This window comes from Pseudomonas sp. PA15(2017), assembly GCF_001945395.1.
Lineage (GTDB): Bacteria > Pseudomonadota > Gammaproteobacteria > Pseudomonadales > Pseudomonadaceae > Aquipseudomonas.
Genome location: NZ_MSXV01000059.1, coordinates 154,790 through 209,079 on the forward strand (window position 1 = coordinate 154,790; position 54,290 = coordinate 209,079).

General features: G+C 63.7%; 66 protein-coding genes, 1 tRNA gene and 1 pseudogene (1 of these 68 cut by a window edge). 51 read left to right on the forward strand and 17 right to left on the reverse strand.

All coding sequences use genetic code 11. The annotated features are described in order from the left end of the window. Together BVH03_RS24830 and BVH03_RS24835 are read left to right on the forward strand one after the other, a co-directional pair. On the forward strand, positions 1-4,506 hold a 4,506-nt coding region (locus tag BVH03_RS24830), incomplete at its 5' end, for an S-layer family protein (RefSeq protein WP_218189572.1). 131 nt (positions 4,507-4,637) lie between these two features. Continuing rightward, positions 4,638-4,976, forward strand: coding sequence for a tryptophan synthase subunit beta (locus tag BVH03_RS24835; protein ID WP_075963683.1), 339 nt, complete (start codon positions 4,638-4,640; stop codon positions 4,974-4,976). Here the strand turns inward: BVH03_RS24835 and lapD are convergent, their stop codons facing one another. The 3 genes from lapD to BVH03_RS24850 all read right to left on the reverse strand — a co-directional run bounded on the left by lapD (position 4,977) and on the right by BVH03_RS24850 (position 8,201). Continuing rightward, on the reverse strand, positions 4,977-6,908 hold the full coding sequence (gene lapD, locus BVH03_RS24840; protein WP_075963684.1) for a cyclic di-GMP receptor LapD: 1,932 nt from the start codon (positions 6,906-6,908) through the stop codon (positions 4,977-4,979). It abuts the gene before it with no gap. Positions 6,909-6,928: 20 nt separating this feature from the next. Beyond that, on the reverse strand, positions 6,929-7,570 hold the full coding sequence (gene lapG, locus BVH03_RS24845) for a cysteine protease LapG (RefSeq protein ID WP_075963685.1): 642 nt from the start codon (positions 7,568-7,570) through the stop codon (positions 6,929-6,931). A gap of 172 nt (positions 7,571-7,742) precedes the next feature. Then, the gene (locus BVH03_RS24850; protein ID WP_075963686.1) at positions 7,743-8,201 is read right to left on the reverse strand and encodes a hypothetical protein; all 459 of its coding nucleotides are present in this window, start codon (positions 8,199-8,201) and stop codon (positions 7,743-7,745) included. 232 nt (positions 8,202-8,433) lie between these two features. Here BVH03_RS24850 and BVH03_RS24855 point away from each other — a divergent pair. The 5 genes and pseudogenes from BVH03_RS24855 to BVH03_RS24875 all read left to right on the forward strand — a co-directional run bounded on the left by BVH03_RS24855 (position 8,434) and on the right by BVH03_RS24875 (position 12,219). After that, positions 8,434-9,909: pseudogene (locus BVH03_RS24855) on the forward strand (diguanylate cyclase domain-containing protein). After that, positions 9,906-10,127, forward strand: a complete 222-nt coding sequence (locus BVH03_RS24860; protein ID WP_075963687.1) for a cysteine-rich CWC family protein — start codon at positions 9,906-9,908, stop codon at positions 10,125-10,127. The pseudogene BVH03_RS24855 and the gene BVH03_RS24860 overlap by 4 nt, the downstream one beginning before the upstream one ends. A gap of 3 nt (positions 10,128-10,130) precedes the next feature. After that, the gene (locus BVH03_RS24865) at positions 10,131-10,823 is read left to right on the forward strand and encodes a pseudouridine synthase (protein WP_075963688.1); all 693 of its coding nucleotides are present in this window, start codon (positions 10,131-10,133) and stop codon (positions 10,821-10,823) included. Positions 10,824-11,171: 348 nt separating this feature from the next. Further along, the gene (locus BVH03_RS24870) at positions 11,172-12,050 is read left to right on the forward strand and encodes an alpha/beta fold hydrolase (RefSeq protein WP_075963689.1); all 879 of its coding nucleotides are present in this window, start codon (positions 11,172-11,174) and stop codon (positions 12,048-12,050) included. Between the two features lie 95 nt (positions 12,051-12,145). Further along, a tRNA-Gly gene (locus tag BVH03_RS24875) sits at positions 12,146-12,219 on the forward strand. An 806-nt stretch (positions 12,220-13,025) separates the two neighbouring features. Here BVH03_RS24875 and BVH03_RS24880 read toward each other — a convergent pair. Together BVH03_RS24880 and BVH03_RS24885 are read right to left on the reverse strand one after the other, a co-directional pair. Further along, positions 13,026-14,057, reverse strand: a complete 1,032-nt coding sequence (locus tag BVH03_RS24880) for a phage portal protein (protein ID WP_075963690.1) — start codon at positions 14,055-14,057, stop codon at positions 13,026-13,028. Beyond that, complete coding sequence (locus tag BVH03_RS24885) at positions 14,057-15,817, reverse strand: terminase ATPase subunit family protein (RefSeq protein ID WP_075963691.1); 1,761 nt, start codon at positions 15,815-15,817, stop codon at positions 14,057-14,059. Before BVH03_RS24885 ends, BVH03_RS24880 begins: the two co-directional genes overlap by 1 nt. Positions 15,818-15,974: 157 nt before the next feature. On the opposite strand from BVH03_RS24885, the gene BVH03_RS24890 reads away from it, so the two are divergent. The 7 genes from BVH03_RS24890 to BVH03_RS24920 all read left to right on the forward strand — a co-directional run bounded on the left by BVH03_RS24890 (position 15,975) and on the right by BVH03_RS24920 (position 20,561). Then, positions 15,975-16,817: a GPO family capsid scaffolding protein gene (locus BVH03_RS24890; RefSeq protein WP_075963692.1), complete on the forward strand. Its 843-nt coding sequence runs from the start codon at positions 15,975-15,977 to the stop codon at positions 16,815-16,817. A 42-nt stretch (positions 16,818-16,859) separates the two neighbouring features. Continuing rightward, positions 16,860-17,879: a phage major capsid protein, P2 family gene (locus BVH03_RS24895; RefSeq protein ID WP_075963693.1), complete on the forward strand. Its 1,020-nt coding sequence runs from the start codon at positions 16,860-16,862 to the stop codon at positions 17,877-17,879. A 5-nt stretch (positions 17,880-17,884) separates the two neighbouring features. Further along, the gene (gene gpM, locus BVH03_RS24900; RefSeq protein ID WP_075963694.1) at positions 17,885-18,595 is read left to right on the forward strand and encodes a phage terminase small subunit; all 711 of its coding nucleotides are present in this window, start codon (positions 17,885-17,887) and stop codon (positions 18,593-18,595) included. 99 nt (positions 18,596-18,694) lie between these two features. Continuing rightward, positions 18,695-19,162 (forward strand): head completion/stabilization protein, encoded by a 468-nt coding sequence (locus tag BVH03_RS24905; protein ID WP_075963695.1) that lies wholly within the window; start codon positions 18,695-18,697, stop codon positions 19,160-19,162. Continuing rightward, on the forward strand, positions 19,162-19,368 hold the full coding sequence (locus tag BVH03_RS24910) for a tail protein X (RefSeq protein WP_075963696.1): 207 nt from the start codon (positions 19,162-19,164) through the stop codon (positions 19,366-19,368). The genes BVH03_RS24905 and BVH03_RS24910 overlap by 1 nt, the downstream gene beginning before the upstream one ends. A 30-nt stretch (positions 19,369-19,398) precedes the next feature. Continuing rightward, positions 19,399-19,713, forward strand: a complete 315-nt coding sequence (locus tag BVH03_RS24915; RefSeq protein WP_075963697.1) for a phage holin, lambda family — start codon at positions 19,399-19,401, stop codon at positions 19,711-19,713. Beyond that, on the forward strand, positions 19,710-20,561 hold the full coding sequence (locus BVH03_RS24920) for an N-acetylmuramidase family protein (RefSeq protein WP_075963698.1): 852 nt from the start codon (positions 19,710-19,712) through the stop codon (positions 20,559-20,561). The genes BVH03_RS24915 and BVH03_RS24920 overlap by 4 nt, the downstream gene beginning before the upstream one ends. Here BVH03_RS24920 and BVH03_RS26690 read toward each other — a convergent pair. Then, complete coding sequence (locus BVH03_RS26690; RefSeq protein ID WP_075963699.1) at positions 20,513-20,818, reverse strand: hypothetical protein; 306 nt, start codon at positions 20,816-20,818, stop codon at positions 20,513-20,515. The two genes, BVH03_RS24920 and BVH03_RS26690, sit on opposite strands and share 49 nt — an antisense overlap. Positions 20,819-20,846: 28 nt before the next feature. Here BVH03_RS26690 and lysC point away from each other — a divergent pair, with 28 nt between their 5' ends. The 20 genes from lysC to BVH03_RS25020 all read left to right on the forward strand — a co-directional run bounded on the left by lysC (position 20,847) and on the right by BVH03_RS25020 (position 36,486). Then, a complete protein-coding gene (lysC, locus tag BVH03_RS26695) occupies positions 20,847-21,107 on the forward strand; it encodes an Rz1-like lysis system protein LysC (protein WP_075963700.1) in 261 nt (86 codons plus the stop codon). Further along, positions 21,104-21,634 (forward strand): phage tail protein, encoded by a 531-nt coding sequence (locus BVH03_RS24935; protein ID WP_075963701.1) that lies wholly within the window; start codon positions 21,104-21,106, stop codon positions 21,632-21,634. Before lysC ends, BVH03_RS24935 begins: the two co-directional genes overlap by 4 nt. Further along, on the forward strand, positions 21,624-22,079 hold the full coding sequence (locus BVH03_RS24940; protein ID WP_075963702.1) for a phage virion morphogenesis protein: 456 nt from the start codon (positions 21,624-21,626) through the stop codon (positions 22,077-22,079). Before BVH03_RS24935 ends, BVH03_RS24940 begins: the two co-directional genes overlap by 11 nt. 297 nt (positions 22,080-22,376) lie before the next feature. After that, positions 22,377-22,514: a hypothetical protein gene (locus BVH03_RS26545; protein ID WP_168175674.1), complete on the forward strand. Its 138-nt coding sequence runs from the start codon at positions 22,377-22,379 to the stop codon at positions 22,512-22,514. A gap of 14 nt (positions 22,515-22,528) precedes the next feature. Then, entirely contained in the window at positions 22,529-23,359 is an 831-nt protein-coding gene (locus tag BVH03_RS24945) for a phage antirepressor N-terminal domain-containing protein (protein ID WP_075963703.1), read from the forward strand. Between the two features lie 73 nt (positions 23,360-23,432). Further along, on the forward strand, positions 23,433-23,966 hold the full coding sequence (locus tag BVH03_RS24950; protein WP_075963704.1) for a phage baseplate assembly protein V: 534 nt from the start codon (positions 23,433-23,435) through the stop codon (positions 23,964-23,966). Beyond that, positions 23,963-24,316: a GPW/gp25 family protein gene (locus BVH03_RS24955; RefSeq protein ID WP_075963705.1), complete on the forward strand. Its 354-nt coding sequence runs from the start codon at positions 23,963-23,965 to the stop codon at positions 24,314-24,316. Before BVH03_RS24950 ends, BVH03_RS24955 begins: the two co-directional genes overlap by 4 nt. Next, positions 24,313-25,206: a baseplate J/gp47 family protein gene (locus BVH03_RS24960; protein ID WP_075963706.1), complete on the forward strand. Its 894-nt coding sequence runs from the start codon at positions 24,313-24,315 to the stop codon at positions 25,204-25,206. Before BVH03_RS24955 ends, BVH03_RS24960 begins: the two co-directional genes overlap by 4 nt. Then, on the forward strand, positions 25,199-25,744 hold the full coding sequence (locus BVH03_RS24965) for a phage tail protein I (RefSeq protein ID WP_075963707.1): 546 nt from the start codon (positions 25,199-25,201) through the stop codon (positions 25,742-25,744). The genes BVH03_RS24960 and BVH03_RS24965 overlap by 8 nt, the downstream gene beginning before the upstream one ends. Further along, on the forward strand, positions 25,745-28,546 hold the full coding sequence (locus tag BVH03_RS24970) for a phage tail protein (protein WP_075963708.1): 2,802 nt from the start codon (positions 25,745-25,747) through the stop codon (positions 28,544-28,546). Between the two features lies 1 nt (position 28,547). Beyond that, positions 28,548-29,141 (forward strand): tail fiber assembly protein, encoded by a 594-nt coding sequence (locus tag BVH03_RS26595; protein WP_177344939.1) that lies wholly within the window; start codon positions 28,548-28,550, stop codon positions 29,139-29,141. A gap of 148 nt (positions 29,142-29,289) precedes the next feature. Continuing rightward, on the forward strand, positions 29,290-30,480 hold the full coding sequence (locus BVH03_RS24980; RefSeq protein WP_075963709.1) for a phage tail sheath protein: 1,191 nt from the start codon (positions 29,290-29,292) through the stop codon (positions 30,478-30,480). 33 nt (positions 30,481-30,513) lie between these two features. Next, positions 30,514-31,029, forward strand: coding sequence for a phage major tail tube protein (locus BVH03_RS24985; RefSeq protein WP_075963710.1), 516 nt, complete (start codon positions 30,514-30,516; stop codon positions 31,027-31,029). 29 nt (positions 31,030-31,058) lie between these two features. Then, positions 31,059-31,394: a phage tail assembly protein gene (locus BVH03_RS24990; RefSeq protein ID WP_075963711.1), complete on the forward strand. Its 336-nt coding sequence runs from the start codon at positions 31,059-31,061 to the stop codon at positions 31,392-31,394. An 8-nt stretch (positions 31,395-31,402) separates the two neighbouring features. After that, positions 31,403-31,525 (forward strand): GpE family phage tail protein, encoded by a 123-nt coding sequence (locus BVH03_RS24995; RefSeq protein WP_075963712.1) that lies wholly within the window; start codon positions 31,403-31,405, stop codon positions 31,523-31,525. Beyond that, positions 31,512-34,070, forward strand: a complete 2,559-nt coding sequence (locus BVH03_RS25000; RefSeq protein ID WP_075963713.1) for a phage tail tape measure protein — start codon at positions 31,512-31,514, stop codon at positions 34,068-34,070. The genes BVH03_RS24995 and BVH03_RS25000 overlap by 14 nt, the downstream gene beginning before the upstream one ends. Positions 34,071-34,076: 6 nt before the next feature. Continuing rightward, positions 34,077-34,517 (forward strand): phage tail protein, encoded by a 441-nt coding sequence (locus tag BVH03_RS25005; RefSeq protein WP_075963714.1) that lies wholly within the window; start codon positions 34,077-34,079, stop codon positions 34,515-34,517. Continuing rightward, the gene (locus BVH03_RS25010; protein WP_083640160.1) at positions 34,514-35,761 is read left to right on the forward strand and encodes a phage late control D family protein; all 1,248 of its coding nucleotides are present in this window, start codon (positions 34,514-34,516) and stop codon (positions 35,759-35,761) included. Before BVH03_RS25005 ends, BVH03_RS25010 begins: the two co-directional genes overlap by 4 nt. Positions 35,762-35,809: 48 nt before the next feature. Then, entirely contained in the window at positions 35,810-36,040 is a 231-nt protein-coding gene (locus tag BVH03_RS25015; RefSeq protein ID WP_083640161.1) for a DUF4160 domain-containing protein, read from the forward strand. Then, a complete protein-coding gene (locus BVH03_RS25020; RefSeq protein ID WP_256574814.1) occupies positions 36,037-36,486 on the forward strand; it encodes a DUF2442 domain-containing protein in 450 nt (149 codons plus the stop codon). Before BVH03_RS25015 ends, BVH03_RS25020 begins: the two co-directional genes overlap by 4 nt. Before the next feature lie 7 nt (positions 36,487-36,493). Here BVH03_RS25020 and BVH03_RS25025 read toward each other — a convergent pair whose 3' ends face one another. Both BVH03_RS25025 and BVH03_RS25030 read right to left on the reverse strand, forming a co-directional pair. Next, positions 36,494-37,756: a Y-family DNA polymerase gene (locus BVH03_RS25025; RefSeq protein ID WP_075963716.1), complete on the reverse strand. Its 1,263-nt coding sequence runs from the start codon at positions 37,754-37,756 to the stop codon at positions 36,494-36,496. Next, the gene (locus BVH03_RS25030) at positions 37,756-38,211 is read right to left on the reverse strand and encodes a LexA family transcriptional regulator (RefSeq protein WP_075963717.1); all 456 of its coding nucleotides are present in this window, start codon (positions 38,209-38,211) and stop codon (positions 37,756-37,758) included. Before BVH03_RS25030 ends, BVH03_RS25025 begins: the two co-directional genes overlap by 1 nt. Positions 38,212-38,265: 54 nt before the next feature. On the opposite strand from BVH03_RS25030, the gene BVH03_RS25035 reads away from it, so the two are divergent. Next, entirely contained in the window at positions 38,266-38,514 is a 249-nt protein-coding gene (locus BVH03_RS25035) for a DUF1654 domain-containing protein (protein ID WP_075963718.1), read from the forward strand. 43 nt (positions 38,515-38,557) lie between these two features. Here BVH03_RS25035 and BVH03_RS26550 read toward each other — a convergent pair whose 3' ends face one another. The 5 genes from BVH03_RS26550 to BVH03_RS25050 all read right to left on the reverse strand — a co-directional run bounded on the left by BVH03_RS26550 (position 38,558) and on the right by BVH03_RS25050 (position 40,817). Beyond that, on the reverse strand, positions 38,558-38,734 hold the full coding sequence (locus tag BVH03_RS26550) for a hypothetical protein (protein ID WP_168175675.1): 177 nt from the start codon (positions 38,732-38,734) through the stop codon (positions 38,558-38,560). 111 nt (positions 38,735-38,845) lie between these two features. After that, a complete protein-coding gene (locus BVH03_RS26265) occupies positions 38,846-39,232 on the reverse strand; it encodes a hypothetical protein (protein WP_075963719.1) in 387 nt (128 codons plus the stop codon). Next, positions 39,222-39,662, reverse strand: a complete 441-nt coding sequence (locus tag BVH03_RS25780) for a hypothetical protein (protein WP_143486068.1) — start codon at positions 39,660-39,662, stop codon at positions 39,222-39,224. The genes BVH03_RS26265 and BVH03_RS25780 overlap by 11 nt, the downstream gene beginning before the upstream one ends. Positions 39,663-39,907: 245 nt before the next feature. Then, entirely contained in the window at positions 39,908-40,399 is a 492-nt protein-coding gene (locus BVH03_RS26600) for a hypothetical protein (RefSeq protein WP_075963720.1), read from the reverse strand. Between the two features lie 67 nt (positions 40,400-40,466). Beyond that, positions 40,467-40,817, reverse strand: coding sequence for a helix-turn-helix domain-containing protein (locus tag BVH03_RS25050; RefSeq protein ID WP_075963757.1), 351 nt, complete (start codon positions 40,815-40,817; stop codon positions 40,467-40,469). 80 nt (positions 40,818-40,897) lie between these two features. Here BVH03_RS25050 and BVH03_RS25055 point away from each other — a divergent pair, with 80 nt between their 5' ends. From BVH03_RS25055 to BVH03_RS25130, 16 genes are all read left to right on the forward strand, one after another. Further along, the gene (locus BVH03_RS25055) at positions 40,898-41,098 is read left to right on the forward strand and encodes a hypothetical protein (protein WP_075963758.1); all 201 of its coding nucleotides are present in this window, start codon (positions 40,898-40,900) and stop codon (positions 41,096-41,098) included. A gap of 65 nt (positions 41,099-41,163) precedes the next feature. Next, complete coding sequence (locus BVH03_RS25060) at positions 41,164-41,589, forward strand: YmfL family putative regulatory protein (protein ID WP_075963759.1); 426 nt, start codon at positions 41,164-41,166, stop codon at positions 41,587-41,589. Between the two features lie 111 nt (positions 41,590-41,700). Then, positions 41,701-41,994, forward strand: a complete 294-nt coding sequence (locus tag BVH03_RS25065) for an ogr/Delta-like zinc finger family protein (protein WP_075963721.1) — start codon at positions 41,701-41,703, stop codon at positions 41,992-41,994. Next, complete coding sequence (locus tag BVH03_RS25070; RefSeq protein WP_075963722.1) at positions 41,991-42,263, forward strand: hypothetical protein; 273 nt, start codon at positions 41,991-41,993, stop codon at positions 42,261-42,263. The genes BVH03_RS25065 and BVH03_RS25070 overlap by 4 nt, the downstream gene beginning before the upstream one ends. Positions 42,264-42,319: 56 nt before the next feature. Then, positions 42,320-42,553, forward strand: coding sequence for a hypothetical protein (locus BVH03_RS25075; protein ID WP_075963723.1), 234 nt, complete (start codon positions 42,320-42,322; stop codon positions 42,551-42,553). An 11-nt stretch (positions 42,554-42,564) separates the two neighbouring features. Next, positions 42,565-42,795: a hypothetical protein gene (locus BVH03_RS25080; protein ID WP_075963724.1), complete on the forward strand. Its 231-nt coding sequence runs from the start codon at positions 42,565-42,567 to the stop codon at positions 42,793-42,795. 5 nt (positions 42,796-42,800) lie between these two features. Then, positions 42,801-45,611: a toprim domain-containing protein gene (locus tag BVH03_RS25085; protein ID WP_075963760.1), complete on the forward strand. Its 2,811-nt coding sequence runs from the start codon at positions 42,801-42,803 to the stop codon at positions 45,609-45,611. Positions 45,612-45,661: 50 nt separating this feature from the next. Then, positions 45,662-46,483, forward strand: a complete 822-nt coding sequence (locus BVH03_RS25090; RefSeq protein ID WP_075963725.1) for a hypothetical protein — start codon at positions 45,662-45,664, stop codon at positions 46,481-46,483. Between the two features lie 175 nt (positions 46,484-46,658). Beyond that, on the forward strand, positions 46,659-47,249 hold the full coding sequence (locus BVH03_RS25095; RefSeq protein ID WP_075963726.1) for a hypothetical protein: 591 nt from the start codon (positions 46,659-46,661) through the stop codon (positions 47,247-47,249). Beyond that, positions 47,246-47,605, forward strand: a complete 360-nt coding sequence (locus BVH03_RS25100; protein WP_075963727.1) for a hypothetical protein — start codon at positions 47,246-47,248, stop codon at positions 47,603-47,605. The genes BVH03_RS25095 and BVH03_RS25100 overlap by 4 nt, the downstream gene beginning before the upstream one ends. Positions 47,606-47,680: 75 nt before the next feature. Next, complete coding sequence (locus tag BVH03_RS25105; RefSeq protein ID WP_075963728.1) at positions 47,681-47,935, forward strand: hypothetical protein; 255 nt, start codon at positions 47,681-47,683, stop codon at positions 47,933-47,935. Beyond that, a complete protein-coding gene (locus BVH03_RS25110) occupies positions 47,925-48,995 on the forward strand; it encodes a phosphoadenosine phosphosulfate reductase family protein (protein WP_083640163.1) in 1,071 nt (356 codons plus the stop codon). The genes BVH03_RS25105 and BVH03_RS25110 overlap by 11 nt, the downstream gene beginning before the upstream one ends. After that, positions 48,992-49,585, forward strand: a complete 594-nt coding sequence (locus tag BVH03_RS25115) for a hypothetical protein (RefSeq protein ID WP_177344941.1) — start codon at positions 48,992-48,994, stop codon at positions 49,583-49,585. The genes BVH03_RS25110 and BVH03_RS25115 overlap by 4 nt, the downstream gene beginning before the upstream one ends. Next, positions 49,582-49,818, forward strand: coding sequence for a hypothetical protein (locus tag BVH03_RS25120; RefSeq protein ID WP_075963729.1), 237 nt, complete (start codon positions 49,582-49,584; stop codon positions 49,816-49,818). Before BVH03_RS25115 ends, BVH03_RS25120 begins: the two co-directional genes overlap by 4 nt. Then, the gene (locus BVH03_RS25125) at positions 49,811-50,011 is read left to right on the forward strand and encodes a hypothetical protein (RefSeq protein ID WP_256574815.1); all 201 of its coding nucleotides are present in this window, start codon (positions 49,811-49,813) and stop codon (positions 50,009-50,011) included. The genes BVH03_RS25120 and BVH03_RS25125 overlap by 8 nt, the downstream gene beginning before the upstream one ends. Then, positions 50,004-50,210, forward strand: coding sequence for an AlpA family transcriptional regulator (locus BVH03_RS25130; protein WP_075963730.1), 207 nt, complete (start codon positions 50,004-50,006; stop codon positions 50,208-50,210). Before BVH03_RS25125 ends, BVH03_RS25130 begins: the two co-directional genes overlap by 8 nt. Before the next feature lie 7 nt (positions 50,211-50,217). Here BVH03_RS25130 and BVH03_RS25135 read toward each other — a convergent pair whose 3' ends face one another. From BVH03_RS25135 to BVH03_RS25150, 4 genes are all read right to left on the reverse strand, one after another. Further along, positions 50,218-51,420, reverse strand: a complete 1,203-nt coding sequence (locus BVH03_RS25135; RefSeq protein WP_075963731.1) for an integrase family protein — start codon at positions 51,418-51,420, stop codon at positions 50,218-50,220. A 338-nt stretch (positions 51,421-51,758) separates the two neighbouring features. Beyond that, positions 51,759-52,436, reverse strand: a complete 678-nt coding sequence (locus BVH03_RS25140; protein WP_075963732.1) for a type 1 glutamine amidotransferase domain-containing protein — start codon at positions 52,434-52,436, stop codon at positions 51,759-51,761. Positions 52,437-52,508: 72 nt separating this feature from the next. Further along, a complete protein-coding gene (locus tag BVH03_RS25145; protein ID WP_075963733.1) occupies positions 52,509-53,903 on the reverse strand; it encodes an ATP-binding protein in 1,395 nt (464 codons plus the stop codon). 1 nt (position 53,904) lies between these two features. Continuing rightward, a protein-coding gene (locus BVH03_RS25150) for a response regulator (protein WP_083640164.1) crosses the window boundary here: on the reverse strand, positions 53,905-54,290 show its 3' portion. 379 nt of this gene lie beyond the right edge of the window; 386 of the gene's 765 nt are visible here — the last part of the coding sequence; the start codon falls outside the window, past its right edge — the gene reads right to left on this strand; it ends in the stop codon at positions 53,905-53,907.

The following is a 54,290-nucleotide window of genomic DNA, read 5'->3' on the forward strand; positions in this document are numbered from 1 at the left end:
TTGAATGCCGGTACCGCAACAGCGGGCAGTGACTACAACGGCACACTGAACAACCAGAGTTTCAGCAACGGCGTGACTTACAACGCCGCTAACGGAACAGTCACCGTACCAGCGGGTGTGACCAGCTTTACCGTCACGGTGCAGACCATCAATGACACGGTCTTCGAACCGACCGAAACCTTCACGCTGACCGTTGGCGGCAAGACCGGCACCGCCACGATCATCGACAACGACCCAGTGCCGACGGTCAGCACTGTCAGCTCCGCAGTCGATAACACAGGCGGCCAGGTCGACGAAGGTGACAATGCGGTCTTCACCGTCAACCTCACCAATGCCAGCAGCACGGCTACCACCTTCAGCCTCGCGCTGAATGCGGGCACCGCGACGGCAGGTAGCGACTACAACGGTACGCTGACCAACCAGAGCTTCAGCAACGGTGTGACCTTCAACGCTGCCAACGGAACCATTACCGTGCCGGCTGGCGTCACCAGCTTTACCGTCACCGTTCCTACACTCGACGACACCGTCTTCGAGCAAACCGAGAGTTTCAGCCTGACCGTCGGCGGCAAAACCGGTACTGCGACCATCATCGACAATGATCCGGTACCGACGGTCAGCACCGTAAGCTCCGCAGTCGACAGCACCGGTGGCCAGGTCGACGAAGGCGACAACGCCGTATTTACCGTCAACCTCACCAATGCCAGCAGCACGCCGACTACGTTCAGCCTCGCGCTGAATGCGGGTACTGCGACAGCAGGTAGTGACTACAACGGCACACTGACCAACCAGAGCTTCAGCAATGGCGTGACCTACAACGCCGCTAACGGAACAGTCACCGTACCAGCGGGTGTCACTAGCTTTACCGTCACGGTGCAGACCATCAATGACACGGTCTTCGAACCGACCGAAACCTTCAGCCTGACGGTAGGCGGGAAGACCGGCACTGCGACCATCATCGACAACGACCCGGTACCGACGGTCAGCACCGTAAGCTCCGCAGTCGATAACGCAGGCGGCCAGGTCGATGAAGGCGACAACGCCATCTTTACCGTCAACCTCACCAATGCCAGCAGCACGCCGACTACGTTCAGTCTCGCGTTGAACGCTGGTACAGCGGTCGCCGGTAGCGATTACAACGGCACGTTGACCAACCAGAGTTTCAGCAACGGTGTGACTTATAACGCCACCACTGGCCAGGTCACTGTACCGGCTGGCGTGAGCAGTTTCACGGTCACCGTACCGACCATCAACGATACCGTTCACGAGCAAACCGAAACCTTCACGCTCAACGTAGGCGGCAAGGTCGGCACTGCGACCATCATCGACAACGACCCGGTGCCGACGGTGAAAACCATCGACGTCGGCCAACCCGGCACGGCCGATGACAATGTGGTCGAAGGCAACAACCTGGTATTCAACGTCACCCTGAGCAATGCCAGCTCGATACCGACCGTGCTGTCCTTCAACGCCACCGGTACGGCAACCGCCAACGTGGACTACAAGCTGACCGCACAGAGCTTCAGCAACGGCGTGACCTACGATGCCACCACCGGAAAGATCACCGTACCTGCGGGCGTCACCAGCTTTTCGGTGACGGTCCAGACCCTCGCCGACAACGTGGTGGCCGAACCGTTAGAAACGGTGAAGCTGGATATCGGCGGCCAGAGCGCTACCGGCGGCATCATCGATGGCACGCCGGACGCGAAGGACGACAGCTACACCAAGGTCACCGGTTTGAAAGCCGAGTACTACGGCTATAACGACACCAGCACCGGCGCGGGTAATGACGGCGCCAACCTGACCAACCTGAGCCAGGTTCGCCAGTTCATCGACTCCCACAAAGCGGCGGCGACCTTTAACGCTACGACCCTGGATTACGGCAACCTCGGCAACGCTTCGGGCCTGGGCAATGGCACCAACCTGCAGACGTTCCTGGGCGTCAACACCACCACGGGCAATGGCGCCAAGGCAAACTCGCTGTCCACGGATCCGGGCAACACGTCCGACGCCATCATCAAGATGAGCGGCTACATCAACCTGGCCGCTGGCACTTATCAGCTCCGGGTAACCGCGGACGATGGCTACAGCATCCGTATCAACGGCCAGGTGGTCGCCGAGTTCAACAACATCCAGTCGAGCGCCACCGCCACCGGCAAGTCCTTCACCATCGGCGCAGCAAACGCCGGCCCTCAACAGATCGAGATCATCTACTGGGACCAGGGCGGCGACGCGCGTTTGAAAGTCGAACTGGGCCAAGGTGGCAACTTCAAGGTCGTCGACTCGGACGTGCTCTACCACGTGCCGGCCACCTCCAGCCTGGTGGTGGACGCGGGCGACAGCCTGACCATCGCCGGCAGTACCCTGCTTGGCAACGACACCGACCCCAATGGCGACGCGCTGTCCATCACCAGCGTGCAGAACGCCACCAATGGCACGGTCACGCTCAACAATGGCAACGTCGTCTTCACGCCAAAGTCAGGCTTCTACGGCGACGCCAGCTTCCAGTACACCATCAGCGACGGTAAGGGCGGCAGCGATACCGCGACCGTCACCCTGAAGGTGAATCAACCTGCAGATACCATCCGAATCGCGGGCGGGGGCGCTAACGACAATGGCGACAACACACTCAACGGCGGTGCGGGCAATGACGTGCTGCTCGGTGACGCGGGCGGCACCCTGACCACACTTCAGCCAGCGACCAACTACAACATCGCCCTGCTCGTCGATACCTCTGGCAGCATGCAGGGCAGTCGCATGACGCTCACCAAAGACGCGCTGTCGAACTTCGTGAAAACCCTGGCGGGCCATGATGGCATCGTCAACCTTACCTTGGTGGGTTTCGCTGGCAACGTGACGCTGAGTGCCAAGGTCGACGATCTGCAGAACGGTAGCAAACTCGATACCCTGCTGGCGAACATCCAGAAACTTACCGCCAACGGCGGCACCAACTATGAGGCCGCTTTCAAGGAGGCCTCGGCCTGGTTCGACACCCAAAGCGCTGCAGGAAAAACCAAGGCAGCCGGTTACGAGAACCTGACGTTCTTCCTGTCCGATGGCGATCCGACCTATTACTACAACGGTAATACCACCACGCTCAGTGGTGACGGATCGACCACCAATGATCAGGTGCTGCTCGGCTCGCTCGATACCTTCAACGTGCTTGCAGGCAAGAGCGTCGTACAAGCCATCGGCATCGGTTCGGGCATTAACCAGAAGAATCTCAGCCTGTTCGACAACTCCACTGACACTCCAGCATTCACCTATCTGGCTAACGGCTCGAGTGCCACGCTGGCCAACTTCAACAACGATACGACCGGCTGGAACAACTTGGGCAATTGGAACATCACCGGAACAGGGTTCTTGAATGGGTCGGCTGGTCGCAGCTCGGATGCCTTGGTGCTTCGTGACTTTGTAAATGGCTCGGCAGTCAATGCCACGAGCCCTACGATGACGATCACCGGCGACGCGTTCAGCAGTCTTGCTTTCGCTTACAAAACAACTGACACATCCAGCAGTGACTCACTGACCTGGAAGCTGCAGCAGCTGGTGGCGGGCGTCTGGACTGACGTACAGACCGGAGGGGGCACTACCGGTGGCAACTGGACGGCGGTAGAGACTACAGTGGTAGGGAGCGGTTCTTACCGACTGGCCTTCAACGTTGATGACAGGTCGCTCAACTTGGCCAGCGCCTCGATGTCGATAGACAACATCACCCGAGTGGATTACACGAAGGTGCCGGTCGGCAAAGTCGAAATCGTCAACTCAGCCAATGACCTCTCGGTCGCCCTGCACGCTGGCTCGAATGCCAACGTGCCGGTGGAAGTCGGCAACGATACGATTTTCGGTGGCGATGGCAACGACATCATCTTCGGCGATGTGATCAACACCGACGGACTGAAGTGGGGCGTGGACGGCAATCCAGCCCGACCTGCCGACCTGTACGACGGCTCGGGTGTGAAGGCGTTGGAAACCTTCTTGACTCTGAAGAACGGCATCGCCCCGACCAACGCCGACCTGTACGACTACATCCGCGCCAACCACGAAACCTTCAACGTGGCGGGCGACACCCGTGGTGGCTCCGATAAATTGTACGGTGGTGCCGGTGACGACATTCTCTATGGTCAGGGCGGCGACGACCTGCTGGTTGGCGGGCCGGGCGACGACATCCTGTTCGGCGGCGCGGGGGCCGATACCTTCGCCTGGCAGAAAGGCGACTTCGGCAAGGATGTGATCAAGGACTTCAACGTGGCCGAGGGCGACACCATCGATCTCAGCTCGCTGCTGCAGGATCACAGCAACAACCTGGACAGCTACCTGAAACTGGTAACCGACAACGGCAGCTCCACCCTGCTGATCAGCACCAAAGGAGAGTTCAACAACGCCGACGCCAGCACCCAACAGGTCGCGGCCAAGGCTGATGTACAGATCGATCTGGGCCAGGCCAGCCTGCCGAGCTATGACATCAACACCCTGATCGCCAACCACACGATCAAAGTCGACCCATGATAGGCCAATGCCCCGCCACACCTTCGTGGCGGGGCGTTGGGGTCTGTTGACGCGTCAGCGCGAGCCGCAGAGCCGTGCGCGAAACGTCAACAGACCCTATGCTGTAGCAGACAGGTTTATCGGAGAAGGCCGTGTTCTACATAAAACGTAACGCCGAAGGCGAGCTGCTGCGGGTGCAGCCCGAGCCGTTCGAGGGAATGAACGGTGAACTACTGGCCGATAGCGAAGAATCCCGGGCCTGGTTTTCCAACCAGAACGTGGAAAGCAGCCTGCTGCAGCTCAAGCAGAGCGACTTGGACATGATCCGCGTACTCGAAGACTTGATCGACTTGCTGATCAAGAAAGGCGTGGTACGTATCACCGATCTGCCGGAAGCGGCCCAGAGCAAGCTGATGGGCCGTAGCCGGGCGCGCGATGCCCTCGGCGGCATGAACCGCCTGATCAATGACGAAGAACGCGGCCTGATCTGATCAGGCCCAGGCGGCCGGCTCACTGAACAGGCGTCCCTGCACACCACTGACGCCCATCGCCCGCAATACTTCCCACTCCCCACGGGTTTCCACCCGCTCGGCGATCAACGGCAGGTCAATGCTGTTGGCCGCTCGCTGCATCGCCTCGATGAACAAGCGCTTGTCACTTTCCTGGTCGATGCCGCGGATGAAGCTGCCGTCCACTTTCAGGTAGGCCAGGCCGAGCTTGGCCAGGTTACCGATCATGCTGAAGCGTCCACCGAAATGCTGCAGGCCGAGTTCGACGCCCAGGCTGCGCAGTTTGCGGGTGATCGCCTCAAGCTCCACTGCGCCTGGCAACTGGCCTTCGTCCAGCTCCAGGATCAGGCGACCGCTGGCGGCTGGGTTGGCACGCAAGCGCTCGTAGATTTGTTGCAGAGCCTGAGGGTCACGTGCGGTGATGCCAGACAGGCTCAGTGCCACCTGCCCTTCATGATTGGCGAGTTGTGCCAGCAACGCATCGAGCATCAGCAGGTCCAGGCGAGCGGTCCAGCCGAAGCGCTCCAGCCATGGCAGGAACTGGCCGGCGGGAATGGTTGCGCCATGTTCGTCGAGCAGGCGCGCCAGCATCTTGTTGTGCAGCACCTGAGTCGGGTCGGCCGCATTGACCACCGGCTGCACGTACTGCAGGAAACTTCCTTGCTGCAGGGCGCTGTCCAGCAAGCGATGCCAGTCGTTACGCTCATTAGCGGCGCCTGCCTGCTGGTGATGTTCGACGAATGCCCAATGGTTGCGACTGTTGCTGACGGCCTCGGCCAGTGCCGCATCCAGCGCGCTGTAGAGCTCGCTGCTGCTCGCCCCCGGTGCGAAGGTAGTGATGCCGATATGGGCTACGGGCAGGCAATCGCTGGCACCGGTCTGCTGCAACGATAGCAACGCGCTGCTTAGCTGCTCGACCAGTTGCTCGGCGTCATGTCGGTCAACACCGGCAGCCAGCAAGGCGAATTCGCCGCCACGGTTGCGCGCCAGCAGAAAACGACCCTGGCTGACCTGCTGCATCTGCTCGGCCACCGCCTTGAGCAACTGGTCGGTGCGCTCTCCGCCGATACGCTGGTTGAGCCCTGTCAGGTCATTGACCCGCAGCAACATCAGCACACCGCTGCTGGCACGCTCTTCGCCGGTCAAGCGGGCCTGCAGGTTGAGGTCGAAGTAACGGCGATTGGCCAGGCCGGTCAGGCTGTCCTGGTAGGCTTCGGCATGCAGCTTCTCACTGCGCGAGGCTTCCTCGTCGAACAGCGTCTTGAGCTTCTCCACCATCTGATTCATGGCGTTGACCACCCGGCGAAACTCCGGCGTGCGCGGCAGCTTAGGTGCACTGAGAAACTCCCGGCGAGCGATGGCGTTGGATTGCTCGACCATGTACTCCAAGGGCCGCAATTGGCGTTTGAGCAGCAGCACGCCCAAGACGATGCACACGAAGCTGATCAGCGCCAGCCACAGGAAGGTGGCGTAGGCACTGCGCCACAGCTTGGCAATGGCGAAATACGGATGGCTGACCACCTCGACACGGGCGGCCTGACTCCAACCATCACTGACGATGGCATCGCCCTGGGCCGGCCCCAGGTCCACCAGGTTGGCGAACCACTGCGGCGCGCCACGGCCCAGGCTCGGACCGGCGCGCTCGACCAGCACCTTGTCGTCCGGGCCGATCACGCGAATGCTCTCGAAATAGCCGCTGTCGAAGATCGAGCTGACCATCAGTTCCAGCATCGCCGGATCGTCCAGGTGCGAGCCAAGCGACAGGCCCAGCGCCGTCGCGGCGTCCTGCGCGTGGGAGCGCAACTGGTTGACCTGCTGCTCGCGCGAGCTCTCCACATTGACCACGATGCTGCCGGCGAAACTCACCAGCATCAGCACGCAGATGGCGACACACAACTGCTTGAACAGTGACATGCACAACTCCTCGCGACGCCTTAAGGAAACCCTTCGGCGTGCATCTTCTTCAACAAATCCTGCCAGCGCGAAAGGCGCTTGCTGTCTCCCACCTGCTTGCCGCCCGCCGGCCCGGGCACCCACAGCCCTTCGGCGTTGAAGGCGTACACGGGCACCAGATCCCGGCGTTCGGTCGCCGGCTCGATGGCATCGATCAGGTTGTCCAGTACCAGCGGTACCGAGGTGGGGGTCGGGTAATAGGTCAGCACCATGTGCGCCTGATTCAGGCGCACCGCCTTGACGTAAGTGATGCGCAGCTTCTCGCTCGGCACGCCCAACTCACGCAGGCTGAAGTACTTGGCAATGGCGTAGTCTTCGCAATCGGCGGCGCCACGCATCAGCGCTTCGACGGGCGTCGCCCAGTAGTCGGCAACGCCCCAGATTTCCTGGTCGTCACGAAAGCGCAACTGCAGGTTGAAAAACCGGTTGACGGCCTTGAGCTTGTCGGCCTCGGGAGCGTTGCGCTGCTCGTCGAGCAGGCGCTGCCAGGCATCGATACGCGGCTTGCCGGCGCCCAGCGGGCCGTAAAGTTGCTCGGCGCGCGCGGCGATGCGCTGAAAGTCCCACTGCGCATGCAGGCCGCCAGCCACCAGAGACAGGGCGAGCAGCCACGCCACCAGCACGGGCCAGCGATAACGAAGTGAGAGAACGCCAGATCCGCCGATTGGCACGACAATGCTTCCAGACGAGCAACGCCGTCATGGTGCGGCGCGTGCACGTAAAAAACAATTGCTAGATGCCACTACAGGCGACGAACGTACCGATGCGCCCAAACGTGCGCATCGGTACCCATGATCATCGGTCGCGCGTCGGGAATCCCTGGATACGCTGAGGTGCCCCGCGCTGCTGCCATTGCGGCGATGAATAGCGCGGGCGTTGTTGTTGCTGATAGTGATGACGCTGCCCTTCCCACCCCGGCCGTGGCGCCGGGCGGTAGTCGCGGCGATTGCGGTCGTGCCGGCCGTGATAGCGCTGATCGTAGCCCGGCGGGTTGTAATGGCGCGGCGGTGGCGGCGGTGCGTAATAGCCGCGCGGCGGCGGCGAATAATGGCCGGCCGGCGGGTAGCGCCGGTCGTAGCGACGATCCTCATAGACGAACACGCGCGGTGCACCATATACCTCGGTACGCTCCACGTAGGCGCCTGGATGGTACTGGCGTTCGTAGTTACGGTTGCCATAACGGCTGTCATCGTAAACGGCGCAACCGCTCAGCGAGAAACCCAACAGCGCGACGAGCATGGATTTGCGGATCATGGGCGGCCTCCTTCGACCGCGAATCATGCACCGGCGGCTGCCGGTGCCGGGGGATGCCCCTAGCGCATCAGACAATCCTGGAAGCGGCGAATCCGCTCCATTCGTCGCACAGTGGCGACACAAATGATTGCGACGTGCCAATCCGCGCGAGCCATCAGGCTTCGCGCCGCTTGGCTTGCGCCCGCGCCGCAGCCCACCTAGCATGGCGGCCATCCATACAGAAGCCAGCACGATGCCATCACCGTCCGCCAAAGCTGCCAGCCCGCGCTCGCTGGTCTTCATTCTGCTGGTTCTGCTCGCCTGCGGTTTCATCGCCACCTCGCTGGTCAGCTATCTCGCAGCGCTGGATTCGATTCGCGACAACATCGTCAACACCGAACTGCCGCTGACCTCGGACAACGTCTATTCGGAGATCCAGAAGGATCTGGTGCGGCCCATCCTCATCTCCTCGATGATGTCCCGCGATACCTTCGTGCGGGACTGGGTGCTCGGCGGCGAGCAGGACCTGGAGCCGATGATCCGCTACCTGCAGGAGGTGCAAAGCCACTATGGCGCGGTTACCAGCTTCTTCGTCTCCGAGCAAAGCAAGACCTACTACCAGGCCAAGGGCGTGCTGAAGAAGGTCGACGAGCAGGCCAACCGCGACGTCTGGTATTACCGCCTGCGCGATCAGGAGGAGCCCTACGAGATCAATGTCGACATCGACATGGCCAACGGCGATCGCATGACGGTGTTCATCAACTACAAGGTGTTCGACTACGAGCACCGCTTCATCGGCGCCACCGGCGTCGGTCTCACCGTGGACGCCGTGGTGCAGTTGATCGACCAGTACCAGCGGCGCTACGACCGCAGCGTGTACTTCGTCGACACCACCGGGCGTATCGTGCTCACCGGCGCCAGCGGCGGCCCCATGGGCGCACGCATCGGCGAACAGTTGAGCGACGTCGAGGGCCTCGAAGAGCTGCACAGCAAGCTGCCCCAGCCCAAGAGCGGCAACTTCTTCTATCAGGAACATGGCCGCGGCCATTTCCTCAACGTGCGCTTCATTCCCGAGCTGGACTGGTACCTGTTCGTCGACAAGCACGAAACAGGCGCCCTGGCCGGCATTCGCCAGTCGCTTTACCTCAACCTGCTGATTTGCGGCGTGGTCACCCTGGTGGTGCTCACCCTGGTGACCCTGGTGCTGCGCCGCTACCAGGCGCGCATCACCGCCCTGGCGACCACCGACTCGCTGACCGAACTGCCCAACCGCCGCGGCTTCGAGCTGTTGGCCAACTAGGCCATCCAGGAAGCACGGCGCGGCCAGAGCACCCTGTGCGCCCTGCTCTTCGACCTCGATGGTTTCAAGCAGCTCAACGACAGCCACGGCCACCTGGCCGGCGATGCAGTGCTGCGTGGCTTCGCCCGCCATCTGCAAGAGAACCTGCGCCAGTCGGACATCATCTGCCGTTGGGGCGGCGAAGAGTTCATCCTGCTGCTCAAGGACACCCCGCTCGACGCGGCCCGCCAGCTCGGTGAGAAGATCCGCCAGCAGACCGAGACCAGCGTCTTCAGCTTCGCCGAGCAAACGCTGCACACCTCCACCAGCATCGGACTGGCCACCCTGCTGGAAGGTGACGACCTGCAGGCCTTGATCGCCCGCGCCGACCGCGCCCTGTACCGGGCCAAACAGGCCGGGCGCAACCGCCTGTGCGAAGAAAGCCAATGAACACCAACCTATGCCCCGCCTGCGGCAAACTCAATAGCTGCGCCCAGGCCACCAGTGACAGCGAGGTCACGCACTGCTGGTGCTTCGAGGTCGAGGTCAAACCGCAAGCGTTGCAGGATCTGCCGCCCGAGGCGCTGAACCGCGCCTGCCTGTGCCCAGCCTGCGCAGGCGTCGTACAAATCGTTGCCTCTCGCGAGCACGAACGCGAGCCCGACTGAACCATGCGCCTGGATCGTTTCCTCAGTAATTTCCCCCGTTTCAGCCGCCAGGACAGCCGCCTGCTGATCAGCGCTGGTCGCCTGCGCGTGGACGGCGAGGTCATCTCTGATCCGCGCTTCGATATCCGCGACTTCCAGCGTGTGGAGCTGGACGACGAACTGCTGCAGGCCGGGCGCAGCGCACGCTACTGGATGCTGCACAAACCGGTCGGCGTGGTCAGCGCCACCGAGCACAACGAACACCGCACCGTGCTCGATCTGCTGGACGAGCCGGACAAGCACGAGCTGCACCTGGCCGGTCGCCTGGATTTCAACACCAGCGGCCTGTTGCTGATCACCAATGACGGGCGCTGGTCGCGGCGCATCACTCAACCGCAAGAGCGCAAGCCCAAGGTCTATCACGTCACCACCGAACAGCCGATCACCGGCGAGTACGCCGAGGTCTTCGCCCGCGGCCTGTACTTCGCCTTCGAAGATCTCACCACCCTGCCCGCCGGGCTTGAAGTGCTGAACAGCCACCACGCCCGGCTCACCCTGTTCGAAGGCCGCTACCATCAGGTCAAGCGTATGTTCGGCCACTTCCGCAACCGCGTCGTCGCCCTGCACCGCGAGCGCATGGGCGAGATCGTCCTCGACCCACAACTGGCGCCCGGCCAGTACCGCGCACTCACCGCCGCGGAAATCGCCAGCGTCTGAAGCGCCGCCGACCAGCGGTCATGCGGAATCCTTTCAGCTTCCTTGCCAGCCGTTTTGGCCGCTGCTTAACTCGAAAAAGATGTCGCCATGCCGCTCGATAGCGCCAGGCGGTATCGGGGTCGCCAGCGCGCGGCCCGCGTTACCCGCACAAGGGGCTCCTGCCTGGTGAGAAGAACGCGCTCAAGCCGTTCCATTACAGCCCTGAAACCTGCTTCACCCCTCCAATCACAAGATCCTCCAGCCTGACATTGCTTTGTCATGTCCAGGCGTTTTCCTAGCTATCCGACTTGCCCGGTTTACGGTTCGCCGTCAGCCGCATTCATCTTTTGCGCCAGGAGGAAAATACATATGAAGCCAGCAATCGCTGTCATCGATGTGCACAGGACGTACAAGGTACACACGGAGTTTCACGCCAACCCCTCGGCCCAGAAGACCATCATTCTGGTCAACGGCTCGCTGGCGACCACCGCTTCCTTCGCGCAAACGGTCAAATACCTCGCCACCCGGTTCAACGTGGTGCTCTTCGACCAGCCCTACGCCGGCCAGTCGCGGGCGCACAACCGCAACGCCCACTGCATCAGCAAGGAAGACGAAGCGGCGATCCTGCTCGATCTGATCGACCACTACGGGGCCCAGTACGTGATGTCGTTTTCCTGGGGTGGCGTGGCCACCATGCTCGCCCTCACCAGGCGCCCGCCTACGCTGGAAAAAGCCATCTTCGCCTCGTTCTCGCCGATCCTCAACGAACCGATGCTTGACTACCTGGGCCGCGCCCTGGTGTGCCTGAGCCAGGAAGACGGCGACAAGGTCGGCCACCTGATCAACGACACCATCGGCAAGCACCTGCCCTCGCTGTTCAAGCGCTACAACCACAAACACACCAGCCGCCTGACCGCCCACGAATACCGGCAGATGAACGCCCACGTGCAACAGGTACTGCGCATGGAAGCCCACTGCCACCTGGATTGCCTGAGCGATATCGACATCCCGCTGCTGTTCATCAACGGCGAGCACGACGAATACACCTCGGCCGCCGATGCCCGCCTGATGGCCCAGCACATCAACGACTGCCACTTCGCCATGGTCAGCAACGCCGGCCACTTCATCGACATGGAACACAAAGGCGCCTGGCTGCAGACCCAGAACGCCCTGCTGGGCTTCCTGCAGCACAACACCACGGGCAAACGCTTCACCGTCCACCCCGGCCTGCATGCCATGGCCGTATGACGCGCAACAGAGCAGACCGCGTTGCCCTGGCAGATGGCCAATGGGCAACGCGGGCTTCATTTTGTGGATGGATTCGGGTATAAAGGCGCCCTCAAGCGGGCTTCGTATAATGGCATTACCTGAGCTTCCCAAGCTCATGACGAGGGTTCGATTCCCTTAGCCCGCTCCACTATTTCCGGGGCCCTCAGCGATACCGCTATATCGCTGGGGGCCGTAACGGGGGCCGTATCCCTGTTTACCGATCCGGGTTTATGTGTCCGCGCGAGCCAGTGCTACCGCTTGCGTGTGAATTCTGATGGACGCCTGAGCACGAGCCGCCCCCTATAGCGATTCTTCAATTTTCTATTGAGGGCTGGGGAAAAGGTAATTTAGGTAATTTTTTTCTGAGACAGCCTTAAATCCCTTTCATATCAATGGGTTAAAGCTGATTCTTAAAAGTAATAATTTGGTAATTTTAGGTAACTTTATTACCTCTTGAAGATCTGATATTCATAGAAAAATAATTCCATATAAATCAGTCACTTACAGAAAAATTACCTTTGCAATTACCCAAAATTACCTTCCTAGGTAATCGCTACAGCCCAGCATTTATCAGGCCTCCAGAGCTTTCCGAGGGGGCGATTACCAAAATTACCCTTTTTGAAAACCGCTCCTGAGATCAGCGTCAGAGCAGGCGGTAAAGACCCCTTCCGCGCAGGGATTCGCAGGGTTTTCCGAATTCCAAAAATGGAAATGTGCCCAGGGCCTGCCTTGCGCCGGGTACCCTGAGGGGCTGCAGGAATTCCGACACGTTTAGCGGCCAGGTGTGGTGGGGGGACGACTGCGCGCGCCGGGTGCTGCCGCCCCTGGTCGGCCTCCCCCCGGCCCCGTCCGATCGCCCTGCCGCCTGCCTGGCCCGTGACCACCTCAGCACCGCCGCCCAGGCACAAAAAAACCGCCCGAAGGCGGTTCACGTGTTGGCGTATTTGAATGCTGTCAGTTGGTACCGGCAGCCGTCGCCGGCAGCTGGAACTCATTGAAGCGCACCACTTCTTCCCCCAGCCACTCGTTCACTTGCGTCAGCCTGGTCTGGATCGGCTCCAGTTCGTTCATGGCCCACACCTGGGCGGCGTCCCGGATCGAGCCGAAGCCGCCAGCGTTCTGCGGCACGATGCCCATCAACTGCGGCGGAATGCGCAGCGAGGCCAGCAGATCGTCCCGACTGATGTTCTTGATAGCGGCGAAGTCATCCTTGGCCGACACCTCGCTGATCGGAATCAGCTGGATGCCCTCCTTCTTCCCACCAGGTGCGTACATGAACAGGTTGCGGAAGTTGCCCGGCCCCTTGCTGTCCTTCATGGCCTGGCGCAGGTCGGTGACGAACGACTCATCCTGCACCGCATCCGTCATGTACAGGATGAAGCCCGCGTGCGAGCCGTTCTGGTAATACTTGCGCCGGAACAGCGTGGCCGACTCGTTCAGCAGCGCGCTCTGCAGGGCCGCCAGCCACTCGGGCAGGCCGTAGATTTCCTGGTTGATGTCCGCCTCCCGCACGTGGCACACCGCACCACGCCGGAACTCGTGCTCATCCTTCCAGCCGCGTACCTGGTAATACTGATCCAGGTCGGTACCGCGCCGCATGTACTTGGCCAGCACCGGCCGCAGGCCCAGGGTGCTGCGCAGCATGTTGTCGTGTTTCTCCAGGTAGGCATTGCCGAAGGTGCCCCAGTCGGTAGCGAACTGCTCGAACGCCTGGCGGCTCAACAGCCGATGCGGCTTGAACGTGCGTACCAGCATGTTGCGACGGAAATTCAGGCCCGACTGCAGGTAGACGCTCGCCCGCGTCGAGCGGGCCAAGCCATCCAGCGACATCGGCGGCTCATACCAGCGCCCATTGGCCCAGCACTCCAGATAATCCAGCAATTCCCGACCATCCAGCACCGGCACCGGGTCACCGAAGCTGAACGCCTCAGCCCGGGCACCCTGCCCACTCACTTGCAGGGCCTGTGCCCCATTCTCTGCGCTCATCAGCTGAACTCCATGATGGCCGTGTTACTGGTGGTCTGCCCTTCCAGCGGCTCATTAATCAATGCGTGGAACAGTGCCCACGCCAGGTCGGCATGGCCGGTCGCATCGCTGCGCCCGGCCGTGTAGGTGAATTGGCGCCCACTGGGCGTCATGGTCTTGCGGATGGCCATCAGTGCCTGGGCAACGTCCGTCCAGCCGGCGTCGAACTCGAAGCGCCCTTTACGGATAACGTCCCAAGCCTTCATCACCAGGCGGGTTTTCACCTCCGGGCTGTAGCTGAACGTGCGCAGGCCTGGGAAGAACTGCTTCACAAGCTGCGCCACGCCGGCGCCCATGCCCGTGGTGTCGATGCCGATATAGGTCACCCAGTAGCGCTGGGTGATCTGCTGAATGGTTCGTGCCTGAGCCTCGAAATCCATGCCGCGGAATTGATGCTTCTCGACCAGCCGGAACTTGCCGCCCGGCACCAGCGGCGGCGCCACCAACACCAGGCCGGCCGTGTCACCCGACTCGGCCGGGTCGTACCCCACCCACACCTGGCGCTCGCCCAGGGGGCGTGGCGCGAAAGGCTTGTAGTCCTCCCACACCTCCCAGCTGTCGACCATGCATGGCTGCAGCATCGTCAGCGGGAAGATGCTGTCGCCGTCGTTGACGAACTGGCACATCAGCAGGTTTTCGAAGGCCTGGGCGTCGTATTCGAGGCGCAGCTCGTCGAGGTCGAACAGATCGCAGCCGCGTGCCTCGGCGTCCAGGATGGTCACGATCTGCCGCCAGATGCCGTCCTCGCAGCGGCGCCCCTGTTGCAGGGCCTCGTGGCTCACATCGATGTTCAGGTGCTGCGCCGTGGGCTTGCCCTTGTTGTGCCGCTCGCCCGTCCAGTACACATAGGCCGGGTGCGCCATGCTCGAAGGTGTCGAGAAATAGGTCTTGCGCCAGTGCTTGTGCAGCGCCATGCCCGACGCCACTTTGTTGATTTCCTCGAACCCGTGCACCCAGAAGAATTCGTCGAAGTAGAAGTTGCCCGAGCGCCCCTGGGCGGTGCGGAAGTTGGTACCGAGGAAATGCAGCTCGGCGTTGTTCCAAAGCACGATGGGGTCGCCCGTCAGCTTCACCCCCAGCACCTCGTTCATGAACGACTGCATGTAGTTCTTGAACTGATGCGCCTGTGCCTTGCTGGCCGACAGGAAAATCTGGTTGCGCCCGGTGGTGATCGCGTCGATCAACGCTTCCCGCGCGAAGTAGTATGTAGCCCCGATCTGCCGCGATTTCAGCAGCATCCGTGTGCGCTGGTTGCCAGCCCGGTACCAGTCCAGCTGGTAGTCGAAGCATCCATCCGTGAACGCCTCGACCAGCGTCTCGATCTGTTCTTCGCTCAGCTCATTGCGAACGGCCTGCTTTTTCGGCCCCTCGTTACGCTTGGCCAGATTCGGATTCAGCTCGGTTTCAGTCCCGCCCGCCTGGAAGCGCTGGATTCGCGCCTGCCGCTCTAGCTGCCGGTGCAGCAGATCGATTTCCTTGAAGTCGCCGCCCGTCTTCCCCTCTTTCAGGATCAGCTGCACCAGGCGCGCTTCCAGCGCCCCGCCGATCCGCTCGACGTTATCGGCCCTGTCCCACTCATCGCGGGTTTTCCAGGAATGAACGGTGCGCTCTTTCTCGCCCAGGTAATCGGCAATATCGGTGACGCGCCAACCCGTCCAGTACAGGAATTTTGCCTGGCGGCGGGAGTCGGTAGTCGGCGTGTAGGGGGCGGTCGTAGTCATGGCGCCGATGCTGCCGCCCGCGCGCGTAAGCCCCTACCGGCGGGCGTTGTAGCGCCGCGCCCTACAACCTCACGTCATTGCCGCCGCCTCGCCCACTGCCGACCATGCCCTCAACGCGAAACCCGCCAACAGCGAACCGCACCGAGGATTCCCACGCATGTCCGCCACCGCCAAGAAACTCCGCTCCAAATGGACCCGCATTGCCACCGAAGGGGCCACCACCGATGGCCGCAAGATCGAGCGCAAGTGGATTGAACAGATGGCTGTCCAGTACAGCCCCAGCACCTACGGCGCCCGCATCAATTGCGAGCACATCAAGTCGTATTTCCCCGGAAGTGAGTTTGGCGCCTACGGCGACGTGGTCGCCCTCAAGGCCGAAGAAGTCGAGCTGAATGGCGAGAAAAGGCTCGGCCTGTTCGCCCAGCTGCAACCCAACGACGCCCTGATCGCCCTCAACAAGAAGGGCCAGAAAATCTACACCTCCATCGAGGTGCAGCCCGAATTCGCCGACACCGGCAAGGCCTACCTGGTCGGCCTGGCCGTCACCGACACCCCCGCCAGCCTGGGCACCGAGGCCCTGAGCTTCAGCGCCCAGCACGGCACCCTGGCCAACCGCAAACAGGCCGAGGGCAACCTGTTCACGGCGGCGGCGGAAACGGCCCTCGAGTTCGAAGAAGTGATCGATACCCCCAGCATGTTCGCCGCCTTGAAAACCAAGGTCACCGAGTTGCTGGGCAAGAGCAAGGAAAAGGAAGGCACGGACGCCGCCAATTTCGCCGCCCTCGGCACCCTGATCGAGGACCTGGCCACCCACGGCGCCGAGCAAGCCGCAGCCTTCGCCGCAGTGAAATCGGCGCAAGAAAAGCTCCAGGGCGACCACGCCAAGCTCGCCTCCGACTTCGCCGACCTGCTCAAGAAGCTGGGCGGCACCCTGGACCATTCCCAGAAACCGCGCCCCCCGGTCACCGGTGGTGATGGCGCCACCCTCACCGACTGCTAATCCCCACGGACAAGCCACACCCACGGAACACCGGAGAACCCAATGCGCAACGATACTCGCCAACACTTCGACGCCTACCTCAACCAGCTGGCCAAGCTGAGCGGCGTCAGCGACCCAACCAAGACTTTCGCCGTCGACCCCACCGTCCAGCAGCGTCTGGAAACCCGCATGCAGGAATCCAGCGAGTTCCTCGGCCGTATCGGCATGATCGGCGTCGACGAACTCAAAGGCGAGAAAGTCGGCTTGGGCGTCAGCAGCACCATCGCCGGGCGTACCGACACCACCGGCGACGGCGTGCGCGTACCGCGTGACGTTTCCGACCTGAGCAAGGACGGCTACGAGTGCCGCCACACCGACTTCGACACCGCTGTGCGCTATGCGCAGCTGGACGCCTGGGCCAAGTTCCCCGACTTCCAGGCCCGCCTGCGCGACGCCATCCTCAAGCGCCAGGCGCTGGACCGAATCATGATCGGCTTCAACGGCACTAGCGCTGCTGCCACCACCAACCGCGCCACCAACCCGCTGCTGCAGGATGTCAACATCGGCTGGCTGCAGAAGTACCGCAACCAAGCCCCGCAGCGCGTTCTCAAGAGCGGAAAGGCCGGAAACAAGGTCGTCATCGGCAACGGTGCTACCGCCGACTACAACAACCTGGACGCCCTGGTGTTCGACGCCGTGGCCAACCTCATCGACCCCTGGCACCGCAAGGACACCGGCCTGGTCGTCATCCTCGGCAGCAACCTGGTGCACGACAAATACTTCCCGCTGATCAACAAGGAACAGGCGGCCTCCGAGAAGCTGGCCACCGACATGATCATTTCTCAGAAGCGCATGGGCGGTAAGCAACCGGTCGAAGTACCGCACGTGCCGGACGGCGCGATGCTCATCACCAGCCTGGAGAACCTGGCCATCTACTGGCAGATCAGCGGGCGCCGCCGCCACGTCCAGGAAAACCCGAGCAAGAACCGCATCGAGAACTTCGAGTCCAGCAACGACGATTACGTCGTCGAGGATTACGGCCTCGGCTGCCTCATCGAAAACATCGAACTGCTGGAGGCCTGATCGCCATGGCACTGAGCCCTGCCAAGCGTCACTTCCAGCAGGCCACAGCTGCCATCGAGGCAGCTGCGGTGCAGGGCACCGCCCTGACCATGGAAGGCGCCACCGCCTACGAACTGGTGCAAGCCCAGCTCCACCAGCACAAACAGCAGCTCAAGAAGATACAGAGCCAGGAAGGCAAGGCCGACACCAAGCGCAAGCTCCTGCCGGACTACGCGCCATACGTCGACGGCGTACTGAGCGCCGGCAAGGGCGCCCAGGACGACGTACTCACCACCATCATGCTGTGGCGCATCGACGTGGGCGACTACGCCGGCGCCCTGGACATCGCCGAATACGCGCTGCCCTACGGCCTCAAGATGCCCGACAAGTTCGAGCGCTCCCTCGGCTGCGTCGTAGCCGAGGAAATCGCCAACGTCGCCATCAAGCTGCAGAAAGCCAGCGGCTCGTTCGACCTGGCCCTGCTGCTGCGCACCGAAGCCGCCACCGCCAACGAGGACATGCCCGACGAAGCCCGTGCCAAGCTGCACCTGGCCATCGGCAAGGCCGCCTCCGCCCTGGTAGCGGACGACGCCGAATCGGTCGACGCCCTGCCGCTGTTGCTCATGGCCAAGCAGGATCTGGCCCGCGCCATCGAGCTGCACACCAACTGCGGCGGCAAAAAGGATCTGGAGCGCGTCGAACGCCTCCTGAAGAAACACGCCGGCATCACCGGCTAACCGAGCGTCCCCACGCGCCCGGCGGCTCGGGGCGGATCAGACAGGGTTTCTCCTTCCCTGCCCTGTGAAGCCCCGACCACCGCCGACTCGAGGTAACCCATGAGCGCATTCGTAGCGGGCAGCGTTGCAGCGCCGTTCCAGCACCTCATCACCAACGACGGCTTCTGGCCGGACATCGACATCGCCGACCTGCGCGACGCCCAGCGCATCAACAGCAACGTCACCGATGCCCGCCTCGAAACCGCCGTGGTCAACGCCATGGTCACCGCCAACCGTGAGCTGGTGGCGCGCAAGCTGCGCTACCAGGCCCAGGGGCACACCAGCCTGGAAGCCGTGCCCGCCGACCAGATCGGCGAGCGCAGCATCCTCGCCATCCTCTACCAGCGCGCCATCTACAGCGCCACCAGCGCCGAACTTGCCGAGCGCTACCGCAGCTTCGACGCCACCAACAGCGGCGCCGCCAAGGCCGAGGAAGAAACCCCCACCATCGACGACTACCGCCGCGACAGCCGCTTCGCCCTCCGCGACCTGCTCGGCGTCAGCCGCACCACCGTGGAGCTGCTGTGATGGCCACCCTGCGCGCCCACCAGAACGAAACCCTCGACGCCCTCTGCTGGCGGCACTACGGCCGCACCGCCGGCGTCGTCGAGGCCGTGCTACAGGCCAATCCTGGCCTCGCCGACATCGGCCCCTACCTGCCGCAGGGCCACAGCGTGACCCTGCCGGAAACCGCGCCGCAGCCTGAACAGCAAGCGGTGAACCTATGGGACTGACCACCACCACAGGGCAAAGGAACCATGAAAATGCCTGACCGACCGGAAACCTGGGCCTTCCTCATGGCCTGGCTCGAAAGCCACCACCCGCTGGTCTATGCCGCCGTGCTCTCCGCGGCCCTGGCCGCGGCCCGCCTCATCTACAGCGGCGGCAGCCTGCGCCGTGCCCTGGGCGAAGGCTTCATCTGCGGGCTGATCACCCTGGCGGCCAGCAACGGCCTGTCGCTGATCGGCATTCCGCTCGAAGCCGCGCCCTTCTTCGGCGGCGTCATCGGCCTGCTGGGCGCCGACTCCATCCGCGCCCTACTGCAACGCTTCGCACAACGCAAGGTTGATACCCCATGACCCAGCCCACCACCCTGCGCCACGGCGACCGTGGCCAAGCCGTCAGGCACCTGCAGGCCGCCCTCAGCGCGCGCGGCTTTACCCTGTACCCGGACGGCGACTTCGGCGACGCGACCGAGAAGGCCGTGCGCGCCTTCCAACTCAAGGCGGGCCTCGTGGTCGACGGCGCGGCCGGCCCCAAGACCCAGGCCGCGCTGGCCGGCGCCGACTGCTCCCGCCTGCTGTCCAACGCTGCCATGGTCGCTGCCGCCCAGCGCCTGGGCGTCGACCTGGCCACCGTCTACGCCGTCAACGAGGTGGAGTCCGCCGGCGCCGGCTTCCTGGCTAACGGCAAGCCCGCCATCCTGTTCGAGCGCCACATCATGTATCGCCAGCTCAGCACCCCGCGCAGCGCCGCGGACGACGCTGGCCTACTCAAGGCCCGTGCGGACCGGCTCGCCACCGAGTTCCCCAACCTGGTCAACCGCCGCCCGGGCGGCTACGCCGGCGGCGCAGCCGAGCACCAGCGCCTGGCCCAGGCCCGCCAGCTCGACGACACCGCCGCGCTCGAGTCCGCCAGTTGGGGCGCCTTCCAGATCATGGGGTTTCATGCCAGCGCCCTCGGCTATGCCAGTGTGCAGGCGTTCGCAGCGGCCATGGCCCAGGATGAGAACCAGCAGTTCAACGCCTTCGTCTCCTTTATCGAAGCCGATCGGGCGTTGCACAAGGCCCTCAAGGCACGCAAGTGGGCCGACTTCGCCAAGCGCTACAACGGCCCCAACTACGCCCGCAACCTGTACGACGTGAAGCTGCAGCGCGCCTACGAGCGCCACGCCGGCTGTGGCTGCGGCCAGCAGGTCGCAGCGTGACGACCCTGCGCCAAGCCGCCTATGGCCTCGCCCTGCTCGCCGCCATCGCCCTGCTCATCTGGGGCAGCTACCAGCAGAGCCAGGCCGCCCAAGCCCAGCAGGCCCTGGCCACCGAGCGAATCACCACGCTCGAGCAACGCAACGCTCGCCAGGCCCTGCAGATCGTCGCCATGGGCGCCGACATCGCCACCCAGCGCCAGACCCAGCAGCAGTTGCAGAACACCCGCGCCGACCTGCAGCAGGCCAACGCCACGCACCAGGTGCAGAAAAAGGAGACCGTCCGCAATGACCCACCTGCTCAGAACTGGGCTGCTCAGCCTCTGCCTGCTCTCACTCGCCGCCTGCACCAGCGCCCCGCCATCACCGGAGCCGCGGGTTACCGTGCATTCCTGTCCGGTCGTGACGCGCTGTCAGCTGCCGGCGGCGGCGCCAGTCGATAACGGCGGGCTCAGCGACGACCACGACGCCTTGCTCGCCGCCTGGGCCGACTGCGCCGCCCAGATCGATGCCGTGTTCGAGCACAACCAGCAGAGGCCCGCCCCGTGAAAAAACCCAACAGCCTGCGCGCCCACCTGCTCGCCAGCATCCCCGCGCTGCGCCAGAACCCCGACCGGCTGCTGGTCTTCGTCGACAACGGCCATATCCGCGCCACCAGCGCGCCGGGCCTGTCCTTCACCTACGACTACCAGCTCAACGTCATCCTCACCGACTTCCCGGGCTCGCCCGACGCCGTCAGCGTGCCGCTGTTGGCCTGGCTGCTGGTCAACCAGGCCGACCTGCTCACCAACCTGGAAAAGGGCAAGGACGCCATCGGCTTCGATGTCGACGTCCTCGACGCCGGCAGCGTCGACCTATCCCTCACCCTGCCCCTGAGCGAGCGCATCATCGTCAAACGCCAGAGCAACGGCACCCTGCACATCGAGCACCCGGACGAACCGCCACTTACGCCGCACCTGCCGCAAGCCACTGTGCAACTGATCGGCGACGGCCAGGTGCTGGCCGAATTCGCCAGCGGCGAGCCGGTGGGCGTGGACATCGAAACCCCGCACCCGATGCCTCGCCGTGGCCGATAACCTCAACGCCCTGGAAGACTGGGCCGGCGCCCTGCTGGCCAAGCTCGGCCCCACCGAGCGCCGCCAGCTCACCCAGCGTGTGGCACGCAACCTGCGCCGCAGCCAGCAGCAGCGCATCGCCACCCAGCGCAACCCGGACGGCACCGCCTACGCCCCGCGCAAGTCTCGCAAGCAGTTGCGCGGCAAGCGCGGCCGCATCCGCCGCACCATGTTCGCCAAGCTGCGCACCGCCAAGCTGCTCAAGCTGCAGAGCAACGCCGACAGGGTATCCATCGCTTTCCTCGGACGTGCCGCTCGCATCGCCCGTGTGCACCAGCAAGGGCTGAACGACCGCCCCGGCCGCGGCCAGGCTGACGTGCGCTACGAGCGCCGAGAACTACTGGGCTTCACTCCGGCCGAGCTGGACGCCATCCGCGATCAGTTGCTCGAACACCTCACCGGCTGAGGTACAAGGTGCAGTATCACTGCACCGTTGACGCTCCCAGGCATCAGCGCTATCGTTCGCCCGTCGCTGCAAAATCAGCGACACGAGATTGGCGTCTCGTAACCACAAGGCGGACACAACCGCCCTAGAGCGGTTTTTTTGTGTCCGAAGCATGGCAAGCCTGTTATGGGCGGGCCGTGTATGGGTGCCTTCGGGCACGCCGGTTACTTGTGGCCGGTACGCCAACCTACACGGTTCCGCTCACCCAAATTGGCGTTTGGGCAGCGGATTAAGCACCGCACACAAGGTACCCTCACCATGCTCAAGCACATCCTCGCCCGCCTGATTCTCACCGCCGACGAACGCACCCTGCTGACCAACCTGCGCAAGCTCGACAAGGGTGAACAGCAGTTCTTCCAGCGTGCTATAGAAGCCATGGCCCATCGCACCGCCTGACAGGGAGTCACCTTATGAGCGCAGTCCAGCAACTGATCTCCGTACCGTTTTACGAAGACACCGTCGTTCTGCTAGGCCAAGATGATCACCCATACGTGGCGATGAAATCGGTTGTTAGCAACATGGGGCTGGACTGGAAAAGCCAGCATGTGAAGTTAAAAGCCAATTCTGACCGCTGGGGTATGGTGGAAATCACCACACCTTCCGTAGGTGGGCCACAGATATCTTCCTGCTTGCCCCTACGCAAACTCGCTTCGTGGTTGATGACCATCAGCCCCAACAAGGTAAAGCCTGAACTACGCGACAAGATCGTTCGGTACCAAAACGAATGCGACGACGCTCTCTGGGACTACTGGATCAAAGGCAGCGCCACCCGTCCCGGCGCCCAGCCCGTCAACCAGCGTATCGCCATGTCCCGACATCGCTTGGCGCTGGGCAAGGAGCTGTTGCGCACCCGTGATGCCGGCATGCGTCAGATGATCCATCAGCAGCTAGACGAAGTGTCCCGCGCCATGGGTCTCCCCACCCCGGCCATCGACAGCCTCGGCTACGCCGCCCCAGCCGTGCCGGACGTGCTCGCCGAATTTTGGGCCGCCCTGGCGGTGCTTGAGCAAAAGGGCGTGGCCTACAACCACGCCAGCAACGCTAATGTGCTGGCCATCAACCTGCCAGAAATCTCCCGCCTGCTGATCGAGCATGGCCAGCCCCTGCGCGTGGACAACACCCTGAAACAGGCGCTTTGGCAAAGCCCGGCGCCCCGCTGCTTACGCAAGAACCACCCGGTTACCAGCCAGCACACCGGCAAAAGCGTTCGCTGTTGGGTTTTCGAGCAGCCCACAACGTAGCGCCACGTTGTAGCGGCCCCTGTTACAACCTCAGTCTGCTGCAGCCCTCGCGCGAGGGCGCCATCCTCGGCGCATGAACACCGCCGACCTCACCCGCCGCCTCGAAAACCTGATCCGCTTGGGCACCATTGCCCAGGTCGACCACGCCAACGCCCGTTGCCGCGTGAAATCCGGCGGCATCCTCACCGGCTGGCTGCCCTGGATCGCCGAGCGGGCCGGCACAGACCAGGCATGGCACGCCCCTAGCGTCAACGAACAGTGCGTGCTGTTCTCGCCATCCGGCGAGCACACCGCCGGCGTCGTATTGATCGGCCTCTACAGCAATGCCCACCCAGCACCAGACGCCAGCCCTACCCGCCACCGCCGCCGCTATCGAGACGGCGCGGTGATCGACTACGACACCGACAGCCACACCCTGCTGGCCACCCTGCCGGCCGGCGGTCAGATCACCCTGACCGCCCCCGGTGGCCTCACGATCACCGGAAACGTGACCATCAACGGCCAGGTGGTTGCCAGCGGCGACGTGACCGCCGCCGGCATCAGCCTGATAGAGCACCTGCACAGCGGCGTGCAGCCTGGGCCATCGGCAACGGGCAAGCCGCAATGACCGGCCTCTCCCGCACCACCGGCCTCGCCCTGGACGCCACCGAGCACCTGCGCCAGTCAATCGCCGACATCCTCACCACGCCACTCGGCAGCCGCGTGATGCGCCGCGAGTACGGCAGCAACCTGCCGTTCCTGATCGACCAGCCGTTCAACGACCACACCCGCCAGCTCTGCTACGCCGCCACCGCCATGGCGCTCATGCGCTGGGAGCCGCGGCTGCGCCTGACGCGCATCGCCTTCAGCCTGGGCGCCGAGCCGGGCCGCGTGCTGGTCGACATCGAAGGCACGCCGGTCGACAGCAACCAGGCCTACAACCTGCAGATTCCACTCGCGATGGGGGCCGCCGCATGAGCTTCACCGCCATAGACCTGTCGCGGGTGCCGGCGCCCAGCGTTGTCGAAACCCTGGACTACGAGCAGATTCTCGGCGCCCTGCTGGCCGACTTTGCCGAGCGCTACCCGGCCATGGACCAGTTTCTGGAATCCGACCCGGCCATCAAGCTGCTCGAGGTCGCCGCCTACCGCGAGCTGCTGCTGCGCCAGCGCATCAATGAGGCCGCCCAGGCCGTCATGCTGCCCTACGCCCTGGGCGACGACCTTGAAAACCTGGGCGCCCTGTTCGGCGTGCAGCGCCTGCTCATCACCCCGGCGGACGCCAGCACCTTCCCGCCCGTGGCCGCCGAGTACGAGACCGACAGCGCCCTGCGCAACCGCATTCAACTTTCGCTGGAAGGCCTCAGCACGGCCGGCCCGGAAGGCGCCTACATCTTCCACGCCCTCAGCGCGAGCGGCGAAGTGCTCGACGCCTCGGCCACCAGCCCCAGCCCCGGGGTGGTAACTGTCACCGTGCTGTCGCGCACCGGCTCCGGCGTCGCCTCGCCCGAGCTGCTGGCCAGCGTCGAAACGGCCCTGACCGACGAATCCGTGCGCCCCCTCACCGACCACGTGCAGGTGCAGGCCGCCGCCATCAGCGAATACGCCATCGACGCCAAACTCTACTTCTACGCCGGCCCCGACCGCGAAGTCGTCATGGCCAATGCCCGCGCCGCCGCGACGGCCTACGCCGACGCCCAGCACCGCCTGGGCCGCGACGTCACTATTTCCGGCCTGCACGCCGCCCTGCACCAGCAGGGCGTGCAGCGCGTCGAGCTGCACAGCCCGGCTGCCAGCATCGTGGTCGACCGCCAGACCGCCACCTACTGCGCCGCCATCAACCTGAGCGATGGGGGGCTGGATGAGTAACGTGCGCAGCCTGCTGCCGCCCAACGCCACCGCCCTCGAGCGCGCCCTCGAGCAGGTCCAGGCCCGTGCCACCACCCAGGCCGTGCCCCTGCGCGAACTGTGGAACCCCAACACCTGCCCGGCCCACCTGCTGCCCTGGCTGGCATGGACGCTCTCGCTCGACAGCTGGCAGCCCTACTGGCCCGAGGCGGTGAAGCGCGAGCGCATCCGCATGGCCGTGGAAATCCAGCGCCGCAAGGGCACCGCCAAGTCCGTGCGCGACGTGGTGCGCAGCTTCGGCTCCAGCCTGGCCATCCGCGAGTGGTGGCAAACCGAACCAAAGGGCGAGCCCCACACCTTCGCGCTCACCCTCACTCTCGGCGCCGGCGTGCCCAACACCGTTGAGTACCAGCAAGACGTCATCACCGAAATCGAGCGCACCAAGCCCGTGCGCTCGCACTTCACCCTCACCATCGGCCTGGCCGCCTCGGGCGGCATGGGCCTGGGCGGCGCAGCCCGCGCCGTCACCTACCGCCGTATCCAGTGCGAGGCAACCTGAATGGCCCTACCCATCACCATCACCGACGCCGGCCGGGCAGAGATCATCGCCGCCGAGAACACCGGCACCGCCAAGGTCACCATCGCCGCCGTGGCACTCGGCACCGGGCGCTACAGCCCGAGCAAGAGCCAGACGGCCCTGCAGGCCGAGATCAAGCGCTTGAGCAGCATCGCGGGCACCGCCGTGGCCGACGACACCATCCACGTGATGGCGCTGGACGAATCCAGCGCAACCTACGATGTCGGCGAATTCGGTCTGATCAGCGACAAAGGCACACTTATCGCCGTCTACTCCCAGCTCCCGGCCGAGGGCTGGATCATCCAGAAGGCGCCCGCCTCCACCTTGCTGCTGGCAACCGACATCATTCTCGAATCGCTGGGCACGGCCGCTATCCAGTTCGGCGATGTTGCGTTCATCAATCCCCCGGCCACCACCACTGTCGCCGGCGTGGTCATGCTAGAGGACAGCCTTACCAGCACCAGCCACGCCAAGGCCCTCACGGCACGACAAGGTAAGGCGTTAGCTGAAGCCCTCGACACCAAGGCCAACAAGGCAACGTCCCTGGCGGGTTACAACATCACCGACGACGTGCAGATTCGGGGCAAGGCCCAGGTCGGCGCATTCACTGTCGAATGCCTCGACATCACTAATTCCGAACAGATCAGCGGCCTCCTGATCAGAACCAACCTGCCGGCCAGCAGCGGGCTGATGCCGCATCTCACGTTTAAAGGGGCCGTCAACGGCTACACCAGCCCTTTCGAAATGCACCTTAGCTGGTACTTCTACGAGGGCCGCTTCTACATCCCACTTGCACTGCTCAGCGGCGTCAATGCCCCGCTCTCCGGCGGCCTCAAGGTCTTTCTCAGCAGCAACGCCGGCCTGGTCGATATCCGCATCGATTTCGGCGGCACCGTCTACATCCCGCGTCTGGGCGTGACAGCGTACAAAGGCAACGCCTACGGTGGTGAGTACGCCATGTACCGTGGCTGGAGCCGTGAGCCCCGTGCACGCGAGCTGGCTATTGCGGGGGAGGTCGAGGTGGTCGCCAGCACTGCACTCAATACCAACAACATCACAGCCGCGGCCCTGTCACTGGCAGCCCATGGCGTCATTCCACTGTCTGCGGTCACTGGCCTGGTCGCAGCGTTGGATGCGAAAGCCCCGCTGCACAGCCCTGGTTTTTCCGGTGCACCCACCGCCCCCACGCCGCCGCTCGCAGTCAGCAACAACCAACTGGCCACCACCGAGTTCGTCATGCGTGCCTTCCACGCCCTGGTCGACTCATCGCCGGAAGCCCTCAACACTCTGCGCGAGCTGGCCGCCGCCATCGGTGACGACCCCAACTTCGCAACCACCATGGTCAACGCCCTGGCCGGCAAGCTGTCGTTGAGCGGTGGCACCATGACCGGCACCATCCTCAGCCAAGGTGGATCCACGGCAGTCATCGACATGCACAGCCCCGACGGCACCCGCCGCGGCTACCTCTGGCACGACGCCGACGGTGTGGGCTTCCTGGGGCATTTGGGTGGCTGGGCCCTACGCGTCAGGTCGAGCAGCGATCCGGGCGGCTATGGCGTTTCCGTCAGCGGCGTTCTGAGGGGGGATGGTTCGGGCTTGTTCAACGTCCCCCTTGCGGGGGTGGCTGGCCTGGCTGAGGCTCTCGCTAGCAAATTGGGCAGAGGCGAGTACGGTCTGGGAGGGAGCGCAGCCCCGGTCGGAGCCATCGATACCATTGGCTTGCCCGGCGGCTTTTACTATTTCGGCGAGGGGGCAACCAGCTTCGCCCCGTACGTAGGCCTGGTGAACATTCCCTATGGCTCCGCGGGCTACGCGGGGCAATTGGGCTTCCAACAAGGCACCGCCGAACCGCGCGTGCTGGTGCGCAGTGTAGTAGGTGCGGGCCAATGGACGCCCACGAGGGAGGTCTATCACAGTGGCAACTTCAATCCCGCCGTTAAACTCGACCTGGCCGGCGGGCGGATGGCTGGGCGCCTGGTTATCGCCACTGACCAAGGCGCTACGCCCAATTACGGCGTCAATCAGCTCGAACTGAGCGATGCAGGCGCCGGCACTCCGGTCACCCTGGGGTTTCACCGCGAGGGCCTCACGGCTACCCTGTTGACACACCGAGGTGCCGGACTGGAAGTGCTCGCCAACGGTGGTGGCGGCCTCGCCCCGCTGGCGGCGCTGCTTAACGGCTCGAACATAGTCGCCGGCACCGTTTCAGCCACTCACCTCGACACCGCCGTGCGCGGCGTGAACCAGGGGCCGAATAACCAAGACCCCAACTTGGCTGTAACTCCCGTCATCCTGAGCAACCACGCCAATACGCCCGACTCCGCCTACTACTGGCACATCAGCACGACGTTCTATGCCGGCATCGGCGAAGCAACGAACCGCGGCCAGATCGCAGTGCAGTACACGCCGCTGGCCGATGGCAGCGTGAGGGTTTTCGCGCGTTCGAGCTATCAGGGCGCATGGTCAGCGTGGACCCGCTGCGACCTCGGTGGGGCGCCCCGAAGCACGGCGAACCTGGGTAGCACAGGTTGGTGGCGCTGTGCCGATACGGGGTTAATCCGCCAATGGGGCCAGACCGGGAATATCGGCAATGACGGCGGCGTCACAATCACCCTGCCTGTCACATTCCCGAATGCAATGCTGGGCGCGCATGCCGCAGGAATGCGCGGTCCCGACAGCACCAACGGGCCGTCGATGCTCACTACCAATTGGGCACGGGCGACATTCGCCATTTACAACGACGCTGCTGCCTCGCCTGCCAACTGGGAAGCCTGGGGATATTAAAATGACCATCTACTTCAGCCCTACAGACGGCGGGTTCTATGACACCCGCATCCACGGTACCCGTACCCTGAGTGTTCCCGACCCGGACTGGCAGCGGCCGCTGATCAGCATCATGGTCCAACCCGGCGATCCGCTGCCTGAAGGGGCAGGCCTCAACGAGACAGACCAGCCAATCGTCATTGAGCTACCCGACGAGACCGCGCAGCCTCCCCTAATCGAAATGCCGAACCACGCCTGCCTGCTGCCACCAGACGCCGAGGAAATTACCGCCGAGCGCCACGCCGAGCTGCTCGCAGGCAACGCCGCAGGCCAGCTCATCGTGCCGGACGAGTCGGGCCAGCCCATCCTGCAAGCGCCGCCACCCCCGAGCACCGAACAACTCATCAGCCAAGCCACCGCCAGGTGCACCCAGCTGCTGCAGGTCGCCACCCAGGCCATCGCCCCATTACAGGATGCAGTAGACCTGGGCGAAGCCACCGAAGCCGAGCAGGCCGCGCTGCTGGCGTGGAAACGCTACCGCATCGCCCTCAACCGCATCGAGCAGCAAGAAGGCTACCCGCACAGCATCGAATGGCCGGCCAGCCCGGCCGCCTGAACACCCTGGGGAGGGTTCGCCCGCCATCGCGCGGGCTTTTTTTCGCCTGCACCTTGTAGCCGCCTCGCCTACAACCCCCGCCGCTCGCCCAGCGGCCGCGCGCGCGTCAGGCTTGGCCCTGTCATTTCTCAACGCGCAGGCACCCCCCATGGCCGATGAATATCTGCACGGCGTCCGAGTCCTCGAGATCAACGCCGGCACCCGCCCCATCCGCACCGTTTCCACCGCTGTCGTCGGCCTGGTCTGCACCGCATCCGATGCTGATCCCGACGCCTTCCCGCTCGATCAGGCCGTGCTGCTCACCAATGTGCAGGCCGCCATCGCCAAGGCCGGCACCCAGGGCACCCTGGCCGCCAGCCTGCAGGCCATCGCCGACCAGACCAAACCCGTCACCGTCGTGGTGCGCGTGGCCGATGGCGTCGGCGACTCCGAGGAAGAACAGGCCGCCGACCTCACCAGCAAACTCATCGGCACCACCAACGCCCAGGGCAAATACACCGGCATGAAAGCCCTGCTGGCTGCCAAGTCTCAGCTCGGCGTCACCCCGCGCATCCTTGGCGTGCCCGGGCTCGATCCGCTGCCCGTCGCCACCGCGCTGGTCGCCATTGCCCAGCAGCTGCGCGCCTTCGCCTACGTTTCCGCGAACGGCTGCCAGACCAAGGAGGAAGCCATCGCCTACCGAGCTGGCTTCGGTGCTCGCGAAGTCATGGTCGTCTGGCCGGACTTCCAGGCCTGGAGCACCACTGAGAACAAGACCGTCACCGCACCCGCAGTCGCCGTCGCCCTGGGCCTGCGCGCCAAGCTGGACACCGAGCAGGGCTGGCACAAGACGCTCTCCAACGTCGCCGTCAATGGCGTGACAGGTATCAGCGCCGACGTGTTCTGGGACCTGCAGAACCCCGCCACCGACGCCAACCTGCTGAACGCCAGCGAAGTTACCACGCTGATCAACCACAGCGGCTTTCGCTTCTGGGGCTCGCGCACCTGCTCCGAAGATCCGCTGTTCGCCTTCGAGAACTACACCCGCACCGCCCAGGTGCTGGCCGACACCATGGCCGAGGGGCATTTCTGGGCCGTCGACAAGCCCCTGCACCCCTCCCTGGTGCGCGACATCATCGAGGGCATCAACGCCAAGTTCCGCGAACTGAAGGCCGGCGGCTACATCATCGACGGCGAATGCTGGTACGACCCCGAAGCCAACACCAAGGACACGCTCAAGGCCGGCAAGCTGTACATCGACTACGACTACACGCCCGTGCCCCCGCTCGAGGACCTGACCCTGCGCCAGCGCATCACCGACCGCTACCTGGCCGACTTCGCCAGCAGCATCACCGCCTGACCCGGCGCCCATCGCATCTAGGAGCACGCCCCCATGGCCATGCCTCGCAAACTGAAAAACATGAACCTGTTCAACGATGGCGGCAGCTACCAGGGCGTGTGCAAGACCGTCACCCTGCCCAACCTCACCCGCAAGATGGAAGCTTGGCGCGGCGGCGGCATGGACGGCCCCGTGAAGGTCGACCTCGGCTTCGGCGATGACGGCCTGCAGGTCGAGTGGTCGCTCGGCGGCATGGACTTGATCGCGGTGCGCCAGTACGGCATCACCTCGGCCAGCGGCGTGATGCTGCGCTGGGCCGGCGCCTACCAGCGCGACGACACCGGCGAGACCCAGGCCGTGGAAGTCGTCGTGCGGGGCCGTCATGAGGAAATCAGCTTCGGCGACGCCCAGCCCGGCGAAGACACCGAACACAGCATCACCACCACCTGCAGCTACTACAAGCTCGTGGTAGACGGCCGCGTCGAGATCGAAATCGACCTGCTCAACATGGTCTTCCTCGTCGACGGCACCGACCTGCTCGAGGCCCAGCGCCGCGCCGTCGGCCTGTAAACATTTCGCGCACATCCCAAGGAGCCCCCATGGCCACCCCTGAAACCGTCACCCAAGAAACCAACCCGAACGAAGCCCAGGTCGAGCTGGATACGCCAATCAGCCGCGGCGAGACCACCATTTCCCACCTCACCCTGCGCAAGCCCAGCGCCGGCGAGCTGCGCGGCGTCTCCCTCGCCGAGCTGCTGCAACTCGACGTCACCGCCGTGCGCAAGGTGCTGCCGCGCATCAGCAACCCCACCCTCACCGACCAGGAGATCGGCCGCATGGACCCGGCCGACCTGCTCGACGTCGCGGCCAAGGTGGCCGGTTTTTTGTTGAAGAAAGCACAGCGCGAGGAGATCAGCGCCTCCCTCAACGCGTAGAAGACGCCATGGCCGACCTGGCCATCGTCTTCCACTGGGCGCCCCAGGACATGGATGCCCTCACCGTTACGGAACTCATGGAATGGCGCGAGCGCGCCCGTGCACGGAGTCAGGCCGATGGCCGCAAATAAGCTGCAACTCACCGTCCTGCTCTCCGCGCTCGATCGCGTCACCGCCCCGCTGAAAAAGATTCAGGGCGGCACCCTCGGCGCCGGCCGCGCCCTCAAGGAAACGCGCGACCGGCTCAAGGAACTGAACGCTCAACAGAAGGACATCAGCGCCTGGCGCACGCAGCGCACCGCCGCCAAGCAGACCGAAGACGCCCTGCAGGCTGCTCGCGAGCGCGTCAAGGCCCTTGGCCAACAGATGCAGGCCACGGGCGTGCCCACCCAGCAAATGACCCGCGACCTGCAAGCCGCCATCCGCCAGGCCAGCGCCCTCAAGCGCGAGCATCAGCACAACCAGACCCAGTTGCAGAACCTGCGCACCAGGCTCAACGCAGCCGGCATCAGCACCCGCAACCTCAGCACCAGCGAACGCGACCTCAAGGCCAAACTCGCCGCCACCAACGCCGAGCTGGTCAAGCATGAGAACCGCCTGAAGCGCATCACCGTCCAGCAGCAGCGCCTGGCCCGCGCCAAGGCCCAGTACGAGAAAACCCAGGGCCTGGCCGGCAGCATGGCCGCCAGCGGCGCTGGCGGTATGGCCACAGGTACCGGCATCCTGTTCGGCATGCAGCGCCTGCTCGCGCCGGGCCTGGAGTTCGATACCACCATGAGCAAGGTGCAGGCCCTAACCGGCCTGGACAAGGGCGACGAGCAACTCGCCGCGCTGCGCGCCCAAGCCCGCAAGCTGGGCGCCGAAACCATGTTCAGCGCCGGCGACGCCGCCAGTGGCCAGGCCTTCCTGGCCATGGCCGGCTTCACGCCCAAGGCCATCCAGGACGCCATGCCCGGCCTGCTCGACATGGCCAAGGCCGGCGACATGGACCTGGGCCGCACCGCCGATATCGCCTCCAACATCCTCGGCGGCTTCCGCATCGACCCGGCGCAGATGGGCATGGTCGCCGACGTGCTCACCAAGGCGTTCACCACCTCCAACATGAGCCTGGAGATGCTCGGCGACACCATGAAGTACGTGGGCCCGGTCGCCGCATCCGCCGGCATGGGCCTGGAGCAGGCCGCCGCCATGGCCGGCCTGCTGGGCAACGTCGGCATTCAGTCCAGCCAGGCCGGTACCACCCTGCGCGCCATGCTGCTGCGCCTGGCTGCACCGGTAGGCCCCGCCGAAAAGGCCATGAAGAAGCTGGGCATCCGCGCCAAGGACTCGGCCGGCAACATCCGCGACATCACCGCCGTGCTCGGCGACGTGGCCAAGGCCACCGAGAAAATGGGCACCGGTGACCGCCTGGAGTACCTCAAGGCCATTTTCGGCGAGGAACCCGCCGCCGGCATGGCCGAGCTGATCAACCAAGCCGGCGCCGGTGGCATCCTCAAGTACCTGGACGTGGTGAAAGACCACGCCGGCGCCGCCGGCCGCACCGCCAAGATCATGGCCGACAACCTCACCGGCGACCTGGACGAACTGTTCTCCGGCCTCGATGAGGTGCGCATCGAGCTATTCGACCAGCAGAACGGCCCCCTGCGCGAATTCGTGCAGGGCCTCACCGTTATGGTCGGCCGCATCGGCGCCTGGGTACGGGAAAACCCCGTGCTCACCGCACAAATCACCAAGACCGTCGCCGGCCTGGGCCTGCTCATGGCCGTCATGGGCAGCATCACCCTGGCCCTGGCCAGCATCCTCGGCCCATTCGCCATGGTCCGCTTCGGCATGATGCTGCTCGGCATCAAAAGCCTCGGCCTGGTGACGGCCCTGAAAACTGTGTGCACCGCGCTGCTCTGGATGGGTCGGCTGGCCCTGGCCAACCCCATCGGCCTGCTCATCACCGTGCTCGCGGGCGGCGCCTACCTCATCTACCAGAACTGGGACGCCGTGAAGGCCTACATGGCCGGCCTGTGGGAAGAACTCAAGGCAGGGTTCTCCGGTGGCATCGGCAGCATCATCGCTACCCTGATCAACTTCAGCCCGCTGGGCCTGCTCTACCGCGCCTTCGCGGGCGTGCTCAGCTACCTGGGCGTCGAGTTGCCCGCCAGGTTCACCGACTTCGGCGGCATGCTCATGCAGGGCCTGGTGCGCGGCATCACCGCTGGCCTGGGCCGCGTCAAGGACGCTATCACCAGTGCCGGCGGGGCAGCCATCGGCTGGTTCAAGCAGAAGTTGGGCATCCACAGCCCTTCACGCGTGTTCGCCCAGCTCGGCGGTTTCACCATGGCCGGCCTTGGCCAGGGCCTGGCGAAGGGTGAAGGCGCCGTGCTCAAGCAGGTGGCCAGCACCGCCAAGCAGCTCACCGCCGCCGGCGCCGCCACCCTGGGTATTGGCTTCGGCACCCCGGCCATGGCCGACCAGGCGCCCCTGCAGTTCGACCGCCGCCCGCCGATCAGCGCCGCCAGCGCAGGCGGCAGCACCATCATCCAGGGCGACACCATCACCATCAATATCAGCGCCGGCCCAGGCGCTGACACAGCCGACCTGCAGCGCATGCTCAACCGCCTGCTGGACGAGCGCGAACGCAACAAGGCCCAGCGCCTGCGCAGCAGCCTGCGCGATACGGAGTAACCCGCAATGATGATGTCCCTGGGCATGTTCGTGTTCAGCCTGCACACTTTGGCCTACCAGGAATTCCAGCGCCAGACCGAGTGGCGCCACGGCACCACCAGCCGCATCGGCACCAACCCGGCCCGCCAGTACCTGGGCCGCGGCGAGGACAGCATCACCCTGCCCGGCACCCTGCTGCCCGAGCTGGCCGGCACGGCCTTGAGCCTCGACCAGTTGCGCCAGATGGCCGACACCGGCAGCGCGTGGCCCCTGGTCGAGGGCACCGGCCGCGTCTATGGCCTCTGGGTCATTGAAAGCCTGAGCGAAACTCGCTCCTACTTTTTCGCCAACGGCGCCGCCCGGCGCATCGAATTCAACCTGGTGCTCAAGCGCGTTGACGACGGCCGCACCGACCTGCTCGGCAGCCTCACTGGCATCCTCGGCAACCTGCTCAGGGGCCTGCTGTGATCAGCCGCGCCCTCGCCTACGCCGGCGGCCAACTGCTCGAAGCCGCCCAAGGCGAGAACACCGGCTACCCCCGCCCGGCCTGTCGAGTCGTGGTCGACGGCCGAGACATCACCGCCGCCGTCACCGAGCGGCTGATCAGCATCAACCTCACCGACAATCGCGGCATCGAGGCCGACACCCTCGACATCCAGCTCAGCGACCACGACGGCCTGCTGGCCATCCCACCACGCGGCGCCGTGGTGCGTCTGTGGCTCGGCTGGAGCGACACCGGGCTGACCGACAAGGGCACCTACACCGTCGACGAGACCGAGCACAGCGGCGCGCCGGACGTGCTCAACATCCGCGCCCGCAGCGCCGACCTGCGCGCAGGCTTCAAGGTCAAGCGCGAACGCAGCTGGAATGCCGCCACCCTGGGCGCGGTCATCACCGCCCTGGCCAGCGGCAATGGCCTGCAGGCCATCATCGCCCCGGCGCTGATCAACATCGCCCTGGCACACCTCGACCAGGCCAACGAGTCCGACGCCAATCTGCTGGCCCGCCTCGGCGAGCAGCATGATGCCATCGCCACCGTGAAGGCCGGCCGCCTGCTATTCATGCCCACCGGTGCGAGCACAACAGCCAGCGGCCTGGCCCTGCCCCATATCACCCTCACCCGTGCAGACGGCGACCAGCACAGGTATCTGCAGGCCGACCGCAACGCCTACACCGGCGCGCGCGCCTACTACTACGAGACCAACAGCGCCGCCAAGCAGGAAGCCATCGCCGGCACAGGCGACAACCTCAAGGACCTACGCCACACCTACACCGACCAGGCCACCGCTCTGGCCGCCGCCCGCGCCGAATGGAACCGCCTGCAGCGCGGCACCGCCACCCTGAGCTACCAGCTCGCCAAGGGGCGCCCCGATCTGATCCCCGAACTTACCTACAGCCTCACCGGCATCAAGGACGAAATCGCCGCCATCGTCTGGCTCGGCGCCAACGTGCAACACAGCTTCACACCCGAGGCCTATACCACCAGCCTCGAGCTGGAGGCCAAGCTGCCCGACGACGACCTCGCCGAACTGGCCGACCTCACCGACAGCTACACCGGCGTGCTCGCCTGGTACCGCGACGCCAAGACTGGGCAACAGAAGAAGCTCACCCAGGGCGACCAGGCCAAGCCCAAGCGTCTGACCCACCTCTACGCCAGCAAGGCCAGCGCCAAGCGAGCATTGGAACGTGAAGCGAAGCGACTTAAGGCATAGGGCAATGCAACTGTTGCACCATGCAACTATTGCACTTATACTCTCACCATGCCTACGATCAAACGCCTCCATAACTGCACAATCACCCTCTACGCCGGGGATCACCTGCCGCCACACTTCCACGTGCGCCTGCAAGATGGCCGCGAAGCCCTGGTGGAAATCAACGGCCTGGCCGTGCTCTCCGGCCGCATCGCCCGTCGCGAGCTGGCAGCAGCTCTGCAGTGGGCCGCCGAAAATCACGCGCTGTTGAGCGCCAAATGGGAGGAACTGAACCCATGAAGAACCGCCACTTCACCATCGTCCATGTAGAGACCTTCGCCCCGGCCACCCTGCGCCTGACGTATGCAGACGGCGAGCAGCTGCAGGTCGACCTGCACGACGTCATCGCCCGCCATCCAACGCTGGCCCGCCTGGCGAACCCTGCTGTCTTCGCCCAGGCCGCCATCGGCCAATGGGGCGGCAGCATCGTCTGGGCCGACGAAGACGACCTGGAGCTGGCCGCCGACAACTTGCGCGCCCGCGCAATCGAGCAAGCCGGTGGCTACTCGCACGAACTGATCTGGAACTGGATGGCCAAGCATCGCTTGAGCCTTGATGCCGCCGCCGAAGCCCTGGGCCTCAGCCGCCGCATGCTGGCCTACTACCGCAGCGGCGAGAAGCCCATCCCGCGCACTGTGGCCCTCGCCTTGCTGGGGTGGGAAGTCGAGCAGCACCAGGCCGCATGACTGCCGCCTACCCACGCACCCCAATCACCTCATCCCACCGCGTCGTGTAGCACAGCGACTTCATCTCCCGCCGCATGCCCCACCAGGGGTCGGCGGGCATCCTGCCAAGTCGCACGGTGCCACGCCCTTCCCGCTTGTTGATCGCGTCCACCGTCGCCATCAGCCGTTCGCCGCCCGGGCGCGGCGCCGGCGCGAACAGGTCGTCGGTCACCTCGCCGCGGCGGCTCAGGTCCATCAGCAGGATCGAGCACTTCGAGTAGCGAAAGCCCTGCTGGAACAACGCATCAAGCGCCCGCAGCGCCGGCGCCAGGATCGCCCGTGTGTCATCGGTCGGTGCTGGCAGCGCCACGGTTCGCGCCTCCGCGTAGCGCGCCTCGTTCGGGTTGTGCACCTGGGTCCGCAGGCCCACTTGGATTGCCCCGCACAACGAGCCCTGGCTGCGCAGCTTCTCGGCGGCCCGGAACACGTACGTTGCCAGCGCCTCGCGTATCGGTTCGATCTGCTCCAGCCGCTCGCCGAACATCTTCGAACTGCAGATGGCTTGCTTCGGCGGCGGGCCATCGTTGAAGTCCAGGCAGCTCACACCGCGCAGCTCCCGTGCGGTGCGCTCCAGCGTCACGCCGAACTGCTTGCGCAACGTGGGCACGTCGAAGTGCGCCAGGTCCCAGGCGGTTTCGATGCCCAGGGCCTGCAGCTGCGGCGCCAGGCGCCGGCCAATGCCCCACACCTCGCTGACCGGCGCGATGCGCAGCAGCTTGGCTTGCCGCGCCGGGTCGGTCAGGTCCACCACGCCGCCGGTGGCCGGCCACTTCTTCGCGGCCCAGTTAGCAAGCTTGGCCAGGGTCTTGGTGGTGCTGATGCCTACGCCCACCGGCATACCCACGTCGCGCAGTAGCCGCGCGCGCACCTGCCGGCCCAGGCCGAGTAAATCCTGCACACCGGTTAGGTCTGCCCAGCACTCGTCGACCGAATAAACCTCGATGGCCGGCACCATGTCGCGGATGGTGCGCATCACCCGATTGCTGATGTCCGCGTACAGCGTGTAATTGCTCGACCGCACCGCCACGCCGGCGCCGCGCAACTGGTCCCGCACCTTGAAGTACGGCGCGCCCATGGGAATGCCCAGGGCCTTCACCTCGGCCGTTCGTGCGATCACACAGCCGTCGTTGTTCGAGAGCACCACCACCGGCACGCGCTTGAGTTCGGGCTGGCAAATGCGCTCGCAGCTGCAGTAGAAACTGTTGCAGTCGATCAACGCGAAAACCGGCATCAGCCCACCCGTCCGATGATCCACGTCACCGTGCCCCACACCTCGATCGCTTCCTCGCATTCCAGGCTCACGTCCGGCGTGAAGCGGTTCGCAGCGCGCAGCACCAGGCGCCCGCCCTCGTCGCTGGTCATCATCCGCACGCGGTAACCGCTGCCGTCGCCCAGGTCGACCACCACCAGCCGCGCCGCGTAGGTGCGTGCATCGCCAATGGTCAGCGCGTAGCTGCGGTCGACCACCAAGTGATCGCCCTGGTACAGGCCGAAGCCGATCAGCGAGTCATCGGTCACCGCCACCACCCAGATATGCGGCGCGCCGAGGCCCGTCAGCGCGTCCAGTGAGAGCCGCCCCTCGGCCTCGTCTTCGGCCGGCGACTGAAAGCCCGTGATGCGCAGCTCTTTCGCTTCCGGGAGCAGGTGCGCGAGCCGGTCATGCCGGCCAAGAATGGAGAGTGACATCGGGTGAACCCATGAATTACTGTATGCACATACAGTAATCGAGGCGTTACCCAGATGGCAAAAGGCAAACAGCAAACGGCAGCCGCCCCAACCACCTATGAGCTGCTCGGCGCCCGAGTTCAGCGGGTCATCAACTCCCCGGCAGCGCAAAAATCCCGATCAGCGGTACTGCTGTACGCCGAAGGCGACAACCCGGACGACTGGGCCCAGCTGTTGGACGAGATCGGCGAGAACGACAACGTCACCATCTGCCACCGCGACGACGGCATACAGCTGTTCTGGACGGTACCGAAGGACGATTGAGCGCCCACAAAAAACCCCGGCACCTGGCCGGGGTTTCTGTCACTCACTGCTTGCGCAGTGCCAAGCTTTCCACCGCTCGCCGCACAAAGACCTGATCACCCTCGTCCAGCTCCCGATAAAACCGAATCAGCATCCGCTCCAGTGGTGTCAGCGGTTCCCTATCAGGCTGTGCAACCTCAACCACAGGTTGACTACCAACAGCCTCAATCCCATCGTTCATTCTCTGCATGCTCCATGTTGTGCAGTGGAGCAAAGAGCATCGGCAGAGATACAACTCTTTTAAGCACAGAAGCGTCGAGGGTGCCAATAAATCCACCACAAGTTTTCTGAACTAGGAGTCGACGGTATTTGAATCTGGAGTTACAGACAAAGGGGCAACCTTCCATTTATCGATGGAAAAAACAACAGCAGCAACCTTGTCATTCACATAAGTAGGCTTATCTAGCCCCATATAGAAAAAATAGCTTCTTGTTTCATCTTTATTTTTCCTATCAGTATTTTTCCCCGACTTAGTATATACAACAACAACATCATCTTTCTTTATTTCGCGGTCTGGAATCCAATAAGCATTATAAATCTCATTTGACACCCCAGCTCCATGCCTTTGAGTGGAGGCGAGAATCTGAGATCCTATCTGTCCATCCTCAAGTGCATAGATAACTACTCTTTCTTTTTCTAGGTTGCCAGCATCTTGGACTGAACGAACTTTAATTCTCATAACGCTTCATCCTGGCCGCAACAGAAATCCCCGCAATAGCGATCCCTAGGCATGCGACTGCGAAAGCAACGACAAACGGCTCAATCGATATTGATATACCCGCCAATGCTGTACCAATTCCAAGCCCTGCACTGTAAAGGGTATCTAAATACCTATTCATACCTTTAAATTTATCTAGCTCACCCTTAACCTCAGCGTGCGTAACTCTAAGCTCGTGATGAGATATTATGATAGCCTCACTTTTGAATAGTTCACTTTCCAACCTGCTATTTTCTGCAAGCATCAATTTGTGAACGCCAGGATTTGACATATCTTCTAGAGTCAACTCCGTCATTAAATTCCTGTACGGCATTTTTCTCTTGGGCGGTTCATCTTCCGAGTTTATTTTTCCCGCCGGGGACTCTTCATCAGGAGACACTTCTTTCATCATCTGTAAAATCTCTCGCAAAGCCGACTAACCACGCAGTCACATGGCATTGAAAGGAAAGCAATTAACTAGGCGTCATCATCTGCCAAACTGCATAGAAAAATCCGCCAATCATTGCTAGATAGACTAACGCCCCTATACGAGCCCCTGTATAAGCTGCGGAATTAGTCCCCCCGCACTGCGGGCACGTTTTAGCCTCTTTCGCAATTTTTGCAGCGCATGTTTTGCAGGCAATCAACCCCACGACATCACTCCCCTTCTTGAATGCAGTACTCGACCATCTCATACTGGGTTCCCCACTCGCGCTCGCAAGCACGCCGCTGAGAGCCTGAGTAGTTGAGTTCGATGTTTTCCTTGGCAGTTCTTCGCTCTTTGGCGCAGTGTTCCTGCATATCGAATTGGCCCGGCCATTCTCGTGCACAGCGGGTGGCTATTTCGTCCTGTGGCGCGTTTCCAATGGCCTTCTCGGCGGAACGCTGTTCCTTGATGCAGTACACAACCATCTCGAAATTCGTGCCCCACTCCCCCTCGCAATGCTGGCGGATTGACCCACTGTAATTAGCCAGTTGCCGCAACGCCTTACGCTGCTCGGAAACGCAAAAGGCACGCATCTCTGCATCATCAGGCCACTCATCGCTGCAATGAGCCTGGATCGCACTGTCGTCGGCAACGGCGAATGTCGGTAGGACACCGACAGCGAAAAGCCCAGCGAGCGCTAGGCTGGCAAACCTAGTTTGCATAGCTCCCTCCCCTTCATCCTGAAATCACCGGCCCCCATGGCCAGCGAACAACATCCGGTGCGGCGACCTACTTGTCGCCGTTTACCTCATAACGCCCGGCCATCTCGGCCATGGCGGTAACCATCCTATTGGTGTGCGTCTGGTCATTCGCCGGCAGTTGGCGGTAGTGCTCAAGCAGGTCCACCTCGGCACTGCTGATGCTGTCAGCGCTAGTAGGCCTGCGCTCACCAGTCACCACGTAAAGCACATCCACTCCGCGCTCTGCGACAGCGGCCAGATAGGCAGCGTCGGGGTAGCGATCCCCTTTCTCATAGTTACCTTGGGCGTTTGCTTTAACACCGCCCAGCTCACCAAAAACGGCCTGAGACATGCCCAGCCGCTCGCGCTCCTCGCGTAGGCGATCGCCAATTCCACTCATTTGGATAGAAATCCCCATTGACACCACTCGAATGAGTGGTAATCTTTGCCACATTGAACGCTTTTGAATGGTTTTGAATGATGCACGCCACTCGCACCGCTGCACAAGCAAAGGAATGGATCGAATCGCAGGGCAAATCCGTCAAGGAATTCGCAAGCGAGAACGACCTCGATCTGCACACCACGTATCAGGTGCTGGCTGGCGTGAAGAAAGGACGCCGAGGTGCCGCACATAAAGCTGCTGTCGCGTTAGGTATCAAAGCAGCTGAGGTCGCACAGTAATGGCCACCGTCCCTACCGAAAACCAGAAACGCCGCCCGGCGATTCTAGAAAGCCGGCGCCAGGTCATGAGCGCCGTAATCACGGGCTTCCCTGGTGGCCGCGAGTCTGCTGCTGCGCGTCTTGGGCTGCCACTCAAGAAGCTGGACAACCACATGTATGAGAACGCCGGCAGCCAACCGCTGACCGACGCCCAGGTGCACCAGCTCGAGCAGCAGGCTGGCTCCACCCTTCTCCCCGACTACATCTGCCACCTGTACGGCGGCGTGTTCGTGCCCATGCCCGAGTGCAGCGAGCTGGACAACCTGGAGCTGTATGCCCGTTCGCTGAGCACCACCCTCAAGCGCGGGATGGTCGACCAGTTGATCGCCCAGGCGCTGGTAGACGGCGTGATCGAAACCGCCGAGGTAGAGGCCATCCTCGCCGCCCATCGCACACATATCGCCGCACGCCACGCCGAGATAACCGCCGTGCTTGTGCTGCACAGCAAGTAACACCGCCCGACCCTGGAAAACCAGGGCGAGCACCAGGAACCGATCCAGGCGCGGGATGCGTCGCCACTTAACCGGCCCAGCCGGTGCCGCGACTAGCGGCGGGGAGACAAGTTGAGCATTTACAAGCTGGTGTGCCCGGCTTGCGGCAATCCCGTGCGGATTCGCTCAAGCGAGGGCCAGAGCCCGCTGTTTCGCACCATGTACGGCCAGTGCACCTACGTGCCCTGCGGCTACAACATCGTGGGTTCCCTCAACTGGGATTACGGGCTCAACGCCTCGGGCATGGACAAACCGCGCATCACCCTGCCGCTGGCCCCCTCTGTGGTGAAGCGCCAGGCGCATAAAGATTGCCGCCTGAAAAAGGATCAGCTCGACCTGCTGGACGCACTGGAGGAAGCGGTATGACCACCGAACTGCCACCGATCGACGCCACCGACTACCGCACCCGCATGCAGGGCTGCGCCCGGGCCTTTCTCGAGCAGCACCAGGCCGAGCACCTGGCCGGCGATCCGCAGTTGTTCGAGCGTGCCTGCCAGCACCTGGTCCAGGCCCTGGACGTTCCCCTGTTCCTGGCGCCACGGCTGGCACAACTGGCCATGAGTGAGCTGCAGCCCTACCCGCGGATCTGGGTCGGCTGGGACCTGGCCAGCGGCCCCGACCGACAGCACCCCTAACCCCTGAATCCCCAGCCCACGCCGTGGGTTTGGGCAAGTTGCGCCTGGAGTACGCCATGCCAGCAGACATCGACATCCACATCGGACTGCCCAAGCCCATCGCCGAGGCCTGGTTGCAGAGCCTGCGCAGCGAGCTGCGCCAGGGCTTCGACCTGCATTGGTACGACGACCGCTACCGCCACGTGCCCGAGCCGCTGCGCAGCGCTCGCATCCTCGACGACCACCCGGCCCTGGCCGGGCACAAACGCACCATCGGCGCGCTACAAGCCGCGCTCACTGCCAACCGATAAGGCCCGCCACCATGCCGACTCCCCCCCTTCCCCTGCTCAAGGCCCTGGCCGCCACACCTGAGCGCTACATACTGGCCATGTTCCTGAAAGATCTGATAAGCGCGACCGGTGAGGCCCGCCACGATATCAAGCAGCGCCTCGGCGGCATCCTCTGCGCCTATCTGGAGCTGGATGTCATCACTGCCGACCAGTACAACGCACTGGCCGCCGAGCTGCACGCCTTCGTATGGGGCCAGGCATGAGCCAGATGCAGGAGTCCCTGCGCACCGAGGTGCTGCAACGCATCCAGCGCGACTATGCAGGCCTCAAGCCCATCAAGGGCTCCAAGTACATGCGCAAGGGCAAGTGCCCGGCCTGCGGCAAGCCCGAGCTGTACACCTTCACCGACTCGCCCTGGATGCTGATCTGCGGCCGCGGCAAGTGCGGTGCGCAGTACCACGTCAAAGACCTGTACGACGACCTGTTCAACGACTGGAGCGAGCGCGCGCCCGCCACCGAGCAGCAGCCCAACGCTACCGCCCGCGCCTACCTGGAATTCGCACGGGGCTTTCGCCTGGAACTGATCGAGGGTTGGTTCAGCCAGGAGCATTACTGGTCGCGTGAACTCGGCATTGGCAGCGCCACCGTGCGTTTCCCGCTCGCCAAAGGTGGTTACTGGGAGCGCCTGATCGACCGCCCCGAGCGCTTCGGCAAGCAGAAGGCGCGCTTCAAGCCCGGCGAAAGCTACAAGGGCGTGTGGTGGTGCCCGCCGTCGCTGAACCTGCTGGAGGTCAGCGAGTTGCTGATCGTCGAGGGCATTTTCGACGCCATCGGCCTGCTGCATCACGGCATCAACGCCGTTTCCATGATGTCCAGTGCGCCGTTCCCCGAGCAGTCACTGCGCGAGCTGAAACAGGCCTGCAGCGAAGCTGACCGCCCCCTGCCGACACTGGTCTGGGCACTGGACAACGAGCCCGTTGCCCGCAGCCTCACCCGCAAGTGGGTGACCATGGCCCGAGCCATGGGCTTCCGCTGCGAAGCGGCGCAGGTCCCGCAGAAGGGCAAGAAGGTCGATTGGAACGACCTGCATCAGCGCTGGGCGTTCATCGACGACGCCGAGCAACGCGCCGAGCGTGTAGCGACTGATCTGGACGAAGCCCGCTACCAAGGCGCGCTGCTGATCGCCGACAGCGCATCGGAAAAGGGCCTGCTGATCTACCAGCGCAACGAGTGGCGGGAATTTCACTTCGGCTACGACAGCCGGCTGTACTGGTGGGCGCTCGACCTGGACAAATACAACAAGGCCGTCCAGGCACTGGAAGAAGACGAAGGCAATACGCAGAGCAACAAGGAAGTCCGCGAGAAGGCACTGCGCTTGTCCGGCAGCGTGGTGGAAATCGCCAACTGCTACTTCGAGGCCCTGTATTTCCAGCGCAACGAGATCACCGACGAGTCCTGGTACTACCTGCGGGTCGACTTCCCCCACGGCGCGGATAGCGTGAAGAACACCTTCACCGCCACGCACATTGCTGCCGCCAGCGAGTTCAAGAAGCGCCTTCTCGGCATGGCCGCCGGGGCCATGTTCACCGGCACCGGCCAGCAGCTCGAAAAGATCATGAAGCAGCAGACCTACGGCATCAAAACCGTGGAGACCATCGATTTCGTGGGCTACAGCAAGGAGCACGGCTGCTACGTGTTCGGCGACGTTGCCGTCAAGGATGGCCAGGTGTACGAGGCCAACGCCGAGGACTATTTCGAGTTCGGCAAGCTGCGCATCAAGACCTTGCAGAAGGGCGTGGCCATCCGCCCCAGCCGCGACGCCAAGGCATACGACAGCGAATGGTTCGGCCTGCTGTGGACGTGCTTCGGGGCACAGGGCGTGGTGGCACTGACGTGGTTCTTCGGCTCGCTGTTCTGCGAGCAGATCCGCGCGCGCTGGCAGTCCTACCTGTTTCTCGAGGCCACAGGCGAGGCCGGCGCCGGCAAAACCACCTTGCTCAACCTGTTGTGGAAGTTGCTCGGCCGCGAGGGCTACGAGGGCTTCGACCCGATGAAGTCCACCAAGGCCGGCCGCTCCCGTCTCATGGCGCAGGTCGCCGGCATGCCTGTGGTCTACCTGGAAGCCGACCGCCACGGTGACGACAAGGCCCACGCCAAGACGTTCGAATGGGACGAACTGAAGGATTTCTACGGTGGCGGCACGCTGGCGACCAAGGGCGTGAAGACAGCCGGCAACGAGACCTACGAACCACCCTTTCGCGGCGCCATCGCCATCACCCAGAACGCCGCCGTGGTCGCCCACGAGGCCATCATGACCCGTATTGGCAAGCTGCACTTCCTGCGCCCCACTGTCACCCCGGAAAGCCGCGCCGCGGCAGACAGACTCAACGCCCTGGACGGCAGCATCCTCAGCCACTTCCTGTTGCTGGCCATCAAGGCCGAGGCCAGCGTGCTGGAGCAATTCGCCGACACCTTTCCGGGCCATGAGGCCCGCCTGCGCCGCCTGCATACCCACTGCTGGAGCTGCGGCGCCGCCTTCGAGGATGGCAACGACAACGCCGCCTGCCGCCACTGTGGCAACACCTTGCGCGGCTACATCCGCGTCGAGCGCATCAGCAAGAACCACGCCCAACTGCTCGCTTTGCTCGATTGCCTGCGCCAGGTGGTGCCGATCAGCGACACACAGCACAGCGCCACCCAGCGTCAGATCGTTGCCATGGCCCTGGAACGCCAGGGCTCGATCAGCGCCGACCATGCGGCCGTGGCCGAGTTCTGGGAAGTCTTCGACTACCTCGAGGGCCTGGACGGCGAAGGGCCAGTGGTGAACCACAGCAACAAGCCCGAAACCGGCGAAATCGCCATCAACCTCAACGAATTCTACGAACGCGCCAACGAGCACAAACAGAAGCTGCCCGATATCGGCCTGTTGCGTGACCTGCTCAAGGACAGCCGTTCGCGCAAGTTCGTCGACGCCAATCGCGCCGTCTGCAGTGCCGTACGAAAGCACCAGGCCAAGCGCGCCAACCTCACCGTCTTCAAGGCCCCCACCGTGAAGTGCTGGATTTTCCAGCAGCCCTAGCCGCCCAGGCGCTGCAACGCCCAGGCACACAACCCCAAAGGAGAAGCACCATGCAAAACCAACAAACCCCGAAATGGCTGGAGCTGTTCACCACCGCATTCGGCGCCAAGGGCCTCGTCGCCCTGGCCTGGTGGGCCGGCGCCTACCATGCCGAGCGCATCCGCAACCTGCAGGGCACTTACCCCATCTTGCAGATCCACGGCGATGCAGGCGGCGGTAAATCCACCCTGGTCAGCAACCTGTGGAAGCTGTCGGGCGTTGTCGAGCGCGACCACATCACACTGACCAATCACAGCTTCGGCGCCCTGATTGCCAGGCTGGCCATGGCCGTCAACGAGCCAGTGGTCATTGATGACGTCGGCAACGCCTCTGAGCCCCTGCAGTTCGACTGGGACGCGCTGAAACAGCTGTACACCGGCAACAGCGTGGTGCGCCGCGCAGTTGGCGAGCAAGTCCAGTTCAGGGGTGCCCTGGTCATCGTCGGCACCGCCCCCTGCACCTTCGAACAGCGCAGCGTCGCGGTACAGCTCAAGCGTCCCGAGCACAGCGGTGAGCGCAGCGCGGCCGTTCAAGCCCTGCACGCCCTGCAGATCAGCGACCTTGCCGAGTTCCTGACGGAGGTGCAGGAGCACAAGGACATGGCCGTGTTCTGCATGGGCAAGGCCGAGGCACTGGCCTTCGAGCTGGCCGACCAGGTGCACGCCGAGCTGCACATCCGCGACGCCCGCAACCACGCCCAGTTGATCGCCTTGCTCGACTTCCTCGACGCCCTGTTCAACGTCCCGGCCGAAGCCCTGGACGCCGCGAAGGCCACCGTACGCGAAATGGCCTGGCACACCGTCGGCCGCACCCGCGGCCCGGTCGAGGACTGAGCCATGAACGATGAAACCCCATCCAGCGTCATCGCCACCCTGATCGGCAGCGGCATCGCCCTGCTGCTGCTCGCCGCCGGCGCCAACGCCGCCCCGGACCTGCTGCTGGCACTCACCCACTGACCCAGCCGCCCAGGCGCTGCAACGCCTGGGCATCACCCGAAGGAGAAGCACCATGCAGTCATACCACTACAAATCGGCAGCTCCAGAGACGGTGGCCATCGTCGTCGATTACTACCAAGCGAAAGATCGCTTCCTCGGACAGTTGAACGACCTGGGCAAGCTGATCGGCGGCAAGGTTGCTCCGATGCATGACGTCGGCTCCAACTTCGCCGGCGGCGTGAAGCTCAGCGACTCCCGCGAGCTGGACGCACACTGGTGCCGCCCAGATGAATGGGGGTTCCGAGGTCTGCGCAGCGCGCCGAAGCTCCCGAAGGGCATCACCAAGGAAGAACGTGCAGCGATCCGCGCCGAGCACGAGCGCTTGCAACAGCTGTGGCAGGAACACTGCCCAGCCAGGCTGAGTAGCGCCGAATACTGGGATCGGCTCAGCATCAACACCGGCAACCTCTGGCTATGCGGCGGCATCATGTTCGAGCACCAGAACACCGCCTATTTCAACTTGGGCTTTTCGATCAGCCAGGCTGATCACGAAGCCGCGTTGGCTGCCGGTCAGCCAACCAGTGGCTGGATCGAAGGCGCCTCAGAAATCCTCCCCAGCGAGTACCAGACCGCCCGCCAGGCCAAGTTGGAGGCCCGCGCATGAGCCAGCCCCTCGAAAACCTCGAAGTGGCCATGGCCTTCGAAGACTGGGCCCTGCCCCGCGGCTACGACATGACCCAAGACGGTGGCCAATTCCAGAACCTGGAAACTCGCGCCGCCTGGCTCGGCTTCGAAGCCGCCCACGGCCCGGCTGGCTGCCGCCCCTACGGCCAGCAGCTGTACGCCCTGATCAAGCGCAAAAGCGAGTACGCCCACCAGAGCGACAAGCTGTTCCCGGTGCGCGTGGCTGCACCGCCCTACGACGACTACATCGTGCACGGCGGCATCGGCGGCGTGTACCGCCAGAAGGACGTGGATTTCTACGTGATCGACGACGGCAAGCAGTACCGCCTCAGCTGACACCGGCCAGGCCGGAAAAAAGACGGCGCCGGGGGCTGCAACCCCCGACGCCAACCACCCCAAAGGAGAAGCACCATGCAAGCACATCAACCCCAAGGCGGCGGCGCAGAGCCTACCACACCACAGGCCCGCACCAGGCCCCCACTCGCCGGCAGCCGCCTGGATATGCCCAGCATCTGCGACATCTGCGGCAAGGCCCGCTCCACCCGTAAACACGCCAAATGCAGCCGCATTCGACAGAAGATGAAGGACGCCCACTGGCAAACCTACATGGCCGAGCAAGTCGCCAAGAAACAGGCCCTTCAGGAGCGCCGCCGTTATGGTCGTTGATATTGGTCGTCACGTTGATCTGGCGAACGCAATTCGCTGGCCATTCCACCCCGCCAATGAACTACCCGGCCTGCAGCACAACATCGTCAGCGTGTCGGGTGGCAAGGACAGCACCGCCCTGCTGCTGCTCGCTCTAACCCAAGACGCGCCCAATCTGCGCGCCGTGTTTGCGGACACCGGCAACGAACACGAGCTGACGATTGAATATATCGACTACCTGGCGCAAGCCACAGGCGTGGCCATCGAGCACCGCCGCGCTGACTTCTCCCGGCAGATCGCCCGCAAGCGCGAATTCATCGCCACCAAATGGCGCGAGCAGGGAGTGGCAGAAACCATAGTGCTGGCCGCACTGGAAGTGCTGCAGCCGACAGGTGTGCCCTTCTTGGACCTCTGCCTATGGAAAGGCCGCTTTCCCAGCCGTAAGGCGCAGTTCTGCACCGAGGAGCTGAAGCGCAATGTCATCGTGGAGCAGGTCATGCTGCCGCTGATGGATGGCCCGAACATGATTATGAGCTGGCAGGGTGTGCGCGCCGACGAATCCGATGTTCGCCGCTACCTGCCCGAATGCGAAGCAGTAGGCGGTGGACTCTACAACTATCGCCCGCTGCTCAGATGGAACGTGGACAGCGTGTTCGAGGCACACCGCGCCATGGGCATCAAACCTAACCCGCTCTACACCATGGGGGCCAGCCGGGTAGGCTGCATGCCCTGCATCAACTGCCGGAAGGGTGAGCTACGAGAGATCGCTGCACGGTGGCCACACCATATTGACCGTATTGCCCGCTGGGAGGATCTGGTACGACAGGCCAGCAAGCGCGGCGGCGCAACGTTCTTCGCGGGCGCCAACGCTAAGCACCAACAAGGCTCGATCAAGGAAATGGATGTCGCGCAGATCGTCGCTCTGGCCAACATCCGCCAGGCAGTTGAGTGGTCACGTACCACCCGAGGTGGTATCCAGTATGACTTGATCGCAACCGATGGCGAAACCGACTCAAAGGCCTGCACCAGTGCATACGGCCTGTGCGACAGCGACTGGGTACCGATGGAGGCCGCTGTATGAGCCAGGTAGCAGTGTTATTCGCGCGCTCCGACAGCATCTACAAGACTTTCAGCGCGGCTGACGTGTGGGATGCGCAGCGCAACGCATTGAACTGGCCTGGAGGTGCGCCAATCGTTGCCCATCCACCATGCCGCGCGTGGGGGCGTCTCCGCACATTCGCTAAGCCCCGCCCAGGTGAAAAAGGGCTCGCCTTGTGGGCTGTCGACCAGATCCGCAGCTATGGTGGCGTGCTCGAACACCCTGCCAGCAGCTTGCTCTGGAAGGAAAAGCCCCTACCAGAACCTGGCGAGCAGGACAATTGGAACGGCTGGACGCTGGTCATTTCCCAATGGTGGTGGGGCCACCGCGCAGAGAAGCTGACACGCCTATACATCTGCGGCGCCGCGCCGTGCCAGCTTCCCCCTATACCTTATCGGATGGGCGAGGCAAGCCATGTAATTGCGCAGAGCAGCCTGAATCAGCATCTACGTCGCAGGCCCGAAGTCAGCAAAAAAGAGCGAGAGGCAACCCCCGTCGAGCTGGCGGCATGGCTTCTTGAGGTAGCCCGCATCTGTGGGAGCAACATTGCGGCAGGGAGTCGAACGTTATGAGCCTATACGTACTCACCGGCCACCGCTGCGGTAAATCGCTTTTGGCACTGCTGGTCTACGCCCACAACAACGGCTGGCAGGCCTGCCGCACGCGCGGTGGCCACGTCCGTTTTCAGAAGCCAGGGCGCCCGCCAGTGTTCACCAGCAGCACGCCGAGCGATTGGCGTGCCTACCGTAACGCCCTGGCCATGCTGGTCAGGGCCGACAAAGCCATAGAGGTGGCCCGTGGATGACCAGCGGCGGCACATGCACGAGTGCGAGGCACGCGACTGGCTGCGGCGTGGCTACTCGACGCCAGACCGTATCGAAGAACTCACCGAGCTGATCGCCAAGCGGCGGGGCGCTGGAGCTGCTGCCGAACTGGTGGCCGAAATGCGCCGCCAGTGGCAACATCGAAACGAATGGATGGGAGGCAACCGTGGGTAAGACCCTGGATCGTTTTCTGCGCGAGGCAGAAGTGCTCGAGGCAACGAGCCTGGCGCGCTCCACACTGTGGCGCGAAGTGAAGGCCGAGCGCTTCCCGCCCCCGGTCCCCATCACTGCGGGCCGAGTCGGCTGGCGTGCATCGGAGGTCGCCCACTGGCAGCAGAACCCGACGAAATGGAAACCCCAGGGGGCCGCGTAAGCGGCCCTCAGGCTTTCTGGGTAATGATGTTCTGCTGCAGCCACTTGGCCCAGACATTCAGGCCGGCTTTTTTCTCTTTGAAGTAGTCGTAGCGGTCGTAGTGTTTCGACCCTACATCATTGAAGGCACGCCCCTGGATGCGGTCGCGCAGGGACTTGTCCAGCCCGGCCGCGCCCATCAGGGTCGTGCAGGTGCGGCGAATGTCGCGCAGCGTGAACGGCCCATTGAACAGCTTGGCATGCCGCCCATACAACGCCGTCACGGCTCGCGAAAGGGACTGCGCCTGCAGCGCCTGGCCAGGCTTCTTGCCCTGGAACGGGTAAACGCTGGCTTCGCTGATCGCATCCATCTCGACCAGGCAATCCTTGGCAATCGCATTGAGCGGCACAACGTGCATGCTGCGCTCACCAACGCCGGCCTTGGCGTTGCGGATGATCATATGGTCACGCTGGTACAGGGTACGCTCGGAACGCAGCAACTGCTCGGGGCGCTGGCCACCAGTGGCGATCAGGAACTTGAGCAGTTCCGAGGTCGTGAGCGTCAATTGCTCGGGTAGCAGGTTCCAGAGGATCCCCAGTTCGGCTACAGACAGGTTTCGCTCCCCCGGGGCCTCCCAGTCGGACTGCACCGGGATCGATGCCACTGGATTGGACTGCAGCCCGAATTTCACTTTGTTGGCGTGGAAGTTTCGCGGGTTGAATTCCTCCTGCAGGGCGTGCTGGAAGGCAGCGTGCAGTCGCGAGCGCACGCGGTTGCAGGCGGTGGTGATGCCGCCAGCGATCATCTGGCTGATGATGTCGCGGATATCGGCCGGTGAAATCAACGCGGCGGGGCGCTTGCCAAGGTTCGGGAACGGCTCCAGCACGTAATGCTTGAAAGACCAGTTGACGTGCTCTGCCGTGGCGGCGCCCTCGGCCTTGAGCTTGGCGACGTAGGTGTCCAACAGATCGTTGAAGGTGCCGGGCTCGATCAGCACCTCCTTCTGCTCGCGAGACCTATCCCGGGCCTCGGTCAGGCTCAGGGCCGGCCAGTTGCCAAGCTTCTGCTTGATCTTCCGGTCACCCTGCCGGCGCTGGTAATAGAACTCTTTCGTGCCATTGGGGCGCACGCGCAGCAGCAGCACGCCCTCCCCTCTCGCCGTGCGGCCATCGCTGACCGTGTATTCCTTGGCTTCGGGCTTGAGCGCCCTGATCTGCTTTTCGGTGAGCACTGGCTGTCCATCCTGGGGGCCGTTTCTGGGGGCCGTTCGCCCGAATCAAGGTGAGACGTCCCGAGACAACCCCGGATCAGCCACACCGCGAAAAGCCGCGATTCTACTGGCTTTCACGGCCAATGGGGTACTACCTGGCACCTGCTGAGAAACCACCGTCTTGAGCTTCCCAAGCTCATGACGAGGGTTCGATTCCCTTAGCCCGCTCCAGATCGAAATACAAAAGCCCCGTCATCACTGACGGGGCTTTTTCGTTTTTGAGGATTTGTCGCGGTAACAGGGCACCCGTTATGCATCTGAAGTGCTGCAGAAGCCCTACTCCGATCACTTCGCTGCAGCTACTTGAGCTTCGCCAGCAGCGCTTCGGCAGCGGCTTCCGAGCTGGCCGGGTTCTGGCCGGTGACCAGCTTGCCGTCTTCGATCACGAAGGACGCCCAGTCCTCGCCCTTTTCATACTTGCCTCCGAGTTTCTGGAACTCGTCTTCGATCAGGAACGGCACAACATCGGTGAGTTGCACGCCAGCTTCTTCGCTGTTGCTGAAACCGGTGACCCGACGCCCCTTGATCAAAGGGCTGCCGTCAGCAGCATTGACGTGGCGCAGCGCACCCGGCGCGTGACAGACGAAGCCGATAGGCTTGCCGGCGCGCTCGAAGGCTTCGATCAGGGCGATCGATTCGCGCGATTCGGCCAGGTCCCACAGCGGGCCATGGCCGCCGGGGTAGAACACGGTGTCGTAATCCAGTTGCTTGACCGAATTCAGCTTCACGGTGTTGGCCAGCTGACGCTGCGCCTCGGTGTCGGCCTTGAAGCGGCGGGTGGCGTCGGTCTGTGCGTCGGGCGCGTCGCTTTTCGGGTCCAGCGGCGGCTGGCCACCGGCTGGCGAGGCGAGCACGACATTGGCGCCGGCATCCTTGAACACGTAGTAAGGCGCCGCGAACTCTTCGAGCCAGAAGCCGGTTTTCGCACCGGTGTTGCCGAGCTGATCATGGGAGGTCAGCACCATCAGAACATTCATCATGAACTCCTTGCATGTGGCGATAGGGTTCTGAGTTAGTGCCCGAAAACCACGCGGAGTGCCCGAAGCTTTTCATTCCCGGCAGGCTGGCAGCCACAGATCGGCCGCCAGGCCGCCACCGGCGCGATTCTCCAGCAGCAGCGTGCCACCGTGAGCCAGGGCAATCCGCCGGGCGATGCTCAGGCCGAGCCCATAGCCGCCCGAGCGGGCGTTGCGTGAGGCCTCCGCCCGCACGAAGGGCTCGAAGATGCTGGGCAGCAAGGACGCCTCGATTCCCGGGCCGCGATCCTCGATACGAATGGCAACGCCCTGCTCCCGCTCGACCAGTATCACCTCTACCCCGCGGGCGTAGCGCAGGGCATTTTCCAGCAGGTTCTGCAGACACCGCTGCAGCAGAATCGAATTGCCGCGTATCGGTGCAACGTCGCCCGAAATAGGCAATGGTTCATCGACAGTTGCCAGTTCGCCACACACTTGCGTGACCAGTTGCTCGATATCAACGGGCTCAGCCACCCCAGGCTCGGCGGCGCGCTGGAAGTCGAGCACCTGGGCGATCATGGCATCCATCTGAGCGATGTTGTGCTTCAGGCGCTCACGCTGCTCGTCATCGCTCAGGCGTTCGATACGCAGGCGCATGCGCGTCAAGGGCGTGCGCAGGTCGTGGGATACGGCGGCGAGAAAATGCGCCTGGTCGCGCATCATGGCGATCAGCCGCTGCTGCATGACGTTGAAGGTATGCGCCGCCTCGCGCACTTCCAGCGGCCCGTTCAGCGGCAGCGGCGGCTGCTCCAGGTTGTCGCCCAGGCCGCGAGCGGCTTCGCTGAGCCGCTGCAGCGGGCGCAGACACAGACGCACCGCCAGCCAGCAGATGCCCAATACCGCCAGAATGCGCAGCACGTAGATACGCAGTATGTAATCGGCGATCAGCGCCCAGGCCGATTCACCGCTCCAGCCCTGCTGTTCATGGCCATCCACCTCCAGCCAGCGACCATCGGCCTGGGCGACGGCAAAACGGATATGAGCCTGGGCGGTGTCCAGGCCGAACAGGCTGCGCCAGACGATGGGCTCGCCGTGCGTGTCGGTCAGCCGGGCCTCGAGCAAGCGGATCCGCTGCTCGCGCCCCAGTTCGTGGCGCAACGCCTGGTGCAACAGCAACTCGATACGCCGCAGACCACGCCGGTCGGTCGCGTCGACGTGCGGCTCGCTGGCGAGGCAGTTCAGCTGGTAGCCGGCAGGCGCCGAAAGCGGGCCGCCAACACTGCAGCCCCTTTCGATCATCCCCGCCGTACGGCTGGCAGCGAGACGTACCGGCGCCTCCAGCACCTGGGCGAAGCGCACGTCGAACCAGATGCTGCTCGACAGCAGCTGAATGGCTACCACGCCGCAGACCATGATCAGCAACAGTTGGGCGAACAGGGTCTGTGGCCACAGCCGCTTGAGCCAGGTGGCTGCGGGAAACGCGGACATTTCAGGTCACTGCATCGTTGGCAGTGATGCTGAACAGGTAGCCCTCGTTGCGGATGGTGAGGATCTGCACGCGCTCGTCATCTGCCTTGAAGCACTGGCGCAGACGGCTGACGCACATGTCCACCGATCGGTCGTCCGGCAGATGGGGTCGGGAGAACGCACAGCGGGTCAGGTGATCGCGGCTCAGCACGCGGTTGCGGGCGCCGAGCAGCTCGCTCAACACCCGGTAATCGGAGCGTGGCAACAACATTGCCGTGCCGCCGGGCTGAGTCAGGGTGCGCTTGACGGGGTCGAGGCGGTAGCCGGCGAACACCATCGGCGTGTCGCCCTGGCTTGCAGTCTCCACACGGGCTGGCACGGCGCGGCGCAATACCGCCTTGGCCCGTG

Excerpts from the sequence above, each read along its gene's own strand:
- lapD (WP_075963684.1), bottom strand. The coding sequence starts at position 6,908 with ATGTCACTGTTCAAGCAGTTGTGTGTCGCCATCTGCGTGCTGATGCTG.
- BVH03_RS24850 (WP_075963686.1), bottom strand. The coding sequence starts at position 8,201 with ATGATCCGCAAATCCATGCTCGTCGCGCTGTTGGGTTTCTCGCTGAGC.
- BVH03_RS24860 (WP_075963687.1), top strand. The coding sequence starts at position 9,906 with ATGAACACCAACCTATGCCCCGCCTGCGGCAAACTCAATAGCTGCGCC.
- BVH03_RS24865 (WP_075963688.1), top strand. The coding sequence starts at position 10,131 with ATGCGCCTGGATCGTTTCCTCAGTAATTTCCCCCGTTTCAGCCGCCAG.
- BVH03_RS24870 (WP_075963689.1), top strand. The coding sequence starts at position 11,172 with ATGAAGCCAGCAATCGCTGTCATCGATGTGCACAGGACGTACAAGGTA.
- BVH03_RS24880 (WP_075963690.1), bottom strand. The coding sequence starts at position 14,057 with ATGAGCGCAGAGAATGGGGCACAGGCCCTGCAAGTGAGTGGGCAGGGT.
- BVH03_RS24885 (WP_075963691.1), bottom strand. The coding sequence starts at position 15,817 with ATGACTACGACCGCCCCCTACACGCCGACTACCGACTCCCGCCGCCAG.
- BVH03_RS24890 (WP_075963692.1), top strand. The coding sequence starts at position 15,975 with ATGTCCGCCACCGCCAAGAAACTCCGCTCCAAATGGACCCGCATTGCC.
- BVH03_RS24895 (WP_075963693.1), top strand. The coding sequence starts at position 16,860 with ATGCGCAACGATACTCGCCAACACTTCGACGCCTACCTCAACCAGCTG.
- gpM (WP_075963694.1), top strand. The coding sequence starts at position 17,885 with ATGGCACTGAGCCCTGCCAAGCGTCACTTCCAGCAGGCCACAGCTGCC.
- BVH03_RS24905 (WP_075963695.1), top strand. The coding sequence starts at position 18,695 with ATGAGCGCATTCGTAGCGGGCAGCGTTGCAGCGCCGTTCCAGCACCTC.
- BVH03_RS24910 (WP_075963696.1), top strand. The coding sequence starts at position 19,162 with ATGGCCACCCTGCGCGCCCACCAGAACGAAACCCTCGACGCCCTCTGC.
- BVH03_RS24915 (WP_075963697.1), top strand. The coding sequence starts at position 19,399 with ATGCCTGACCGACCGGAAACCTGGGCCTTCCTCATGGCCTGGCTCGAA.
- BVH03_RS24920 (WP_075963698.1), top strand. The coding sequence starts at position 19,710 with ATGACCCAGCCCACCACCCTGCGCCACGGCGACCGTGGCCAAGCCGTC.
- lysC (WP_075963700.1), top strand. The coding sequence starts at position 20,847 with ATGACCCACCTGCTCAGAACTGGGCTGCTCAGCCTCTGCCTGCTCTCA.
- BVH03_RS26545 (WP_168175674.1), top strand. The coding sequence starts at position 22,377 with ATGCTCAAGCACATCCTCGCCCGCCTGATTCTCACCGCCGACGAACGC.
- BVH03_RS24945 (WP_075963703.1), top strand. The coding sequence starts at position 22,529 with ATGAGCGCAGTCCAGCAACTGATCTCCGTACCGTTTTACGAAGACACC.
- BVH03_RS24950 (WP_075963704.1), top strand. The coding sequence starts at position 23,433 with ATGAACACCGCCGACCTCACCCGCCGCCTCGAAAACCTGATCCGCTTG.
- BVH03_RS24955 (WP_075963705.1), top strand. The coding sequence starts at position 23,963 with ATGACCGGCCTCTCCCGCACCACCGGCCTCGCCCTGGACGCCACCGAG.
- BVH03_RS24960 (WP_075963706.1), top strand. The coding sequence starts at position 24,313 with ATGAGCTTCACCGCCATAGACCTGTCGCGGGTGCCGGCGCCCAGCGTT.
- BVH03_RS24965 (WP_075963707.1), top strand. The coding sequence starts at position 25,199 with ATGAGTAACGTGCGCAGCCTGCTGCCGCCCAACGCCACCGCCCTCGAG.
- BVH03_RS24970 (WP_075963708.1), top strand. The coding sequence starts at position 25,745 with ATGGCCCTACCCATCACCATCACCGACGCCGGCCGGGCAGAGATCATC.
- BVH03_RS26595 (WP_177344939.1), top strand. The coding sequence starts at position 28,548 with ATGACCATCTACTTCAGCCCTACAGACGGCGGGTTCTATGACACCCGC.
- BVH03_RS24980 (WP_075963709.1), top strand. The coding sequence starts at position 29,290 with ATGGCCGATGAATATCTGCACGGCGTCCGAGTCCTCGAGATCAACGCC.
- BVH03_RS24985 (WP_075963710.1), top strand. The coding sequence starts at position 30,514 with ATGGCCATGCCTCGCAAACTGAAAAACATGAACCTGTTCAACGATGGC.
- BVH03_RS24990 (WP_075963711.1), top strand. The coding sequence starts at position 31,059 with ATGGCCACCCCTGAAACCGTCACCCAAGAAACCAACCCGAACGAAGCC.
- BVH03_RS24995 (WP_075963712.1), top strand. The coding sequence starts at position 31,403 with ATGGCCGACCTGGCCATCGTCTTCCACTGGGCGCCCCAGGACATGGAT.
- BVH03_RS25000 (WP_075963713.1), top strand. The coding sequence starts at position 31,512 with ATGGCCGCAAATAAGCTGCAACTCACCGTCCTGCTCTCCGCGCTCGAT.
- BVH03_RS25005 (WP_075963714.1), top strand. The coding sequence starts at position 34,077 with ATGATGATGTCCCTGGGCATGTTCGTGTTCAGCCTGCACACTTTGGCC.
- BVH03_RS25015 (WP_083640161.1), top strand. The coding sequence starts at position 35,810 with ATGCCTACGATCAAACGCCTCCATAACTGCACAATCACCCTCTACGCC.
- BVH03_RS25020 (WP_256574814.1), top strand. The coding sequence starts at position 36,037 with ATGAAGAACCGCCACTTCACCATCGTCCATGTAGAGACCTTCGCCCCG.
- BVH03_RS25025 (WP_075963716.1), bottom strand. The coding sequence starts at position 37,756 with ATGCCGGTTTTCGCGTTGATCGACTGCAACAGTTTCTACTGCAGCTGC.
- BVH03_RS25030 (WP_075963717.1), bottom strand. The coding sequence starts at position 38,211 with ATGTCACTCTCCATTCTTGGCCGGCATGACCGGCTCGCGCACCTGCTC.
- BVH03_RS25035 (WP_075963718.1), top strand. The coding sequence starts at position 38,266 with ATGGCAAAAGGCAAACAGCAAACGGCAGCCGCCCCAACCACCTATGAG.
- BVH03_RS26550 (WP_168175675.1), bottom strand. The coding sequence starts at position 38,734 with ATGAACGATGGGATTGAGGCTGTTGGTAGTCAACCTGTGGTTGAGGTT.
- BVH03_RS26265 (WP_075963719.1), bottom strand. The coding sequence starts at position 39,232 with ATGAGAATTAAAGTTCGTTCAGTCCAAGATGCTGGCAACCTAGAAAAA.
- BVH03_RS25780 (WP_143486068.1), bottom strand. The coding sequence starts at position 39,662 with ATGATGAAAGAAGTGTCTCCTGATGAAGAGTCCCCGGCGGGAAAAATA.
- BVH03_RS26600 (WP_075963720.1), bottom strand. The coding sequence starts at position 40,399 with ATGCAAACTAGGTTTGCCAGCCTAGCGCTCGCTGGGCTTTTCGCTGTC.
- BVH03_RS25050 (WP_075963757.1), bottom strand. The coding sequence starts at position 40,817 with ATGAGTGGAATTGGCGATCGCCTACGCGAGGAGCGCGAGCGGCTGGGC.
- BVH03_RS25055 (WP_075963758.1), top strand. The coding sequence starts at position 40,898 with ATGCACGCCACTCGCACCGCTGCACAAGCAAAGGAATGGATCGAATCG.
- BVH03_RS25060 (WP_075963759.1), top strand. The coding sequence starts at position 41,164 with ATGAGCGCCGTAATCACGGGCTTCCCTGGTGGCCGCGAGTCTGCTGCT.
- BVH03_RS25070 (WP_075963722.1), top strand. The coding sequence starts at position 41,991 with ATGACCACCGAACTGCCACCGATCGACGCCACCGACTACCGCACCCGC.
- BVH03_RS25075 (WP_075963723.1), top strand. The coding sequence starts at position 42,320 with ATGCCAGCAGACATCGACATCCACATCGGACTGCCCAAGCCCATCGCC.
- BVH03_RS25080 (WP_075963724.1), top strand. The coding sequence starts at position 42,565 with ATGCCGACTCCCCCCCTTCCCCTGCTCAAGGCCCTGGCCGCCACACCT.
- BVH03_RS25085 (WP_075963760.1), top strand. The coding sequence starts at position 42,801 with ATGCAGGAGTCCCTGCGCACCGAGGTGCTGCAACGCATCCAGCGCGAC.
- BVH03_RS25090 (WP_075963725.1), top strand. The coding sequence starts at position 45,662 with ATGCAAAACCAACAAACCCCGAAATGGCTGGAGCTGTTCACCACCGCA.
- BVH03_RS25095 (WP_075963726.1), top strand. The coding sequence starts at position 46,659 with ATGCAGTCATACCACTACAAATCGGCAGCTCCAGAGACGGTGGCCATC.
- BVH03_RS25100 (WP_075963727.1), top strand. The coding sequence starts at position 47,246 with ATGAGCCAGCCCCTCGAAAACCTCGAAGTGGCCATGGCCTTCGAAGAC.
- BVH03_RS25105 (WP_075963728.1), top strand. The coding sequence starts at position 47,681 with ATGCAAGCACATCAACCCCAAGGCGGCGGCGCAGAGCCTACCACACCA.
- BVH03_RS25110 (WP_083640163.1), top strand. The coding sequence starts at position 47,925 with ATGGTCGTTGATATTGGTCGTCACGTTGATCTGGCGAACGCAATTCGC.
- BVH03_RS25115 (WP_177344941.1), top strand. The coding sequence starts at position 48,992 with ATGAGCCAGGTAGCAGTGTTATTCGCGCGCTCCGACAGCATCTACAAG.
- BVH03_RS25120 (WP_075963729.1), top strand. The coding sequence starts at position 49,582 with ATGAGCCTATACGTACTCACCGGCCACCGCTGCGGTAAATCGCTTTTG.
- BVH03_RS25140 (WP_075963732.1), bottom strand. The coding sequence starts at position 52,436 with ATGAATGTTCTGATGGTGCTGACCTCCCATGATCAGCTCGGCAACACC.
- BVH03_RS25145 (WP_075963733.1), bottom strand. The coding sequence starts at position 53,903 with ATGTCCGCGTTTCCCGCAGCCACCTGGCTCAAGCGGCTGTGGCCACAG.